Source organism: Candidatus Methanoperedens sp. BLZ2 (assembly GCF_002487355.1).
Classification (GTDB): Archaea; Halobacteriota; Methanosarcinia; order Methanosarcinales; family Methanoperedenaceae; genus Methanoperedens.
Genome location: NZ_NTMG01000060.1, coordinates 1 through 57,671, shown reverse-complemented (window position 1 = coordinate 57,671; position 57,671 = coordinate 1). Strand labels below are relative to the sequence as shown.

At 41.0% G+C, this 57,671-nt stretch carries 60 protein-coding genes and 1 pseudogene (1 of these 61 running past the window's edge); 23 read left to right on the top strand and 38 right to left on the bottom strand.

Features of this window, described 5'->3' with window-relative positions; translation table 11 throughout:
* The 6 genes from CL181_RS11005 to CL181_RS10980 all read right to left on the bottom strand — a co-directional run.
* On the bottom strand, positions 1-1,440 hold the 5' portion of the coding sequence (locus CL181_RS11005; protein WP_141398880.1) for a CARDB domain-containing protein. The gene continues 468 nt to the left of window position 1, outside the view; the window shows 1,440 of its 1,908 coding nt (coding positions 1-1,440); it begins with the start codon at positions 1,438-1,440; its stop codon lies off the left edge, out of view.
* A gap of 94 nt (positions 1,441-1,534) precedes the next feature.
* Entirely contained in the window at positions 1,535-2,257 is a 723-nt protein-coding gene (locus tag CL181_RS11000) for a hypothetical protein (RefSeq protein ID WP_097299354.1), read from the bottom strand.
* A gap of 4 nt (positions 2,258-2,261) precedes the next feature.
* Positions 2,262-7,406 carry an Ig-like domain-containing protein gene (locus CL181_RS10995; protein WP_097299353.1) on the bottom strand — a complete coding sequence of 1,715 codons (5,145 nt, stop codon included), beginning with the start codon at positions 7,404-7,406 and terminating at the stop codon, positions 2,262-2,264.
* Positions 7,407-7,408: 2 nt separating this feature from the next.
* Positions 7,409-8,833, bottom strand: coding sequence for a carboxypeptidase regulatory-like domain-containing protein (locus CL181_RS20920; RefSeq protein ID WP_097299352.1), 1,425 nt, complete (start codon positions 8,831-8,833; stop codon positions 7,409-7,411).
* A 112-nt stretch (positions 8,834-8,945) separates the two neighbouring features.
* Complete coding sequence (truD, locus tag CL181_RS10985) at positions 8,946-10,235, bottom strand: tRNA pseudouridine(13) synthase TruD (protein ID WP_097299351.1); 1,290 nt, start codon at positions 10,233-10,235, stop codon at positions 8,946-8,948.
* 19 nt (positions 10,236-10,254) lie between these two features.
* Complete coding sequence (locus CL181_RS10980) at positions 10,255-12,000, bottom strand: NosD domain-containing protein (RefSeq protein WP_097299350.1); 1,746 nt, start codon at positions 11,998-12,000, stop codon at positions 10,255-10,257.
* A 171-nt stretch (positions 12,001-12,171) separates the two neighbouring features.
* Here CL181_RS10980 and CL181_RS10975 point away from each other — a divergent pair, with 171 nt between their 5' ends.
* Positions 12,172-12,885 carry a hypothetical protein gene (locus CL181_RS10975; protein ID WP_097299349.1) on the top strand — a complete coding sequence of 238 codons (714 nt, stop codon included), beginning with the start codon at positions 12,172-12,174 and terminating at the stop codon, positions 12,883-12,885.
* A 77-nt stretch (positions 12,886-12,962) separates the two neighbouring features.
* Positions 12,963-14,639: a hypothetical protein gene (locus tag CL181_RS10970; RefSeq protein WP_141398879.1), complete on the top strand. Its 1,677-nt coding sequence runs from the start codon at positions 12,963-12,965 to the stop codon at positions 14,637-14,639.
* Between the two features lie 16 nt (positions 14,640-14,655).
* On the opposite strand, the gene CL181_RS10965 is transcribed toward CL181_RS10970, so the two are convergent.
* The 12 genes from CL181_RS10965 to CL181_RS10915 form a co-directional block, all read right to left on the bottom strand.
* Positions 14,656-15,429: a sulfite exporter TauE/SafE family protein gene (locus CL181_RS10965; RefSeq protein WP_141398878.1), complete on the bottom strand. Its 774-nt coding sequence runs from the start codon at positions 15,427-15,429 to the stop codon at positions 14,656-14,658.
* 13 nt (positions 15,430-15,442) lie between these two features.
* On the bottom strand, positions 15,443-16,081 hold the full coding sequence (locus tag CL181_RS10960) for a flavodoxin family protein (protein ID WP_097299346.1): 639 nt from the start codon (positions 16,079-16,081) through the stop codon (positions 15,443-15,445).
* Entirely contained in the window at positions 16,069-16,809 is a 741-nt protein-coding gene (locus CL181_RS10955; RefSeq protein WP_097299345.1) for a flavodoxin family protein, read from the bottom strand. The genes CL181_RS10960 and CL181_RS10955 overlap by 13 nt, the downstream gene beginning before the upstream one ends.
* A 41-nt stretch (positions 16,810-16,850) precedes the next feature.
* A complete protein-coding gene (locus CL181_RS10950; RefSeq protein ID WP_097299344.1) occupies positions 16,851-17,090 on the bottom strand; it encodes an MTH865 family protein in 240 nt (79 codons plus the stop codon).
* Positions 17,087-17,251 (bottom strand): hypothetical protein, encoded by a 165-nt coding sequence (locus tag CL181_RS20420; RefSeq protein WP_176505177.1) that lies wholly within the window; start codon positions 17,249-17,251, stop codon positions 17,087-17,089. Before CL181_RS20420 ends, CL181_RS10950 begins: the two co-directional genes overlap by 4 nt.
* A gap of 397 nt (positions 17,252-17,648) precedes the next feature.
* Complete coding sequence (locus CL181_RS10945; RefSeq protein WP_176505181.1) at positions 17,649-18,629, bottom strand: ABC transporter ATP-binding protein; 981 nt, start codon at positions 18,627-18,629, stop codon at positions 17,649-17,651.
* Positions 18,630-18,660: 31 nt separating this feature from the next.
* Positions 18,661-20,232 (bottom strand): hypothetical protein, encoded by a 1,572-nt coding sequence (locus CL181_RS10940; protein WP_097299342.1) that lies wholly within the window; start codon positions 20,230-20,232, stop codon positions 18,661-18,663.
* Positions 20,229-21,134, bottom strand: a complete 906-nt coding sequence (locus CL181_RS10935; protein ID WP_255251542.1) for an ABC transporter permease — start codon at positions 21,132-21,134, stop codon at positions 20,229-20,231. The genes CL181_RS10940 and CL181_RS10935 overlap by 4 nt, the downstream gene beginning before the upstream one ends.
* A gap of 6 nt (positions 21,135-21,140) precedes the next feature.
* Complete coding sequence (locus CL181_RS10930; protein ID WP_097299341.1) at positions 21,141-22,034, bottom strand: ABC transporter permease; 894 nt, start codon at positions 22,032-22,034, stop codon at positions 21,141-21,143.
* A 10-nt stretch (positions 22,035-22,044) separates the two neighbouring features.
* Complete coding sequence (locus tag CL181_RS10925; RefSeq protein ID WP_097299340.1) at positions 22,045-24,000, bottom strand: PD40 domain-containing protein; 1,956 nt, start codon at positions 23,998-24,000, stop codon at positions 22,045-22,047.
* A gap of 60 nt (positions 24,001-24,060) precedes the next feature.
* Positions 24,061-24,696 (bottom strand): DUF4367 domain-containing protein, encoded by a 636-nt coding sequence (locus CL181_RS10920; protein WP_097299339.1) that lies wholly within the window; start codon positions 24,694-24,696, stop codon positions 24,061-24,063.
* 127 nt (positions 24,697-24,823) lie between these two features.
* Positions 24,824-25,207, bottom strand: coding sequence for a hypothetical protein (locus CL181_RS10915; RefSeq protein ID WP_097299338.1), 384 nt, complete (start codon positions 25,205-25,207; stop codon positions 24,824-24,826).
* Between the two features lie 394 nt (positions 25,208-25,601).
* Here CL181_RS10915 and CL181_RS10910 point away from each other — a divergent pair, with 394 nt between their 5' ends.
* The 6 genes from CL181_RS10910 (at position 25,602) to CL181_RS10885 (ending at position 29,289) form a co-directional block, all read left to right on the top strand.
* The gene (locus tag CL181_RS10910) at positions 25,602-26,036 is read left to right on the top strand and encodes a peptidase (RefSeq protein WP_097299391.1); all 435 of its coding nucleotides are present in this window, start codon (positions 25,602-25,604) and stop codon (positions 26,034-26,036) included.
* The gene (locus CL181_RS10905) at positions 25,996-26,772 is read left to right on the top strand and encodes a winged helix-turn-helix transcriptional regulator (protein ID WP_176505176.1); all 777 of its coding nucleotides are present in this window, start codon (positions 25,996-25,998) and stop codon (positions 26,770-26,772) included. Before CL181_RS10910 ends, CL181_RS10905 begins: the two co-directional genes overlap by 41 nt.
* A 320-nt stretch (positions 26,773-27,092) precedes the next feature.
* Positions 27,093-27,770 (top strand): winged helix-turn-helix domain-containing protein, encoded by a 678-nt coding sequence (locus tag CL181_RS10900; protein WP_097299336.1) that lies wholly within the window; start codon positions 27,093-27,095, stop codon positions 27,768-27,770.
* A 30-nt stretch (positions 27,771-27,800) separates the two neighbouring features.
* On the top strand, positions 27,801-28,196 hold the full coding sequence (locus CL181_RS10895) for a helix-turn-helix domain-containing protein (RefSeq protein WP_097299335.1): 396 nt from the start codon (positions 27,801-27,803) through the stop codon (positions 28,194-28,196).
* Between the two features lie 182 nt (positions 28,197-28,378).
* The gene (locus CL181_RS10890) at positions 28,379-28,813 is read left to right on the top strand and encodes a hypothetical protein (RefSeq protein WP_097299334.1); all 435 of its coding nucleotides are present in this window, start codon (positions 28,379-28,381) and stop codon (positions 28,811-28,813) included.
* 119 nt (positions 28,814-28,932) lie between these two features.
* Entirely contained in the window at positions 28,933-29,289 is a 357-nt protein-coding gene (locus tag CL181_RS10885; protein ID WP_097299333.1) for a DsrE family protein, read from the top strand.
* A 64-nt stretch (positions 29,290-29,353) separates the two neighbouring features.
* Here CL181_RS10885 and CL181_RS10880 read toward each other — a convergent pair whose 3' ends face one another.
* Positions 29,354-29,710 carry a PadR family transcriptional regulator gene (locus tag CL181_RS10880; RefSeq protein ID WP_217993156.1) on the bottom strand — a complete coding sequence of 119 codons (357 nt, stop codon included), beginning with the start codon at positions 29,708-29,710 and terminating at the stop codon, positions 29,354-29,356.
* Between the two features lie 92 nt (positions 29,711-29,802).
* Between CL181_RS10880 and CL181_RS10875 the strand changes: the two genes are divergently transcribed.
* The 8 genes from CL181_RS10875 to CL181_RS10845 all read left to right on the top strand — a co-directional run bounded on the left by CL181_RS10875 (position 29,803) and on the right by CL181_RS10845 (position 36,352).
* Positions 29,803-30,498: a flavodoxin family protein gene (locus CL181_RS10875; RefSeq protein ID WP_097299331.1), complete on the top strand. Its 696-nt coding sequence runs from the start codon at positions 29,803-29,805 to the stop codon at positions 30,496-30,498.
* Positions 30,499-30,736: 238 nt separating this feature from the next.
* Complete coding sequence (locus CL181_RS10870; protein WP_141398876.1) at positions 30,737-31,378, top strand: hypothetical protein; 642 nt, start codon at positions 30,737-30,739, stop codon at positions 31,376-31,378.
* A gap of 69 nt (positions 31,379-31,447) precedes the next feature.
* Positions 31,448-32,653 (top strand): threonine synthase, encoded by a 1,206-nt coding sequence (gene thrC / locus CL181_RS10865; RefSeq protein ID WP_097299329.1) that lies wholly within the window; start codon positions 31,448-31,450, stop codon positions 32,651-32,653.
* 180 nt (positions 32,654-32,833) lie between these two features.
* Positions 32,834-33,994 carry a sorbosone dehydrogenase family protein gene (locus CL181_RS10860; RefSeq protein WP_176505175.1) on the top strand — a complete coding sequence of 387 codons (1,161 nt, stop codon included), beginning with the start codon at positions 32,834-32,836 and terminating at the stop codon, positions 33,992-33,994.
* On the top strand, positions 33,984-34,154 hold the full coding sequence (locus CL181_RS20415) for a hypothetical protein (protein WP_217993155.1): 171 nt from the start codon (positions 33,984-33,986) through the stop codon (positions 34,152-34,154). Before CL181_RS10860 ends, CL181_RS20415 begins: the two co-directional genes overlap by 11 nt.
* A gap of 161 nt (positions 34,155-34,315) precedes the next feature.
* Entirely contained in the window at positions 34,316-35,422 is a 1,107-nt protein-coding gene (locus CL181_RS10855; protein ID WP_097299327.1) for an ORC1-type DNA replication protein, read from the top strand.
* 218 nt (positions 35,423-35,640) lie between these two features.
* Positions 35,641-35,883 (top strand): histone family protein, encoded by a 243-nt coding sequence (locus tag CL181_RS10850; RefSeq protein ID WP_097299326.1) that lies wholly within the window; start codon positions 35,641-35,643, stop codon positions 35,881-35,883.
* A 34-nt stretch (positions 35,884-35,917) separates the two neighbouring features.
* Complete coding sequence (locus CL181_RS10845; RefSeq protein WP_097299325.1) at positions 35,918-36,352, top strand: ribonuclease III domain-containing protein; 435 nt, start codon at positions 35,918-35,920, stop codon at positions 36,350-36,352.
* Positions 36,353-36,433: 81 nt separating this feature from the next.
* On the opposite strand, the gene udg is transcribed toward CL181_RS10845, so the two are convergent.
* A complete protein-coding gene (gene udg, locus CL181_RS10840) occupies positions 36,434-37,021 on the bottom strand; it encodes a type-4 uracil-DNA glycosylase (RefSeq protein WP_255251545.1) in 588 nt (195 codons plus the stop codon).
* Between the two features lie 181 nt (positions 37,022-37,202).
* Between udg and polX the strand changes: the two genes are divergently transcribed.
* The gene (gene polX, locus CL181_RS10835) at positions 37,203-38,960 is read left to right on the top strand and encodes a DNA polymerase/3'-5' exonuclease PolX (RefSeq protein WP_097299324.1); all 1,758 of its coding nucleotides are present in this window, start codon (positions 37,203-37,205) and stop codon (positions 38,958-38,960) included.
* A gap of 39 nt (positions 38,961-38,999) precedes the next feature.
* Here the strand turns inward: polX and CL181_RS10830 are convergent, their stop codons facing one another.
* From CL181_RS10830 to CL181_RS19785, 3 genes are all read right to left on the bottom strand, one after another.
* Entirely contained in the window at positions 39,000-39,980 is a 981-nt protein-coding gene (locus CL181_RS10830) for an alcohol dehydrogenase catalytic domain-containing protein (protein WP_097299323.1), read from the bottom strand.
* Positions 39,981-40,256: 276 nt separating this feature from the next.
* Positions 40,257-41,039 carry a 3-hydroxy-5-phosphonooxypentane-2,4-dione thiolase gene (lsrF, locus tag CL181_RS10825; RefSeq protein ID WP_097299322.1) on the bottom strand — a complete coding sequence of 261 codons (783 nt, stop codon included), beginning with the start codon at positions 41,037-41,039 and terminating at the stop codon, positions 40,257-40,259.
* 23 nt (positions 41,040-41,062) lie between these two features.
* Positions 41,063-41,272, bottom strand: a complete 210-nt coding sequence (locus CL181_RS19785; protein WP_141398875.1) for a hypothetical protein — start codon at positions 41,270-41,272, stop codon at positions 41,063-41,065.
* Between the two features lie 304 nt (positions 41,273-41,576).
* Here CL181_RS19785 and CL181_RS10820 point away from each other — a divergent pair, with 304 nt between their 5' ends.
* Entirely contained in the window at positions 41,577-41,804 is a 228-nt protein-coding gene (locus CL181_RS10820) for a hypothetical protein (RefSeq protein WP_097299321.1), read from the top strand.
* Positions 41,805-41,979: 175 nt separating this feature from the next.
* Here CL181_RS10820 and lsrF (CL181_RS10815) read toward each other — a convergent pair whose 3' ends face one another.
* From lsrF (CL181_RS10815) to atwA, 8 genes are all read right to left on the bottom strand, one after another.
* The gene (gene lsrF, locus CL181_RS10815; protein ID WP_097299320.1) at positions 41,980-42,756 is read right to left on the bottom strand and encodes a 3-hydroxy-5-phosphonooxypentane-2,4-dione thiolase; all 777 of its coding nucleotides are present in this window, start codon (positions 42,754-42,756) and stop codon (positions 41,980-41,982) included.
* A 1,034-nt stretch (positions 42,757-43,790) separates the two neighbouring features.
* Entirely contained in the window at positions 43,791-44,717 is a 927-nt protein-coding gene (locus CL181_RS10805) for a methanogenesis marker 7 protein (protein ID WP_097299318.1), read from the bottom strand.
* Entirely contained in the window at positions 44,710-45,315 is a 606-nt protein-coding gene (locus CL181_RS10800) for a methanogenesis marker 17 protein (RefSeq protein WP_097299317.1), read from the bottom strand. The genes CL181_RS10805 and CL181_RS10800 overlap by 8 nt, the downstream gene beginning before the upstream one ends.
* Before the next feature lie 6 nt (positions 45,316-45,321).
* Positions 45,322-46,662, bottom strand: coding sequence for a methanogenesis marker 15 protein (locus CL181_RS10795; protein WP_097299316.1), 1,341 nt, complete (start codon positions 46,660-46,662; stop codon positions 45,322-45,324).
* A complete protein-coding gene (locus tag CL181_RS10790) occupies positions 46,659-47,111 on the bottom strand; it encodes a methanogenesis marker 5 protein (protein WP_097299315.1) in 453 nt (150 codons plus the stop codon). The genes CL181_RS10795 and CL181_RS10790 overlap by 4 nt, the downstream gene beginning before the upstream one ends.
* On the bottom strand, positions 47,108-47,536 hold the full coding sequence (locus CL181_RS10785) for a methanogenesis marker 6 protein (protein WP_097299314.1): 429 nt from the start codon (positions 47,534-47,536) through the stop codon (positions 47,108-47,110). The genes CL181_RS10790 and CL181_RS10785 overlap by 4 nt, the downstream gene beginning before the upstream one ends.
* Positions 47,536-49,053, bottom strand: coding sequence for a methanogenesis marker 3 protein (locus CL181_RS10780; protein WP_097299313.1), 1,518 nt, complete (start codon positions 49,051-49,053; stop codon positions 47,536-47,538). Before CL181_RS10780 ends, CL181_RS10785 begins: the two co-directional genes overlap by 1 nt.
* A 31-nt stretch (positions 49,054-49,084) precedes the next feature.
* Positions 49,085-50,713, bottom strand: coding sequence for a methyl coenzyme M reductase system, component A2 (gene atwA / locus CL181_RS10775; RefSeq protein ID WP_097299312.1), 1,629 nt, complete (start codon positions 50,711-50,713; stop codon positions 49,085-49,087).
* A gap of 224 nt (positions 50,714-50,937) precedes the next feature.
* On the opposite strand from atwA, the gene CL181_RS10770 reads away from it, so the two are divergent.
* Entirely contained in the window at positions 50,938-51,822 is an 885-nt protein-coding gene (locus CL181_RS10770; RefSeq protein WP_097299311.1) for a ribose-phosphate diphosphokinase, read from the top strand.
* Between the two features lie 316 nt (positions 51,823-52,138).
* Complete coding sequence (gene ccsA / locus CL181_RS10765) at positions 52,139-52,837, top strand: cytochrome c biogenesis protein CcsA (protein WP_097299310.1); 699 nt, start codon at positions 52,139-52,141, stop codon at positions 52,835-52,837.
* 27 nt (positions 52,838-52,864) lie between these two features.
* Here the strand turns inward: ccsA and CL181_RS10760 are convergent, their stop codons facing one another.
* Both CL181_RS10760 and CL181_RS10755 read right to left on the bottom strand, forming a co-directional pair.
* Complete coding sequence (locus tag CL181_RS10760; RefSeq protein ID WP_097299309.1) at positions 52,865-53,452, bottom strand: 30S ribosomal protein S3ae; 588 nt, start codon at positions 53,450-53,452, stop codon at positions 52,865-52,867.
* Positions 53,453-53,603: 151 nt separating this feature from the next.
* On the bottom strand, positions 53,604-53,906 hold the full coding sequence (locus CL181_RS10755) for a YunC family protein (protein WP_255251541.1): 303 nt from the start codon (positions 53,904-53,906) through the stop codon (positions 53,604-53,606).
* A gap of 190 nt (positions 53,907-54,096) precedes the next feature.
* Between CL181_RS10755 and CL181_RS10750 the strand changes: the two genes are divergently transcribed.
* On the top strand, positions 54,097-54,306 hold the full coding sequence (locus CL181_RS10750) for a DUF1858 domain-containing protein (RefSeq protein ID WP_097299308.1): 210 nt from the start codon (positions 54,097-54,099) through the stop codon (positions 54,304-54,306).
* On the opposite strand, the gene CL181_RS20410 is transcribed toward CL181_RS10750, so the two are convergent.
* Positions 54,281-54,448 (bottom strand): hypothetical protein, encoded by a 168-nt coding sequence (locus CL181_RS20410; RefSeq protein WP_217993157.1) that lies wholly within the window; start codon positions 54,446-54,448, stop codon positions 54,281-54,283. The genes CL181_RS10750 and CL181_RS20410 overlap by 26 nt on opposite strands.
* 226 nt (positions 54,449-54,674) lie before the next feature.
* Here CL181_RS20410 and CL181_RS10745 point away from each other — a divergent pair, with 226 nt between their 5' ends.
* On the top strand, positions 54,675-54,899 hold the full coding sequence (locus CL181_RS10745) for a ferredoxin (RefSeq protein ID WP_097299307.1): 225 nt from the start codon (positions 54,675-54,677) through the stop codon (positions 54,897-54,899).
* 55 nt (positions 54,900-54,954) lie between these two features.
* Here CL181_RS10745 and CL181_RS10740 read toward each other — a convergent pair whose 3' ends face one another.
* Genes CL181_RS10740 through CL181_RS19780 form a run of 3 tightly spaced genes read right to left on the bottom strand, consistent with a single transcriptional unit; the run spans position 54,955 to position 57,200 of the window.
* On the bottom strand, positions 54,955-55,677 hold the full coding sequence (locus CL181_RS10740; protein WP_097299306.1) for a hypothetical protein: 723 nt from the start codon (positions 55,675-55,677) through the stop codon (positions 54,955-54,957).
* A gap of 50 nt (positions 55,678-55,727) precedes the next feature.
* Positions 55,728-56,915 carry a C39 family peptidase gene (locus CL181_RS10735; protein WP_097299305.1) on the bottom strand — a complete coding sequence of 396 codons (1,188 nt, stop codon included), beginning with the start codon at positions 56,913-56,915 and terminating at the stop codon, positions 55,728-55,730.
* 57 nt (positions 56,916-56,972) lie between these two features.
* Entirely contained in the window at positions 56,973-57,200 is a 228-nt protein-coding gene (locus tag CL181_RS19780) for a hypothetical protein (protein ID WP_141398874.1), read from the bottom strand.
* Positions 57,201-57,206: 6 nt separating this feature from the next.
* Here CL181_RS19780 and CL181_RS21175 point away from each other — a divergent pair.
* Positions 57,207-57,362, top strand: a pseudogene (locus tag CL181_RS21175) (IS1634 family transposase); the annotation flags it as partial.
* A 126-nt stretch (positions 57,363-57,488) separates the two neighbouring features.
* On the opposite strand, the gene CL181_RS20915 reads toward CL181_RS21175, so the two are convergent.
* Positions 57,489-57,671, bottom strand: a 183-nt coding sequence (locus CL181_RS20915; RefSeq protein ID WP_217993153.1) for a hypothetical protein, incomplete at its 5' end; no start/stop codon positions are given.

Below are 57,671 nucleotides of genomic sequence, written 5' to 3'. Positions count from 1 at the left end.
AGCAGCCATCTCCCCGTAGATTGAGGGGCGGTGATAGACAAGTGCTGTCTCGTAGTTGCCGTTCCAGTCGTTGGCGTTGATATCGACCCTGGCAGTCCTCAAAGCATCAAGAATGGTCTCCAGAGTTGTTTCAAAGTACGTATTCTCACTTACCGTGGTTATTCGTGTGGTATACGAATGACTATCTCTCTGGATATCGTTCTTCAATAAAGTGACATCTTTTACACCGCCGTAGTCGGAAACAGTGTACCAGAAATTATACTTTGTTGTAAAGCTAAAGGTATCTTTGCTTACTAATAAGTAATCAACTTTGACCGTGGGCGGGGTTATGTCAAAGATTGTGGGATCTTCTCCATATCCCTTCTCTTTGTTATCAGTTATACCGTCATTATCAGAGTCCCGGTTATTTGGATTGGTTCCCATTATGATTTCTTCACCATCGGGTATCGTGTCTCCATCGGTGTCGGCTCTCAGGGGGTTGGTGGTCGTCACGACAGCGGTTAAATACGGGGAAGAATCAGTGCCTTCATAGACAGCCTTCAGGAAGTTCCGGGCTTTTGCGAGTGTATCCGCTACATATATAGTCTGTGTCTGTCTTAGTTCCTCGAAATCGTCCAGCCCATCGTTATCAGAGTCTGCCATATCGGCATAGCTCATGATGCTGTAGTAGGGCATGCCGTTAGAATAGTAAGCTATTGTGCCCATTTCCTCGCGGTCGGTCAAGCCGTCGCCGTCCGTATCCGGATTATACGGGTCTGTGTAAACGGCACGGTACGGATACAGAACCTGCATTCCGCCTGTTTCCTCGGCGTCTGTCAGTCCGTCGCTGTCAGAGTCAAAGTTCTGAGGACCGATGCTCAGCGTACTGTATGCCTTGTTGTTGGATTCGCTTTTTTCAGTAATACTGTTCTGCGGGTCAATCTTAACGTAAATATCAACTGCTGAAGACTTGACGGCATATCCGTAGAGGATAGCAGTCTTACCGCCACCCTTGCTGATTCCATCTGTTATTGTGGCACTGCCGATGTAATTTCCTCCGGCATCAGGATCGCCTTCGTAGAAATAAACGTCGAAATTGCTGCTGAATGCAGCATCGCCAGTGTTGTAAACAACGGCTTTGATGTTTATCTTATCGCCATAGGTGTACTCAGGGACAGTTGGATTTGAGCCTGAGTTCCATGTGCCCATGTATGATGAATAGGATACGATGCCATAGGTTGAGAAGTGGTTGGTCCTGCCCCAGACAATATTATTGGCGGTATCTACGCCCTGCACATCGAGGAATTTGATGGAATGATCGCTTTCGTTGATGTAGTACATCTTCAGGTCGTTCTCGGATGCTCCGCGCAGGTCGGATTCGTTGTAAGGTATGGATATGGTAGCGGAAGTGAAGGCTGCTGTAGTATTGATATCCACTACTTTCCCGATGCTGCCTGGCATGTCAGCCAGCGCAACATATCCGGAGGCGTTTACTATGCTGGTATTTTTTTGATTATCAGTGACCCGTTTATTAAATAGCACAGAAACTTGATAGTTACATCCAGTTAAACCCCTTGAAATTAGGAAGTATACTAAACTTATCCCGAATTACATCGAATTTATCGTAGTATCCACGCCCTTCAATCATACAATAGGAATAATCGTATACATTTTTGAATTTATCTATCAATTCTTTAGTTTTATTAATTATAATTTCAAAATTTTTCTCTGAAGCAATTTTATTGTTAATGCCCCACCTATCGTCTAGTAATATACTGCTTCCTATAAATTCGAAACTAATTTGATGTTCATACGTTTTATCAGTAACGTATTCACTTATATTCATATAATGTCCATTAACATTGAGAATCGGAATATATGCATTTTCTTGTTTTTCTCGAAAAAAGAAATCTGCCATTAAATTAGAATCTTGTTGATAATATGTTTTTAGGCTCCCAAATGCTGAGAAACCATAATCCAATATAGTCTTTTTTGATAGTATTTCCAGAAATTCCTTCTCACAACCTAAATTGTCTAATTTAGTAAATCTAATTGGTTCTAACTCTTTTTCTTGATGGAGTAATACCTCTCTTTTTAATAAACTCTTGTCTATCCCGAAATAATGTTTAGAGGAAAAACCATTCTCTTTATATTGAAAATAAACTGATTGAGGTATAAAATAATTCTTGAATATTTTCTTTACTAGGAAAGCTAAAGCCTCAGTGGGATTGCTGCTCTCCTTAAAATATACCTCCACTGAAAATATTGGTCCGCCCATATTATCACCCTATTGCTAGCATATTTCCTGTTCCATCATATAACACTACTTTATTAATTACATATGGGCGGTTATTAGCTTTTAAAGTACCTTTTGCTCTCTCTATAGACTCCAATAAAGTTTCTTTATTAGCAAATTCAGTAGCTTTATTAACTTGTATATGGAGTTCTTTAATATCTTCAGTTGTACTTTCTAGTTGTTTTGATTTCTTGGCTATTGTATCTTTCAATACTCCTGTAAAATCATTTGCAGATTGTATGGGAATACTAGGCTGTATTGTCGTCACTTCTCTTCCGATTTTTCGTCCATCATTCATCGTAGCTACAATATCAGCTCCTTCACCACCTGTTCCAGCAAACCTGATATCTTTTATTGGCTCGTCAAACTTGCTTATGGTACCAGCAGTCTTCTGAGATAGCTCACCGCTATGTTCGATTATTAAACCTTCCAGTCCATTTTTGACCTTGCCGATATCAATTCCCTCACCAGCATACTTCCTTACTAAATCATTCGAAAATCCATAGGAGCCTTTGAGGATCGTCACAGCTCCCTGATAAATCTCATCCAGCAGGCGAATTGAATGATCAGGTATGACCTTTACAATATATTTGCCGACTTCCGTTATCTTGTGCGGGAAAGCTTTTACAAATTTCAATAACTTTGCTGACATTTCCGGCACTTCATCAGCAACCACTGTCGCCGGAAATGCAGATAATAATCCTGTACCCAGAGTAACGCCAGCAGTGAACCAATCACCATGCCAGGCATTTGCGACTACGTCTCTGGCTGTTGCTGCCCACTCAACATAAGGTGTAAGACCTGCGGCAATTGTGCCTCCAAGATATGCCATATTATCATGTCTGGGATCTCCTAATCCAATATCTCCCAAAACATATCCCAGAGAGGCTTCCAGAAGGAATGAATACTCTGATTTAAATGGATTCGTTCCAGCATCCAGCTCCTGTTTGTCATTTAACCTATCGCCGTCTGTGTCCGTTTTCATCGGATCGGCTTTATACTCGTAGTGATAGCCATCGTACAGCGATTTATCCCAGCCGTATAGAGTTGCAAGGGAATCATAAAGAAGCTTGTTCCCGGGGTCGTAAACAATGCGTCCCATTTCATAGCCATCCGTCAGTCCATCGTTGTCGCTATGTGCATTGCCTGCGTACGATTTAACAAAAGCATTGGGGAAAGCCACACGCATACCATTGGTTTCCTCATAATCCGTCAAACCGTCGCCATCACTGTCAAGATTACTGGAGAAATCACCGCATGCGTTGTTATTTCCTTCGCTGACCTCTGCGATCAAATTAGCGGGGTCAACTTTCACGCATATCTGGGTTGTGCCGGATTTAACAGTCCATTCTATTGAGGTCAAAGCTGAACTTCCAGTGGCTATACTCGGAATTGTTGTGGTGCCTATAAGCGTACCGCTCTGGGTGTTCTCCCTGAACTCCACTTTAACATTAGAAGCTGGACCCTGCCCGGTGTTATGTACATTAGCCTTTATCCTCATCCTGTCGCCTATCTTGAAAATTTGTCCTGGAATCTTCCAGTTCACATACCACTGGTTAAACCAGTCGCGAGGTGTAGCTATTCCATAAATAGAGAGATGGTTGGTGTTGCCCCAGACATAGTTGCCAGTTGTGTTGATACCCTGGTCTGCAACTAACTCAAGGGCATTGCTTGTCTCGTTATAATAGAATAGCTTGAGTTCTGATTCTAGAATACTACCGAGAATTGATTCATTGTAATAGATTTTGACAGAAACTGAGTTTACCTGCGAACTTGTTGAGATATCTACAGTATTAACAACTCCAGGCAGGCTGGACATGAGGGCTGACGAGTTATCTTTTGCAAGCACGATGCTCTTGCCTACATCTCCAACGCCGTTTATGATCGCTTCAACACCTGCTGTGGAGTTCTTAAAGGTCTGGGTATAGCTTTCTTTTCCATCGAATATTCCGTTTCTGTTAGAATCCGGATTGAGCGGATTAGTGCTGAGCCTGAGTTCGCTATCATCCTCCAGGCCATCATTGTCCGTATCTTTGTTGAGTGAATTTATCTTGAGAATATTTATCTCGTAACCATCTTTGAGAGTGTCATCATCTGTATCAGGATTGAGCGGGTCTGTACCCAGTGATTGTTCCTGCATGTTGGTTAAGCTGTCAGTATCAAAATCTTCATTTGCATCTGTTATAGCATTTCCGTCAGTATCTGTAGAGGTCGGGTAGGTTCCTGTTTTAAATACCTCAAACCAGTCGGTCAGCCCATCACTATCGCTATCGCCTGCAAATGGATTAGTTCCGAGCCTGAACTCCTGTAAGTTAGTAAGTCCGTCTTTATTGAAATCCTCCTGGTCATCAGGAATCATATTTGCGGCTTCGTTTGATGTTGTTTTTGTTGAGTCGGAATCTGCATTAAGTGGGTCTGTTCCGGTAACGTTGATTTCGTACCAATCTGGCAGTTTGTCCTCATCTATAAGGATTGTCTTATTCCATGATGCAGAGTTGCCTGCACGGTCTATTGCTGTTACGATAAAGTCATTTATGCCAAGTATTACGTTTGTTTTGTATGTCGCAGAGCCGTTATCAAGAGCTACAGGTGCATTGTTGACAGTAGCATTTGTATCTGCTTCTGTGGTAATTAAAAGCTGATATTCTAAATTATTTATGGTTGGATAGACGTTCAATTCAGAGACTGAGAGCGCTGGCGGCGTGTTGTCCACCTGCACCCACACCTCCTTCTGTGCCGTATTTCCTGCCATATCCACAGCCATTGCAGTTATCGTGTGCCAACCGTCGGTATAGCCCGTGGTATTCCAGGCATATGTGGAATTATTTGTGACAAATATTCCGTTAATGGCCAGGGTGGTATTTTCAGGATTAATGTCATAAATATCCGCAGCTATGTTGATCACACCGCGGACCAGGCTTGCGTTCACAGGAGAAGTGATATTAACCTCTGGCCGGGTGTTATCTATGGTAATATCCACGATCCCTGAAGCTTCATTTCCTGCCCTGTCCCGTAGATAAACCCCGATTGCATGCTGTCCATCCGGGTAGGAGAGGGTGTTCAGCAGGTAAGGTAATGTTCCTGAGACATTAACGCTGTCAATCCTGACATCTGTTATATCCGGGTTCGTCTCTGTTATATTTGCGTTCACCTCAATTTGCTGTTTCACGAAAGAGCCGTTTGACGGTGACGTGATATTTACAGCAGGCGGGGTGTTATCCACAATTACTGAAATGTTCCCGTAGCCTGTATTATTGGCAAGATCAATGCCCTGTGCCGATATTGTATAATTGCCGTCTGAATAATTCAAGGTGTCAAATGTATGGTTAACGGTATCTGAGACCGGCCTGTTATTGATAAACAGCGTAACGCTCTTCAGGTACAGGTCATAGGCGCTTGCGATTATTTCCCTGAAACCTCTTATTGCTTCATTGTTCCCTGGTTCAAGGATAGATACTTCGGGCTTCGTATTGTCCACGATGAATGATACGGTTTCCGTTGCGGCATTTCCAGCCGCATCCACTGCGTCCACCATAATGAAATGAACGCCGTCCGGATAGGCGGTTGAATCAAATATCCCGGTGAGCGGAACAGAGCCGTCAGCCGTCACTTCAGTATTCACAGGGGATATGTCTGTAACTGTGAAGTTGACCGCAGCGGTCCCGGATATGAACGAACCAACCGGCTTGATTATTCGAATAGCCGGCGGCGTCATGTCGATATGGAATGTAAATGAGCTGTCCGCTGTGTTGCCTGCAAGGTCGCGGGCTGTTATATTGATTCGGTATGTACCCTCGATTATAATTGGCGCGTTCTGGGTGTATGGATTGCCATTTACAAGGATAATAAGGGTATCCGGGTTCTCGTCCGTCATGTTTGCCGTTACGGAAACTGACGTATTGTAATACCTGCCGTCATCCGCACCGCTGTATGAGATTACGGGAAGGATCGTATCCACAATAAGTGTGATGTTGTTTGTACCGGTATTCCCGAAATTATCGATTACGGTCGCATTGATATGGTTTTTGCCTTCATTAAGGTTGAGTGCAGTTTCGAAAATCCCATCTGTCAGGTTGAGCGTGGATGGGATGCCGTTCACTTCCAGGGTAATGCTGGATAGCGTATATACTGCCGCATCCTCCACATGTCCTGTGAGATTGATGGTTGTGCGGTTGATGTACATGCCGCGTATCGAATCGAATACAATTACAGGTTTAATTGCAGCATCCAGCCTGGTGACCTCGGAAGTCGCATGTTCCCAGGCATCTTCGAAATGCTCGATGGCATCAATGGGCTCGCCTTTCTGTATCTTTTCAATTGCCTTATCGAAGTCTTTTTGGGCTTTCTCAATATTTTTATGTTCTTTATGTTTTGGATTATCGCCGTTACGCGAAGTAGCCTGTAACGCATCCGTGATAGCCGTCTGTGCAATGTTCCTGTCAGCCTGTACGAGGTTTATGAGGGTTTCTATGAGAATATCATCATCAGGTAACTGGTCTTTGCTCTTTGAGATAATTTCCAGGATGTTCTGGGCTGAAGTTTTTTCAGACTTGAATACAGGCGTCTTAATATCAATTCCAGGCCCCTTATCGTTTTCATCTTTATCTGCGCTGTCATCGTCGTTATTATCGTCATCGTCGTTATCGTCGGATTCCTGGACAGGTTTCAGATGGTTTTTATCATACCATAATCCGCTTGCAACACTTTTTGTTATGTAAAGTTTAGCCTTATCCAGTTTTTTGGTTATGTCCTTGTTGTTCTTATTTTCAACAGGGTTTAATGATGAGAGATTCCCGTATGCCTGCTGTTTCAGGGTCAAAGGAGAAGTAAAATCAGGCTGTAATGATTCCAGGCGGTTTTTGAGCTTATTATGGGGCTTTTCGTCAGTATCTTTAGAATCATCTTCGGGTGCATTATTATTCCTTGTATCGCTATTATTTGTTTTTGAGCTATCTTTTGATTCACTGCCCGGCGTTACTTTGGTATTTCCAATGCTTTCGTTATGATCATTAGCAGATGTCTCATTATTCCTTGTATATCCTGCAGACAGGGCACTGCTGATAGGGGCAGTAATGAGGATTATAGCCAGCAGGATAGATAGCAATTTGCCGAAAATACGTATATTGCCCATGGTCAGATCACCTTTTCGAAAATGATATCAATCGGAGTGATGGAAAGGTCAGGAAGAAGTATAGGTGTAGGCGTGGGCGTGGGAGTCGCTACAGGTTGAAGCGTGAAATCAAGATGTGTAAAACCGCTTCTTTTATCCATTATATAAACATAATTTGTTTCTGGAAGGTAGCCTGCAAGGGATGCTGTTACATCATGCCAGCCAGTTGAAGCAGACAGTACATACTGGTTGTCGCCATAGGATGTTGTAGATTCTCCCGTATCCACTGTTATGATTATGTAGCTGAGTGATTCTCCTGTGGTGCTTGTGACATAGCCGGTAAGCACACCTTTAGTAGGGGATGGGGTCTGTGTTGGAGTTATGGTTGTTACCGGGGTTGGAGATGGCGTTGGGGTCGGTGCTGGAGTTTGTGTAGGCGTGGGAGTTGCCGCAGTCTTTACAGTTGTATATGCAGTATCCTGTACTGTCCAGTCTCCCCACAGGAACGATTTTGTCTGTAGTTCAGCCTTCCAGCTACCTTTAGCATCGCCAGTGTAAGTGTATTTTGAAGTCCAGCCGTCAACGTAATTCGGCCAGTCAAATATCGCAACTACCTGGTTTGACGGGTTGTATAGCAGCGTCCTCTCATCCGTCGTGGTAAATCCCCTGTCCCAGATGTCCATAGTTTCACCTATCAGGTATTCTGATTTTCCAAAAGCAACCTTACCTTCAGCCAGACTTATATCAAGGTATATCGGCAGGGTCATATTCGCAAGGGAAGCATAAGAAAATCTTGCCGAAATGTAGAGGATTCCATCCATTTCATTGATCAAATAATGCCCCGAAATCATATTGTTTAATGCATCTTTAGCAAGAGGCTGCGGGAGTTCGAACTGGAACCTGTCTGAAGCATCATAGAATTTTATTTCATTCGTTTTTGTTTTTAATCCGTTCCAGTTTATTTCAGCGCCATATTCATCAATATATTTTAATTTTAAATCGCTATTATATACTGCTACAGATGAAAGTGTCATCCAATCATTATTACTTACAGATGAAGGCAGTTCATTCAAAACATATACTTCTTTTATCAACAGAGGGTTTGAAAGATACTGCAATTGGCCCCCCAGCCCATATGCATTATCAAAATAAATCATATCGCTTGTATTCTGTATCTGCGAATCCCGGGCAGAACCAAGTTTTCGGGTAGTCTCACCCGAATCATCCGTATAGGCTATGCTTCCGGGAAGGAATATGAAACTATGGTCATTGATAACGAATTTGAAACCGTTTGTGTTCATGTTGCTAAAATAAGCCGTGTAATTTATTCCAGTTGCCATGAGGGTGTACGAATAATCATCGCTTGGTAAAATTGCAGCGCTGGACGGCAAGGTTAAAAGTAGTATTGTATATAAGCTGAGTAACAACATTCTTGTTTTTGCAGTCATGTTTCCTCGTGTATGACTGGAGAAAGAATTTTAAACTATATAATACTTTTCGCAATTATTGTTATTATGATTATAATGAAATAATGTCCGGATAAAATAACAAAGCGGGAGATTATTTCTTCATATACTCCCTCAAAACAGTCGTCGCATAACTTCCTTTCTGTAAAGAGAACTCAAGTACGACTTTCGCCTTCCCTTCATTTTTCTCATCCTCACCAACATTGAATTCTGGTTTAAAAGGCACTATTATCTCCCTTCGCAGCCCCTTTGATGCCAATTCAGGCATGGCCGGGACTTTGAAACCCTCAACGTCAATATTTAATTCCGCAACGATAGCCCTCTCAATTTCCCCTGCCTGTCCTTCTGCGAACTGTGTTTCATACCCCACAAGAGGCGCCGTGACAAAAGCCCTGCCCCTGTTGATAAGATTATTTATCCCGTCAAGATTATCCGCAGTTACCTTCTGGAGCCTTGAAGTATCGGGTAATCCCATTTCGTTCTTGAAGCATACGATATCCCCCTCATAAGCCTCGTTGATCGACATGCCGGATCCGATGCGGCGGCTCAATATAATGTTGAAAATATATGACTGGTAGGCATGCAGGAACATTGACATTAATTTTGGCGATAAAGCCCGAAAAGCCCCGGCATAATCATCAGGATGTGCTATCAGGTGGCTCATCATAGCCCTTTCGAACTGCAAATGAAGAGGATATATTTTCACTCCTTCCTTGAAATCTCCTGTTTCATACACGAACTGGCGCGCCTTTCTAATTGCCTCATTCTCTTCAGGATATGCTTTTGAGATATAGGTCAGGGACGCTTCTTTGATATCCCCCCTGAGGATCGCTTCACCCACGACATGTGTCACAGGCCTGTTCTCCCCGAATCTTTGCACCCCGAAAAAGTTGGGAACTCCCTTTTCAAGTTCATGGGTTATAGACGTTACGCGCTCCAGGGTCTCTTGCTCTGGAAGATCGATATTTCGTATAGTGATATTGAAACGATTGCCCCAGAGGTCTCCAAGGCTCACTTTTTTATTTGAGCGCCCGATCGGTTTGAATTCTATATCCTTCAAATGCACACGTGCAAGGTCATCTTCTGAGATATCCCATACACTTATTTTCTGCTTCGTGATCGCGCGCTTGTCCTTTGTGCCTGCCCATCCGAATCGTGTCTGGCTTATTCTCAATATGCGCGCAAGATCGCGCACAAGATGATGGATATCCCAGTTCGTCTTTGTGAGTTCAGCTATAAGGTATTGTCCATTCGTTGTCTCAATCCTGTTCGTCAGTTCCTCGACGCAGAAATCTTCTATTTCCTGCCTTATGACGCCGCCGATGCCCGGAGTTTTGGAATAATGAAGGCCGATGCCTATAGTAATATCTGTAGTAATGGTAATTGCCTCGTTAAATTGATTACTACTTTAACTCCACAAAGAAATAAACATTGCCTTCATTCCTGATCGTTGAAGGTATGCCAGTTTCATAATTATGGGATGAATTTCCAATGCCTGTACCAGCATTGATCCCTGTTATAAACACAAGTTCTTCACCGTCGTCCCCATAATCGCTATCCCCATTATCTTTAGTCGTGTCCCATAGTATTCCTGTAATGAACGTGGAATTCTCTACTGACGTATAATTGGTGGTATTGGTACTGTTGACGATCGCCACATTATCTATTGTCCTCCCATAAACCGTGAAACTCGTGACGTTCCTGGGGGCAGTACCATTCAGGCTGAAAAGTTGCGTGATATTATTGTTAATAAAACCTGTTGCATTGTTGCTTCCGGGTGTCATGTTGAGAAGCTCATCTGCTCTCTGGAAATTGTTCTGTGCAATTCCTCCGTTCTTTTTCCTTCCCAGAGCATGAAGATTGTTATAATCAAAGGACGGGATGCTGGAGACAAAAACATTTCCCTGATTGGTATCCCAACTCCAGTTGATGAGAGAATTCCCGGTTTGACCGGCCAGGGTAATGTTCCCGGAAATGTTGCCGTAGTATTTTTGCCACGCAGAGACATTAATAATTTTTGAAGCATTGTTGTTGCTATCATCAGTCTCAATAAGGGTATTTTCAGGATCCGCTTTTATTGAAATATTATGGGTACCTATGATGGAATTCCAATAAATTGTGGCATTCCCGCTACTGCCTGCGCTTATATCTGTGATCGTGGCATTTGCAATATTATTGCCCGGTTCCGGAGAACCATCATAGAAACTTACATTAATATTACTTGCATCTCCCAATCCTCTATTATAAACAGCAGCATTTATGGTTACATTCACGTTTTCTTTGACCTCTCCATTTTCAACTTCAGATAATACATACGAGAAAGATATATTATCCTGAGTCAAAACAAGGTCTGGAATTTTTGCCAGGGGAAGGTAATCAATGTTTGAAGCATCAAGTGCATAAGAAGAATCGCAAATATCATCGCCATTCACATCAGTACATGTCTGCGAGAATCCCGTTCTGTTCGGATATGCCCAGTAATTTCCTCCCAGATTAATGCCTGTAATTATATTTGTGCCCTCTATCTTCGTTGTGTTCCATGTGTTAGGTGCATCAACATTATAATTATTGGTATTGTTAAAATGGTTATTATAGATGGTATTGTTGCCGGAAGAAGATAAGTAGATACCATAATTGCTGTTCGACGTCATGATATTTCTGGCCAGTGTATTGTTATTTGATGAAGTAAGGTTGATTCCGATATTATTCAATTCCTGTGTATTGTCGGTAATAGTATTATTGTTTGAATTATCAAGATAAATACCATTTACATTCGAGACCGCCGTTATCCCGGTGATCCTTCCGGATGACGTATTCTGGTAAGATATTCCATAAAACCAATCGCTTACTGTTAGATTCCTCACTGTTATGTTTGTATAATTTGTACCTGCCTGCACACCATAGGAATCTGCTTCATCAATTCCATCGATAGTATATCCGCTGCCATCAAAATCAACATTATCTGCCAGTATCCTGATACACGGGCTGGTGTTATCCAGGATATCCGTTGTTAAGGTGTATGAGCCGCTATCATTTATATACATACAGGAATTGACACCTGTGGCAGCGTACACGGGTAGGATAATGATTGTGATCGATACGAATATCAGTCCTATAATGACATTTCTCATATCCTCTTTTTTATTCATTATTCAAGACCATTACATCATTATGAGCATGATATTATATATTATTTTCCCCAAATCATTATATAATATAGTAGTCATATATTAATGATAAGCATAATGATGAAAAAATCCCCCCGAAGTTGGATCATAAAGGATTTAATCTATATGCAAAAAATACGGAGGAATTAAAATATGAAGAATGTTAACTTCAATACAGCGCTATCCGCAGCAATTTTAGTTCTGGCGCTATTTTTCATAGCCGGGACTGCATCCGCTGCCATAGGTGATAATGATCTGGATAGAAGCTTGATAATAAACGGAACAAACGAAACTCAACCACTCAGGACTGGTCAAAATTCCAGTCAATCCGCAGGGGGATATATTACCCAGATTGACCTGTATCAGCAAACCAACCAGACCCAGAACTGGCAGGGCTACTTTGGTAACGTATCAGGTATTATAACATTGAGTGGCTCTAACGGTACCGAGATGTATAATTGGACAGTTAATGTCACGAACAGATCCATTTATGCAATAGACAATAGTACTTTTACGGCCTGGGATACACTCTTTGAGGCCAATATCACTAACCTCGACCAAATTTGGTTTGGTGGTGAAGTAATGCCAGATACAATCAAGAATACCTATAAAACAGGTGATGGAAATAGGACTTTCGTAGATACATCAATAAATGCTTCACATGTACATACTACAAATGGTTTTCTGGACCATGTGATTCAATCTGTTGATACTAACGCTACAGTAACTAAAGGTGAAGTATTATGGGCAGCTGTCGTTGTAGCACCTCAGCTAAACTACAAAAGCGAGTATTCAAACTATGAATTGCTTGTTCCTGTAAATGGAACCTCACCTAACGTATATTACTTCTACATGGAACTTCCATAGCCGTAGTTGGATCCTTGATCCAACTTCTTTTTTTTTTAATGCGAAGGTTTAATATATAAGTTTATATTATCATAGTAATGATGAGTTTAGCCTACAAGTTATTGTTATTATTATTTTTGTTTGCAGGAATATCGATACCAAGCGCCTCTGCAACACCTGACCAGGTGGTTATTAATTCCGCAGATTGGCAGGATGTTTACCTTGGCGCACATTATGCAGGCTTTAATAATATAAAATCCAGTTTTCTCATAAGCAGTGAACATGCTTCAATACTCTTTAATACCCTGGATACAACAAAAAAAAACATACTCCTTGTGGAATCTGATAAAGCACCTTTTGCTTTCAGCTATAAGACCAGCCTTGAAGGCGCTGGTTTTACAGTCGAGGAAATAATTGCTTCAGGAACAACACTTAATACAGAGCTTGCTAAAAGGGCAAATACAACTGATTTTATAGTTGTAGACGATTCATCCGGATATAATGCCATTTCTATTGCGCCTTATGCTGCCCAGGAAAAATTTTTTGTCTTATTTGCCAATAAAAAGAATATTGATGAATTATACTCCTTCCTGAAAGCCAATGGTGTAAACAGGATAATAATTTACGGCTTTTTGGATATAGAGGTCAAAAGCAAACTGGCTGAATTCAAACCCGAGCTGATCAATAACGGATCAAGGTTCGATAATAATATTGACCTGTTGAAAAGATACAAAAGCATCACGCAGCTAACCCTTACAAACGGGGAATTTATCGAAGAAGGAATCATGTCAGGAAAACAACCCGTACTTTTAATAGGAAGAGAGAGAGTTCCTGACAGGGTTGTTGAATATATAAAAGAAAGCGGCATAAAAAAAGGCCTTGTCATCGGAACTGAGCTTTCAGGTCTTGCATACCAGTTAAAACAAATAACAAATATGACTATTTTTTTAAAGTTCGGCCAGGGTTTAACAAACGCTGGTGGCTCCTCCGAAGTCAAAGCGCTTGATATGTTCCCTCTTCCGAAATATGAGCTTTCAATTGATATTAATTCAGTTAGATATAATCGTGCTACAAAGGACCTTGAAGTGACCTACGAAAATAAGGGATATATGGGAGTATATTTGAGATCATCTATCGAGATTTTATCAAAAGGTGTGAGAATAACCACTCTTGGTGATAGGGAACCTGTCTATGTGAACCGCGACAGTATGGTGACTATGGCCTATAAAACAGAATTGAACGGCCAGAACCTGACTGCAAAATTCACAACAATGTTCGGTGAAGTTCCAGGATCGTTTGAACGTGTCCTTTATAAGGAAATGATGGTTGAGATGATAGACATATCAGATAGTTCATCGCTTAATATTTCAAAGGTTTCCTATGATAAAAAAGCTCATAAGTTAAAGGTAGGGATCACAAATACAGGCGCAGTCGACGCATATACGAAGGCTCAGGTAAAGTTCCTGATATATGGTGAAGAAACAATAATGGTCCAGGATAAAGCAATGCTCCTTGAAGCTGGCGCTTCAAATGATGCGGTTTTTATTACAACCTTGAGCGACACTAATATTGAAGAGAATCCCCGGATCAATGTTCGCGTAAATTACGGCCAGAGAGAATCTGCACTGGTAAAAGTCATTGAAGGGAATTATCCCCTCCTGATATCAAGTGATTATGTTACCCCGATACTTGTATTAGTCCTGATAATAGTAGTAGTAATGTTCCAGATGTACAAGACGAAAAAACTCGGGAATTTTCTAAAAAAATCGAAGTGATCAAAATTAAATTCTATCATGCTAACCTTGAAAATATCAGCAGGCTAACAAAAATCAACATAACTGAAATATATATTTTCAGGCGATTAGCATTTGTATTCCTGATAATTCGTGGTCCTACCTGCCCTCCAATAACAACTGATGGCACTACGAAAATTAGCGCATTAATTAGTACCGTTCTATTCTCAAAAAGTTTATTTACAAAATCAGGGTTCATTCGGGTAATGGCAGCCACAAAATCAACAATAAACAGGATAACGATCGTTGAACCGATGACCTGTGACGGGCTTTTTATTCGTTCATGATCCCACATCCCGGGCATTATCAACTTGCCAAGACCCGTAGCAATTAATCCTTTCAGGAAACCACCTGCAAAACCCAATTCCCGGTAAATTCTCTGGTGTTTGGGCTGTTCTTTCCTCGAAGTGATACTGACAATGAGCTGATACATCCCGAATATGAATATGAAAGAACTGAAAATGAATATAAGATGATTTCCATTAACATAAGATGACATAAGAGAACCGATGACAGCAGCCGGTACTGAGGGGATTAAATATTGTCTGACAATGTACCAGTTGATCGTTCCCTGGTAAATATTTCTTGTCACGCCACTTCCAAATCCAAAAAGCATCGTAATAAGCGCCAGCCAGAAAGATACTAAAGGGTCGATCTTGATAAAAAATATATACACCGGTATCCAGAAATTAGCCCCTGAGATACCAGCAGACATCGAGAGGATGGAAATGATTATTCCAACAGGGAAAAGATACCAGAAGGTGAAATCCATTATGGAACCTCGCTTATTTCCCTGCAAGCATCTCCCTGATTTTTTGTCCTATTTCTTTTGCTTTCTCAATGATATCCTTTTGACCCTCTATTGATATATATTTATCCTTTGATGGCATGGCTCCTTTGCCAAACAACAGCGGAACTCCGCTTATCCCGCAGGTGCCTCCATATCCGCATGAAAGACAGGCAATGTTTCCTGTTCCGCTTACTTTCCCGATTACATTGATCCCTTCCATTTGCATAAAAGCAGCGATCTGGTCAGCAGCATGGTCTACGCCTGGTATTCCCCGCCCGACCCCGACTGCTACTGCCACCCCAATTTTACCTTTATTGAGCATTCTTTGATGATGCATGGAATACATGCGTTCAGTCAGCATTTTTGTTCTTGAGTCAAGAGTACCATAGGTAGGATAGCCGCCAATAACAAGAGCCGCACATTCTTTGATCTTATTTTCAACAATATGCCAGTCGTCCTTCTGCCTGCAAATGTTGTCCCTGGCGCAGCCAAGGCATGCCCTGCACGGATGGATATTGTACTCTGAAAGTTTAATGAATTCGTAATCAAGACCCGTAGCTTCAAGAACTGTTTTGACCAGCCTGTCAGTGTTGCTGTTGTTAACAGGGCTGCCGCTTATTCCTAACACTTGCATTCTGAATCGCCTGCTGTTTTACTTTTGTTCTTTATCCTCTCTTTAATAAGCCTCCCGATTCTTTCTGCTTCTGCCATAACTTCGGGTTCATCCTTCACAGACCTGTAACTTTTCAGGAATTTAGCTGATCCGTGTGCATACGGTTTGTTATCAGGGAGGAGTTCAAGATACTCCTTATATGCTTCCTCAACGCCCAGGTCCATACCTGTCAGTTCTTTCGAGTATGCATTCCAGACCGTAAAGGCACAGGTTTCACCGGGTCCGCACACAAAACAGCATGGTGTACCTTTTGCTGTCATGCTTCCCACGATCTCCATACCCCCTGCGCGAAGGGCGTTTCCAAGCCATTCACCAACCATTTTTTCAGCAGCTACCCCGACAGCGACTGTTGCAGCAAACTTACCTGCTGTCAGGAGTTTTAAGTGCCTTTTTGAATATAGCCTCTCTATGAACGCCTTTGTAAAAGCGCTTGCTGCGCCGTAGAATGTTGATGAACCGACAACAATAGCATCTGCTTCCATTACCTTTTTGGAAAGCCATTTAAAATCGTCATTGATTATGCATTCATTGGTCTGGACGCATTTCATACACGCGATACAGGGACCTACTTTTATAGATGAGAGCTTGAAAAATTCTGTCTGTGCTCCCGTAGCCTCAAGTATCGCTTTTACCAGTGTGTCTGTGTTGCTGTCTTTTGTCGGACTGCCGCTTATTCCTATAACTTTCATATTTATTCTCTTAAAAAAAATATCATATGAAAAAACAGGGCCTAGAGCCCTGCTCTTTCAACGATTACATCCGCAACCTTTTTTGCGTTCTTAAAAGGAAAATCGCTTGCTTTTAGCAGTTTTCCTGCCTGGCCTGCCGTCACTTCAATGTCGCCTGCCTTGCATGTGGTATTGGCGCCGTCCGGGAATGCGGACAGGAGTTGTTCCGGCGTCTTTATCGGGAACTTTGCGCCTGCAAGTCCTCCGACGATCTGTGCATGTATCTCTTCTTTTACGCTCATGATTTTTCCTCCGTCATTGCTTTTATCTCACCTGCTGTTCTTGAGATAGGGCAGCCGCTGGCATGTTTTTCACATTTGAAACATGCGCTTTTTACGGCATCTAACGACTTCTGTGCTTCTTCTTTTGTCACTTTTTTGTTTGTATATTTCCATTCAGGCATTTAATTCACCTCGAGAACATATTGGCAGGTTATTAGCATATACTTAGCCGTCATAAAACTATACCAACTACATTTTAATATACGAACATGACCTTTAAGGTTGTAATAGAAACTTTAGAATAGAATTTTTATAACCTGATTCACATTTTGTTGGCCATTAATTTTGTATTCTTTGCTGCCCTCATCAGGCGCAGCGCTGGCTTTAAATAAGTTCAAAGCTAATATTATCATGCCTTCGGGCGATGTCTGGGGTTTAACCATTCTTGGTAAGTTCAGTTGAACCCCGCACGATTTCTGTAAACTCTTATAATTATTTATAATTTCTGTGACAACTGCTTACATATCGATACATTATACATATTTCTAATTTTAATTTAATGGCACATATGTACGGGCATCATGCCGCCTCTTCTATCAACTTCAGGAACACCCGCTGCAAATCCATTCTCTCCTCCTCGAATCGGGATATGGTTCCGCCCATGGACTTCACAGCTACAGCTATCTCCATGCGCGTTCCCACATCTGTCAGCAGCGATATATGACCGTTAACCGGCTCAACAGAACGCACACCATTAACTCCTTTCAATCCCTCTAAGACCCTCTGCACAGGCAAATCCTGGACTTCAAGTGTAAACCTTACACCTACTTTTTCCCTCACCCTATCCCTGAGTTCCTCCACCGTACCTACGGCAAGCAGCTTACCGCGCGCAATCACCCCGATCCTGTCACATATTTCCTCAACCTCTGCCATGCTGTGGCTGCTCAGGAACACGGTCACACCCTTCTCTTTGCTGAGCTTCTTGATCAAATCGCGCATCATCTGGGCACCGAGAGGGTCTATTCCGCTGGTAGGCTCATCCAGGAACAGGACACCTGGCTCATTTATCAACGCCTGGGCAAGACCGAAACGTTTACGCATGCCGGTTGAGAACCCGCCTGTCCTTTGGTCTATGGCACGGTTAAGACCCACAAGCTCAAGCAGGTCAACGATCCGCTTCTCCCGTGTCTTTTCATCGATATCATAGAGCTTTGCATAGAACCTGAGATTCTGCCTTGCAGTAAGATTATCATAAAACCCGGCAGGTTCAGGCAAAACACCTGTTGCTTCCCTTATCTTAATGACTTCTCTCACAATATCAAAGCCTGCAACTTTTCCAGAGCCGCCTGTAGGCTCAAGCAAACCTATCAGCATCTTCATCGTAGTGGTCTTTCCTGCGCCATTGGGACCGACAAAGCCAAAGACCTCGCCCTTTTTAACGCCAAGGTTTAGCGAATCCACTGCAACAAGCTCGTTTTTCTTACCAAAACGCTTGGTAAGATTTATGGTTTCTATAATGTTCTCATTTTGATTGGTTTCTTGATTGGTTTCTTTGTCCATTTTTATTATATCCATTTTTACGTTGTCCATTTTATCTCCTCCCGAACTTTCGTATTATAAATACAAGCGCAACAATAGCAATCACAACCATCCCGATCCCTGCTATCCCGCTTGAACCTGATTTTTCAACATTCACTTTGATGGTCTTTTCCTCGCCCTGGATATCGCCGCTCTTTGCACGCATGAATATTTCTTTTATCCCCGATCCGGCATCTGCCCGTGCTGTAATCTCAACAGGGATATTCCTTGATTCGCCAGCCTCCAGTTTTTCTATTGTCCCGAAGCTCCTTATCTGGGTACTGATGCCGCTTACTTCCTGTATCTCAAGCTGCACATCGCTCAATGCCTCATCCCCGCCGTTTCTCAGGCTTACACTGATTTCTGTCGAGCTGCCAGGATTAAGAGTTACTTCGCTGTAGCTCGGATAAAGGCTGAGTATCTGGCTATTCTCAAGACCTTTATTGACGGTAACTTCAAGTCTATGGGACACGCTCCTGTCATCCCCGCTGACAGCACCCACGAGTACAGGATATATGCCATCGCTTGCGTTCAGGGAAGGTTTGATTTTCACTATGAAATTTTGCTCGCCTTTTGCCGGCAGTTCAAGCGTGGTAAGCCTCACATTATCATCCGTATCCGAAAGAAACTCCACATTCCAGCCTTGCGGCTTATCCAGTGCTTTCAGGTTCAGCTTGAGCTGCTGGTCATATCTGTTTTTCAGGGATACGGCAAACTCTGCTGTATTTTCAGGCCGGACTTCAAGCCCTGCTATAGCTGAGCGCATTTCAAGATATGCACTCAATGCCTGGGTTGGATCAAGCTCAGGATTAATGGTGATACTCAGCGGCAGTGATATTATCTGGCTGCCGCTGTCCATAGAAGCGCCTACCAGCACCTCATAATCCCCGTCGGTTGAATTAACAGGAGGCTGGGCGACAACATCAAAATCCTGCTTACCTTTTGCAGGAATACTCATTTTTGTGATCCTTGCGCCGTCTGAAGAGAGCAGGTCCACGCCCCATTCACCTGGCTTTGAAAGTATCGAGAGCTTAACCGTTGCCCTGCTGTCATATTTGTTCTCAACTGTAACAAGGAATCTGGCTGGAATGCCAGGATGGGTCTTTCTTCCGGGTATGCCTGAGTATATATCAAGATTGGGCATAGCATTCCTGTCCACAGTTGCCGCAAAATCGCGGTATATCAATTCATAATTGGTAACATCCTCGCCATAAGGCTGCAACCCTATCCTTATCAGGTAGGAGCCGTTGCTTGTGTTTGGTGGAACCCGCACTCTTACAACGACCTGCTTTGAGGTTATTGAGTCTGCAGGGAAGGTTATCTGGCTGACCTGGTTGTTATCTGCATAGAAGCCCGCAAGCCAGTCGTCTGGTTTTTTGTCTATGAATAGTTTGACAGAGACGCTTTTTGTGGTGTTGTAGAGTTTTTTCAGTGTTGTGGTGAATTCGACTGTGTCACCCGGGCGGACGACTTTGCCTGTTATATCAGTGGTGGCTGTGACCTGGGAGAATTCTGCTGCGGCTAATGGTATCAGGAGTAATGTAAGTATTGTTATAATTCCAAAAATTCTTAAAATTTTATTCATGTACTTATGTCCTTCCTGAGAAATGCGATGAAAGCAATGATTAGAAGGATGATCGGGGTTACGATCAGCACTGTTAAATTCATCCAGAACTCGCTGAACCACTGGGAGAGTGTAAAGCGGGTGTCTAATATTCCTTTTATAGTGGCCGGTTCAGTTCCAAAACCTCCCCACCCAAGGTAGCCCTGGCCTGCTGCTGCTTCTGCATAATGATGAAGCGGAGATATATTCGCCAGGTTCAGTGCCAGTTCAAAAGACGTGCTGCCAATCCTGATTGGCTGACCAGTCAAAATGATTGCAGATGCGACTGAAATTGCTGCAAATACAGCACAGAAACCCAGCCAGAATACAACATTGTAAACCAATGAGTCTGATGCTTCTTTTACAACGATAGAAAGAATAACACTAATTCCCAGAAAGATAAGGCTGTAGAAGAAGGTTATTACGATGAACAAAAATAGCCTGCTCATCTCCATTCCGTTTATTGTGCCGCCTAAGATAAGAAGCAAGCTGCTGATTGATATAATAGTTGAAATTATCATGACCAGGGATAATGTTATCATTGCTCCTAAAATCTTACCAATAATAATATTATCCCTGAATACAGGATGCGTTAAAAGAACGTTTAAAGTTCCGGATTTTCGTTCTTTAACTATTGCATCAAATCCCAATACAACTCCTATTAGAGGGGAAAACCAGCCAATTATCTTGGTCACGCCTGAAAATCCAGCCATTAATAAAGAGCCTTCTTTTGTAAAGTCCTCAGCTTCCAACCCACTCTCATAGCTAAAACTGAAAATAATTAATGTAAAAGTAATAAGAAGAACTAAAAATACAGGACTAAAGATATTGTCTGCGAATTCTTTCTGGGCAATAACAATTGAATTTTTGAAGCTTATTTTCATAATTCCTCACAATGTTATATCCTTACGCAGGAATGCTACAAATGATGCGATGAATAAAATAATCGGTAAGGTGATTAGCACTATGAGGTTTGACCAATATTCCTGTATCCATTTATCCAGTGAATTACCTGTATCGAAGATTCCACTGCTTAGCTTACTTGATTGGATGCTTATTCCTCCCCAACTGAAACTTGGCACACCACTAACAGTTTCGGCATAGTGATGGAGCGGTGTAAATTTTTGCATTTTTGCGTTGAGTTCAAGTGTTGGATTATCAAAATCAAGAAAAGGTTGTCCGGTTATCATAGATGCTATTACTGCAATAATCGCACCAAACGCTACAACCACATTGAGCCAGATAGCTATCCCATAAATCAATGAGTTTGAAGCACTTTTCGAAACTATCGAGAGGAATATGCCAATACCTACGAAGATAGAGATATAAAGAAATGTCAGGATAGCAAAAATTAGTATACGCTCAAGCTGGAAAAGACTAACCTGCACTCCAGTTCCAAAGAGCATTGTTCCCACTGAAGCAATTACAGCTATACCCACAACCAGTGCCAATGTTGCCAAAGACCCAATAATTTTGCCTGTAATTATATTATCCCTGAATATGGGATGAGTTAAAAGAACATTTAGCGAACCCGATTTGCGTTCTTTCACTATTGTATCAAACCCAAGCGCAATTCCAAGCAACGGCAGGAAAAGCCCAATAATCTGAGCAACACCCAAAAAACCTATCTCAAACATATTACGTCCTTCGGTGACATTCCTATAGCTCATTGAGAATATTATTAGTGTAACGATTGAGAGTAATGCCAGGAACCTCATACTATAGAGATTATCTGCAAACTCCTTCTGTGCAATTACAAACACGTTTCCTAAATTCCGTTTCATTTAATCCTCCTCATTTTTTAAATCTGTTAGATATTAATATTAATGCGAACAATGCAAATATCAAGCTAAAACCTGGTGTTTCTGTTTCAGGAGTTTTATCTGCAGATGCTACTGTTATTGTACTGATTGTTTGCTCCGTTGGCCGCTCTTGAACCGTGATAAACTTAGTTGCAATTTTAATACCCTCTTTTAAAGCATTTAATCTGTAATTTCCCGCTTCTTTGAAGTTATAATGTAAAAATCCTGAATCATTAGTTACGCCTATCTCCTTATTATTTAGAAAGACTGTTGCATTTTTAATAGGCATCGATAGGGATTTAACTTCAATAAAGATTTCATCTCCTTCTCTAATTAGACCGGGGGTATAAATTGATACAGTTTCATCATATCCCTTCATTTTTAAAATATAGGCATGTTCTCGGTCAGTTATATTTTTAACTGTAAAAAGTATTCTGCTGCCGCTGGGGTTTAAGTATATATTGTTGTATGTATAGGTATCAGTCGATAGATTCGTAACAAGCGGGAATCGCTCAGTTCCATCCTGGTTTACTTTAATAATAGAGTCGTTCGTGAATGAATATATTTTGTTATCCAATCCCAAACCATATATTCCCTCCATGAATGTATAGTTGCTTTCTACCAGAGTAATTTCATCAGTTCCATCCGGATTTATTGTATAAACGCTTCTACTGTCCTCAGAACTAAAAACAATTCTGTCACCATTGGGACTCCATGCAATATAATTTACATTTTTCACGTCTGATGCTATTAGTTTCGTGATTATGCCCTCAGTGTCAAAAACATGAAGTCTGTATAAATTTTCCTTCTCATCAGTTCCTCTAAACACTATTTTTCTTCCATCCGGACTCCACGAAACGAATTCTAAATATTTTCCTGAATCCGGTATAGCAGCTGTTAGTTTTGTTGTCCGATCAAAGGACAACACATAATACTTATCAAAATTTCCTTGTTCATTATTTCTTGTTAAGATTATTTTTTTCCCATCAGGGCTCCATGAACCAAGCTCAAAATTTCCTTTTTCAATCAAGGTAGGGTTACCGTCGTCAATATCTATTACATAAATCCCATCGTTGGCCGCAAATACTAATTTTTCCTCATCCGGTTTCCAGCTCAATTTCCCACCTTGCATATCAGCGGTTAGCTGTTGAACAGAGGAGTTATCGGAATTAATTGTATATATTTCTCCATTTTTAGAACCCACAAAAGCGATTTTATTATGGTCTGGACTCCATATTATACTATACATGTCTGCACTAATACCGAGTTGAAGCTGCCGGACAGTAGAATTTTCCACATCGATTATGCATATTTGACTGTGATCTTTACCATCTACAAGTGCAATTTTGCTTTTATCAGGGCTCCACTGCATAGAAGGAGACCATAAACTATTTATCTTTGCCAGAATAGAGCCTTTTATGTCTGAAACGTAAAGATTAAAATCCTTCTCATCGCAGGGATTTATTACTTTGAATACAATTTTATCGCCATCCGGGCTCCACCAGGCAGATTCTATCCAACTAGCAGCATTGTTCCTTACCGCTCTAATACTTTCCTCAGTTCTTGCAATGTTGGTACTTTCAGTGCCGTTTGCATCTATCCAGAAAAGAGTTGAAGCTCTTTCATAAACGCCGAATTCACCGCATCTGACAGACTTTACATCATCGGATGATGCGTTTTTTGTCGAGATAAACATTTTGACTAAAATCAATAACTTAGACCCATCAGGAGACCACAAAAATATTGAATTATTAGAAAGAGAATCAAATTGATCAAAATCGATTGATTTTAACGTTTCTTTTTCGATGATATCCGTGATCTCAACCAGATTTTCAACGTTATCAGTATCTATAGTCAGGTTTGTTGCGCTGGCTATATTGATATGAGTTATGAATAAGACTATACAAAATGCGATCAGTATAAATCCGGTGCTTTTTTTCTTGGTCATCAGGCATTCCACTTTTTTATTATAAATTAAATATATTAACATAAGAATCCAATGGCATGGTTATTTGACAGATTTTGCCATCATTATCATCTCTTCTTTACTGAGTGAGGTATCGGTAAAACCATTCCCATTATAGGCGGAACCGAGAATGGTCAAGTTAAGCTTACCTATTTCCCAGCTTAACTGCTTTCCATCACTTTTTTCCAGTAAGCGGCCCTGAACGCCATTTATATCTACGAATTTCCATGGGGTTTTAGATGCAATTTTAGAGTCAATGGGGTCATCACCAACCACGAGGACTTCAAGTAAGGTCAGCGTTTCATTTTCCTTTGTATAGGTAAGCCTTGCCTGTTCGAGCTGTGCAGTAGTACCTCTGAACTTAGTTCCACTGGTTTGTGAAATATCCAGCGTGTATCCATCAGGTATATAAGCTGGTTTGAGAATTGTAAAGGAAACTTTTGTTTGCACTTCTGTAATCGCCATTTCTGTGTTTTTCTCCTGGGTAGATTCAGGTGTCGGAGTAGATATTGAATCCATGGTCTCTCCACTGTCAGATTGATTATCTTTGATAGTCCCAGCTTCCTTAATTGCGGATGAGTTGACTTTGATATTAGTACCAGTAAAGCCCAATGCAACAGCGAAGAGTATCGCCAACACTGATACAATGGATACTACAATTATTATTGATTTTCTCATTTTCTCACTCTATTCTTACACAGTACCTGTTTTTGTATTCATTTAGCTTTCATCTTATTATATATATATAATAAAAAAATAAAATTTTAAACATTGTATTAGTTTTGTACATTGATCTAATCTAGGTCTAGTTGATTTTCAGCCTAAATTGATACCAGTCATCAACTGAATGTCCTCCACTAAGTATGGTTTTTTGCTTCGTATTACCAGAAACATAAACACTACCTACATTATCGTTTCCGATAGTTGTGGTTGATGATGTATATATATCCAGCAGGACATAAGGCCAGTCGGCCGTATCCAATTCGTAGGATAGTAGCTGACCTGCATTGGTATTGAGATTGTACCAGTCAACGTCGCTGGTTTGGAGATATGCATTTCCATAGATATACCAGCTGCCGGATGGTATTGCTCGCTCAAGAGTGCTTGCACTGCTATAGTAATTACTGGCATCTCCTCCTCCTTGGATTGGATCTGCAAGCGCTACACCGCTGAATATGCTAAGTACCATTAGAGTCATAACACCTATTTTTATACTTGCTTTGATTCTTTTTCACCTTCTTTTTATATTACTCCGGAGGCAAAACCAAGCAAGTCTTTAATACATTTGAAGTACTAACCTTATTTTGCCTTCGGGCGATGTCCGGGGTTTAACCTTTCTTTGGTAAGTTCAGTTGAACCCCGCACGATTTCTTAAAAGTCTTAGATGCTTATATAATTTCTATGAAAAGTACCTAACTGATTCGGTTTGCAAATTGATTCAGTGAAATAAAGCAGCAGAAACGTTTGGTTGATTGATAACTCATGCATCGAACTTCAACCATTCAGGGTAGTCCAAAATCAGTTAGGTGGTTTTCATAGAAAACTCATATACTCCTTTGCTGTTATACCCTTTCGGTGATAACATGAAATGGTTAATTGCTTTATTTATGGTTGCAGCGTTGTTGTCTGTGCCAGTGGTATCGGCAAAAAATACAACAGAATACACAGTGCGTCCTTCAAGCGGTGAAATACCGCCAGTATCTATCCAGACATATGATTCTTTAACACAGGGTCAGACTAAAACATACTATACAAATGTGGGAAGCAGTGTAAACTGGCTTGAAGTCGACCTGAACTGTGGAGACAAAACCGATTCCCTCTCGCTGACCATATACACGCCCGGCAGCAGCCGCATTGGAACTTATTATGATTCAAGCGATGGAATAATTGACGGCAGGATACATATTGATATTGTTCCAGGTCAGGGTTATGTAGAAGCAGGACAATGGAAGTATGAGGCATATGGAGTATCAGTCGTTGGAACGGAAGACTACAACTTTAACGTGGCTCAGCATTAGACCGAGAATTTTCCTTCTTTATTTTTTCATTTTATTATCGGTCTCTACAGCCTATGCTACTGAATACACGGTACGTCCCTCCCAAAGTAACCAATTCGGCGCATCAGTAGCAGGGGAAGATGTTCATGAAATCGAAGTCAAACCTATTCCTTACTGGCTTTTTCTTCTTCTGCTGGGTTTTACTAAGGTAACCTCTTCTCCGGAAACTTTTTTTCCAATCAGGCTTTTTCCCATCCTTTGTGGCTATAAGAGATTAAACAGCTCAAATATTCTGGAAAATATGAACAGGGAAAAACTATATGGTTTTATTAAATCTTTCCCTGGAAGTTATTTCAGCGAGATAATAAAAGAAACAGGATTGAACAAAGGATCGGTCGAATACCACCTGAAAACGATGGAAACAAAAGAAATAATAGAATCATACAAAACAAACGGAAAACTTCGCTATTTTCTGAACCACTCTACTTATAATAAAGAAGAACGGACAGTAATTTCTGCGCTGAAGAATGATACTCATAGAAGGATTATTTTAGGGATACTTGGTAATCAAAATATAAATCATAAAACCCTTGCAGAAGGAATCGGAGTTTCTTCACCGACACTTACACAGCATATTAAACATCTGAAAGAACAGGGGATTGTTAAAGCTGATACAAATGGCAGGTACACAATTTACAGCATCAATTCCAATTACTTCGATTCATTGCAGGAATATTTGAACAAAACATCCTCATAAACTCAGAAAGAAAAAAATATATCTGTTCATGGCACAGGGCTTCAATGTGTAAAGGTGCGCTGCAAGCCTTGCCCGCATGGCTTACCATTTCCTGCGAGGTCACCTGAATAGGGTGATATTCGGAGTGTGCATTCCATACCGAATAATTGCTATAAACCTATACCAACTACATTTTAATATACAAACATGACCTTTAAGGTTGTAATAGAAACCTTTTTATCTTGATAAGACAAAACAACTTCTCATATGGTAAATAAAAAGGATGACTCTTACAAAGAGGTCCTCGAAATAAAAAAAAGCTGTATGAGATACATAATGACATGAAGCGGTTTGTTGAGCAGTCAAGCCAGCAGCATCTTGAACATGTACTTTCGGGTTCCCGCGCTAATTTTACGAATGCGATCATAGGGCATGTTCTTGATGATATCGAGGGCGGTCTTGAAAATAATATGGTCAAAAAATGCCAGATGCGGGATACCTGCAAATCCAACTTCACAGGATTCCTGCAAAAGAATGCAAGCCTGATAAAGCAGGATGAGGTTCATGAAGATATTATTTTGAAAAACCAGTCGGATCTAAACGGTATGAGGAGCAGTGCCCCATCGAAGCAGTGCGAGAAATGTTTTTCAAATGTCCAGACGCTTTTAGGGAAGCAGGTCGATCTGATGCGGTCGCTGCAAATATATAACACAGATACAGAAAAGAAGCAGGATATATCATTATTACCTGATGAACTGGTTGTTAATGACATACTTGAACCGATATCCAATAAACAGCGCCTTCAAATAATGAAAGCAATAGCAATAGAGACAAAAACCTTTTCCACGCTCACTGAACTCACAGGACTTCGCGGAGGGAATTTACTATTCCATTTGCAAAAACTGCTTGACAGCGGAATGATCTTACAGCGCCATGAGCGGGGAGACTATATGATCACGGATAAGGGATTCAAGGTCTTAAGAAGTATTGGTGATATGTATTCGGTATTGAGCTCCTGAATTTAATGTATTCAGATATAAGGTGAAGTTATGGATACTTTGGATAATGAAAATAAGACGGAATTCCAGACAGTGGAAGAGCTTATGATGACCCCGGCGCCTAAATTCAATGATGTTATGCGCTGCGTTTTTAAGATAAAGGATTATGAAATAGAGGTATATTTTTATCTTCTTGACCATTCCGGATCAACTATCGCTGAAGTTTCAGAGTCTCTTAAAAAGGATAGAAGTTCAATCCAGCGCTCACTTCAGACATTAATGGACAAAGGTATGATAGAACGAAAATTCAGGGTACTGGGCGCTGGCGGGTTTACTTATATTTACACATCTGTCCCGATTGAGGAAACAAAAATGATAATGAACAGGGAACTTAATGTCTGGTACAGGATGATGGGACAGCTCGTAACCAATTTTGAAAAACGATAATCGCTAGTGCTTATTTTACTCACTACTCCGCTGGATATTACTGGAATAACCCCAGATAATAGGTTGAGGTAAAAAATATGAGTAGTAAGATAATAGCCATTGATACAAACTTCATGCCCACCCCGCCGCCTGAGTAATGTAAAAGCTGCCTGCTTTCAAGGCAGCTATTTTTAGAGGTATTTATGTTAGACAATATAATTAAAGTTTTAAAAAACAAGTCATATTTTGCTATTGCTTTGTTTTCTATAGCAGTTATGACCTACATTTATGCAGTATTCACAAACCTGACAATGGGGGCGCAAATAAATCCCCTCAATGGTTTTTTGACTATTGTTATGTCAGTCCTTTCAGGAATTTATCTAACCATGTTCATATATAATCAAAGGGAGATGGGAATTAAAAAGCATGAAAAAACCGGCCTTGCAGGTATGTTTGTAGGTTTTTTCACATCAGCATGTCCCCTTTGCACGCCCCTTCTGGTGTCGCTGCTGGGAATATCAGCACCGCTGGCTTTCATTTTAGGCAAGAACCAATGGTTGGAAATAGCTTCCATCATGTTGCTTTTATTTGCCTTATTTAAACTCTCAGACAGCATGAATAATTGCACATTGAAATGAAGTTTTAATATATTCTATAATCGGGTGTGCTTATAATATTCACAACCTGAAGAGGGTTATTATCTATAAGGTAAATATAGAATTTGTCTGAAAAAGGCATATAAAACGGAGGACAGAATATGATAAAAGTAGCAATTGTAGTGTTAGCAGATACGGAAACGTATGGGGATATGGCCAGAGTTCACAATGCACTTCTAGCAGTAAAAGAATTTAAAGATGCAAACGATGAATTTAAGCTCATCTTTGACGGAGCAGGAACCAAATGGGTCAAAGAACTTTCCAAACAGGACCATATGTTTCATGAGTTGTTTGATTCAGTAAAAGACAAATCAACAGGAGTTTGCAGTTTTTGTGCCGGTGGTTTTGGTGTCAAAGAGTGTGCAGTGGAATCTCACATTTCTCTCAGTGAAGAATATGAGGGACATCCGAGCTTCAGGGAATTGATAGCAGAGGGTTACCAGATAATTACATTCTGAGTCCGGAATGCTCATTGAAAAATCGATTGAGCGGATTTATTTTTAAGTCCGTGTTTTTAATAATTCACATTTTTTTAAGATTTTTTGCTTTTATACAATCTTTGAAAACGGGTTCAAACATACTGCAAAAATATTCAAATGCCTTTTTTGATGTTGTTGTGCCTTTTTCTGTGAGGGAATAGATGATATTCCTCCCATCTTTCTTCGATGTTACAAGACCATTATTCTGCAGGTGTTTTAATGCAGGATATATCGTGCCCGGGGTGGGTTTGTTCCCTTTCATTTTTTCAAGTTCCAGCGCTATCTCCTCACCATACATGGGTCTTTTTGAGAGAAACCACATTATCAAAAACGAAAGCATCCCCCTCATATCACAGGATTCCGGTGCGCATATTTCCTCATTGCAATTGTTATCTGTCACTGGCCAATATTGGACGTCCGATATATTTAAATATTATTATTGGGTATGCAATACATCTGATCTTAACATGGTCAGGTCAAAGAGGAATAAATATGAAGATATTAGGAATTGTAGGCAGTCCAAGGAAAGGCAGCAGCACTGACCTTCTGGTGGACATGGTATTACAGGGAGCAGTTTCCAGGGGAGCAGCAGTTGAAAAAATAAACATTAGTGATCTGAATCTTGCATTTTGTACCGGGTGTATGGAATGCAGGCAAACTGGTGTTTGCAGAATAACAAAAGAGGATTCTGATGATGATCTTGCTATGATAATTGAAAAAATAGCAAGGGCTGAAGGGCTTGTGCTGGCATCCCCGGTATATATGCGGTATGTCCCTGGACAGTTTAAAAATTTATTTGACAGGCTGGTATCCCAGATAATCATTACACCTGGAAAAAATCCTCCTGAAATTAAATGCCGTATCCAGGGGAAGAGGAATAGTATTGTCATTGCAGCCTGCGGGAACCCGGATATTAAAATGGCAACTGAGACGCTGGAATTCCTGAAGAATGCAGCATTCGTGTACGGTAACGGCGGGACTGTTGTTTCGGAACTGGCATTAGGAGGTTTAATGCTTCCGGGGCAGATAAATTTAGATAAGAGAAAATTATTGAATTTGGCTTCAAATCTCAATATCCCTGAACCAGCAGTGGATAATATGATCAAACAATATAAATCAATTAAGGAACAGGCTTACCAGGGCGGGCAGAAGCTTGCATCAATGAAAGTAGATACCTTCTCAAAATAAACAAGATGTAAAAGTCAGGGTTGGCATAAAAGAAACGGAAAATCCTGTTCCAGTGAGTTATTGTTTTTTTATTTTTTATTGAAAATCATTATAACCATAATACTTATATAATTGGCTATGAATAATATTATATATCTTGTATGCATTTTATTAATATAACTCTGCTAAGCATACAGGTTTGGAAAATAAGTGTGTGAAAAGGTGTGTAAATATATAAGATGGAGTGACATTGACAGGTTTGCCAATAAAAACATTTAAAAATTTAAGAATAAATATAATACTGACAGTAATTATTTGTATATCAATTTCAGCAGGTGAATCAGCTGTACAGGCCAATGGTGGATATATAACATGGAACGATTTTACCGTGAATTCATATACGGAACACTGGCTGGGATTTTATGGTATGATAACAAATAATTCGATGACGATCGAGAATTTTGATATGAAAAATAATAAGGCTCTTCAACATATTTTTCCGGGTATAACCGTACATAAGGGCGATTATCTGATCATAACTACTTCACCTTCACCTCCTGACCTTTCAGGATTGAAAGCAGGTAATATTGCATCCATTGATGAAATAACAGGTATGGGCGACGATTCAGGTTCAAATACATTCACAAATTCTTCTAATTACCGGATACCTTATTCAGGAGCTTTGCTTGCTGATGTACCATCAATTTACATGTTGGATGGTATGGGGCATTATTCCAGGGAAGCATTACTTACAGATATTAATGGAGATCCGGTATTTGTTGTTCAGGTAGCCAATTCCGGTAAAAATAATGAAACTTATTCTTTTCAGTTTATGTTGCCTGACAATAGCAGAGACAATAGAAGACTATATTATTTATTTTATCTACAATCAGACATATAACAACATTTTTTAATTAATTCAAGACATAAGAGAGTAATCTATAAGCCTATAAATTCTATTGAGTACCTTATGTACCACCTTGAGTGCATTCAATGTCACAAGAAATATTCCGCAAAGGAAGTCATCTATACCTGTACCTGCGGTGGTCTGCTCGACGTTATTTACGATTATTCGCAAATCAATATTACTAAAAACGATTTGAAAGGCCCGCTTTCTGTCTGGAAGTATCGCGCCTTGCTGCCGATAAGCATAGACCCGGTATCCCTTAAAGAAGGCGGAACGCCGCTATATCGCGTTGACAGGATAGCAAAAAGTATCGGACTTAAGGATGTTTATGTCAAACATGAAGGCATGAACCCTACAGGCTCATTCAAGGACAGGGGGATGACAGTTGGTGTTACCAAAGCCATTGAACTTGGTATGAAAACGGTTGCCTGTGCATCTACCGGGAATACGTCCGCATCTTTAGCTGTGTACGGGGCAAGGGCAGGCGTTCCCGCCGTGGTTCTTCTTCCCTCAGGTAAAGTCGCCCTGGGAAAACTTGCCCAGGCACTCATGCATGGCGCAAAAGTGTTGAGCATCCGTGGAAATTTTGATGATGCGCTAAAACTTGTGCGAGACCTTTGCGACAGGGAAGGATTCTATCTTTTAAATTCTGTTAATCCGTATCGTCTTGAGGGACAAAAGACAATAGCTTTTGAGATCGCAGACCAGCTTGGATGGAAAGCGCCTGACAGGCTTGTGCTTCCGGTCGGGAATGCAGGCAATATCACTGCAATTTATAAAGGATTCAAGGAATTAAAGAATCTTGGTCTCATTGACAGTGTTCCGAAAATGACCGGAATACAGGCGCAAGGTGCAAGCCCTGTTGTTACGGCAATAAGGAATAACTCTGCTGCAATAACGCCTGAAGGTCACCCTGAAACAATTGCAACAGCTATCAGGATCGGAAATCCGGTAAATTCAATAAAAGCCTTAAAGGCGATCCGGGAATCCGGAGGAACTGCCGAAACCGTGACTGATGAGGAAATAATAAGCGCCCAGCAGGAACTTGCGTATCTTGAGGGGATAGGAGTAGAACCCGCAAGTGCTTCATCCATCGCAGGCCTTCGGAAACTTGTGAACCTTGGCGTTATTGATAAAGATGAAATAGTGGCATGTGTCACGACAGGGCATTTGCTCAAGGACTCAGAACACGTGCTTTCCGTATGCCCCAGACCCATGGAAATCGATGCGACGATTGAAGCGGTAAGGAAAGCGGTTTTCTCGAAATAAATTTTAAGGGAACAAATAATTTAATATTTTGAAGCGTCATTGTTGTAATTATAGCGAAGTTCGAAAATGACCGTAAACGCAAACAGTAATCAGGACAACGATTTAGAACGCGGCTAATTGTTCATAAAATTACAGACATTTATGAACTATGCTATAGCACTTCAGCGGGGGAATGAAAATATGAATAGAAAGTTATTATTGATTTTATTTGCATTGATCGTGATTTTAATAGCTGCAATTTCTTATTATGGCATAAAACCATCAGTTAAATCCGAAACTCTTCCCGAAATCGAACTTCCTCAAGGGTTCAGGATCGATTCTTTTGCAGAAAATATGGGTGGAAGTCCAGTATCATATCCCGGCCAGAATCCGGGTACAAGGATGATGCTATTGAAAGATGGAGTATTATTTGTCACAGTTCCAAAGATGGGAAGAGTTGTCGCTCTTCCCGATAGGAACAATGACAAGAAATCCGATGAAACAATAATATTCATCGACAATCTCAACAATCCGCATGGTATTGATTACTATGAAGGCTGGTTCTATATAGCCGAAGAGAACAGGGTTATCAGGGTAAAAGATAATGACAATAATTTGATCGCAGACAGGGATATAATAGAGGTTCTAATAGACGATTTATCCGCAGGCGGTCATTCCACAAGAACCCTGAAAATACATAATAACAGTTTATTCGTGAGTATCGGTTCATCATGCAACGTCTGCATAGAGGAGAATGAAAGAAGAGCCGCAATCCTCAAATGTACTCTTGAAGGGAAAGACTGCAAAGTTTTCGCAAAAGGCTTGAGAAATGCCGTGGGTATGGTTATTCATCCGGTAACCGGACAGATGTATGCTACTGAAAATGGCCGGGACTATCTTGGAGATGACCTGCCCCCTGATGAGGTCAATCTTATCAGGGAAGGCAAAAATTATGGCTGGCCAATATGTTATGGCAAGAATATCCATGACACTGATTTTGATAAGAATGTGTATATCAGGAATCCCTGTATGGAGCCGTATGAAACTCAAAGCCTGATTGACCTTCAGGCACATTCTGCGCCCCTGGGGCTTGCTTTCTACTATGGCGATAATTTCCCGCAGGAATACAGGGGTGATCTTTTCGTAGCTTTTCACGGCTCATGGAACCGCAAAGTTCCGACAGGCTATAAAATCATCAGCATAGACATGAATGATTATTCGGTGAAAGATTTCGCTACTGGTTGGCTCAATGACTCCAATGTGCTGGGAAGACCTGTGGATATTATCGTTGCAGATGACGGTTCGCTTTTTGTAAGCGATGATAACGCAGGAAAGATTTACAGGATATTTTATGGGGAGTGAGCTTTTGCTTTCAAATCAAGAAAATAAGAAAATAATACTCGAAACAGAACCAGACGTGAAGCCTTCGGAATTATTTGTAAGTGCCTCACCCCATGCTGTTGATAAAGCCATGAAAACATCACGCAAAATTGATGAAACCAAAATTTCCGCAATCGTCTAATGAAATCTCGTCTCTTACAGGGCGCCCACTGGCTCATAAGCTGGCTCCTTATTCAGATTGATACTGGCTATCACTGGCAAAGGATGATTTAATTTCAGACAATAGTTAAATCCTTATTTTCTCGAAAAGCTTATCGTAAGCTGTGTGAAAGTAATGTCACAATGAAAGAGCTTCTCTCCTGGGACCAGACACTTTTCAAAGACAGCGAATTATTTGAACTTGACCATATCCCTGAGCATTTCCTTCACAGGGATACACAACTTTCATCCCTGATGCATTGCATCCGGCCTGCCCTGGGCGGAGGTCGTCCCCTTAATAGTCTCTGTATAGGCGCTCCAGGGACAGGAAAAACAACAGCAGTTCAAAAGGTATTCGAGGAGATCGAAAAACATTCTGAAAAGCTGGTGCCGGTGCTCGTTAATTGCCAGGTCAATTCAACACGGTACGCTGTATTTTCACAGATATTCAAGAAACTCATCGGTTACGCGCCGCCAGCATCGGGCGCCTCTTTTAAGAAAATATTCGGCGATGTTGCAAAATATATAGTTGAGCATGAAAAAGTTCTCGTCGTAGCGCTTGATGATATGAATTACCTGTTCTATGACACCGAGGTCAATGATGTCCTGTACTCACTTCTGAGGGCTCATGAAACACACCCGGGCGCGCGAATGGGGGTTATTGCAATACTCAGCGACACGGGTGTTCCCCATATACTTGACCCCAAAGTTGAATCTGTGTTCCTGCCCGAAGAAGTGAAATTCCCGCCATATTCGATCGATGAGATACGCGATATCCTGTCAAACCGCGTAAAGTTAGGGTTTTATCCTGATGTGCTTGACGCAAATGTTCTTGAAAACATAACAAAGCACACTTTCGCACTTGGTGATCTGCGCGTGGGTATTGACTTATTAAAGCGCTCAGGGCTCAATTCGGAAAAGCGAGCAAGTAAAACAATTGCCCTGGAAGATGTGGAGTCAGCATATGAGAAATCCCGGCTTGTGCATCTTTCCTATATGATGCGTACTTTGAAAAAGGATGAAAAAATACTCCTTGGATTAATAGCGGATTCTCCTCAATCCAATTCAGGCGACCTTTATGAAAAATTCCACCAGAAGACTTCGCTTGGATACACGAGGTTTTATGAATTGCTGAACAAGCTTGGCTCTTTTAAGCTTATAGATACTGATTTTACAGGTAAGGGGGCGCGCGGGAGAAGCCGCATTGTCACACTTCGATTCAAACCCGAAGAAGTAAGAGTGAGATTGTAATAAGACTGTAGATAAGACTGTAGATAAGATTGTGGATAAGATTGTGGATAAGATTTTACATAACAGATTTTATAACTGTATCTGCATTTATCTGCATTTATCTGCGGTTTATTATTTCATTGATTATTTTGGATTCCCCATATTGATTTAAAAAACTATATATATCTTTATTGTCTATAATAGCTACCCAAAATTTTAATTCAATAAGGAGAAAATAAATGTCTAATCAAGTACAACCAATACTTCCACTTGCACCGGTAGAGCGAATAATTAGAAAAGCAGGAGCAGACAGGGTAGCAGAAGACGCAGGCGTTGAGCTTGCAAAAGTCCTTGAGGAATATGGCATAGAAATTTCGCGTGAAGCCATAACCCTTGCAAAACATGCAAAGAGAACAACTGTCAAAGAAGAAGATATCAGGCTTGCTGTTGCAAGATTGAAGAAACCGAGCTTCACCACATAAATTTACTTTTTTTCATTTTTTATTATGTTTTTGTATGACTATCGAAGATAATCTTGGTTATAAATTCAAAGATAAATATTTCATTAACCGCGCCCTTACGCGTAAAGCCTATGCTCTTGAACAAAAACAGCAAAATATCGAGTGTGAGGACCAGGAAATTTACCGGACACTGGGTGACGCTGTCCTGAAAACTGTTTTGATCGATCTTTTGATCAAAAGCGGCGTTAATTCAAGAGGGGAGATAACAAGCAGGAAGAGGAGCCTTGAACGGGAAGAAGGGCTTGCAGAGATCAGTAAAAAGCTTGGGGTCGGCGCATGCCTTAAATTAGGGAAAGGCGAGGGCAAACAAAAAGCAGATGAGGAACCTTATGTGCTGGCAGAGACTTTTGAAGCTGTGATAGGGGCGATATATCTTGATGGCGGATTTCTGGCCTGCAAAGGAATAATAGAGAAATTGTTTAATATTTAGACACCGCAAAGGGCGCAAAGTCGGCTATGAACTCTTGTTCATTATTGAATCGAGAAGCATGATTTTTTACTGTCAATGATATTACGTCTTCTTCTCAAGTTCTTTCCTTATCTTCTGAAAATCTTCTTCCAGGCCTGACCTGTACGCAAGATTGTAGAGCACTGCGGCAGGATGGAAGGTAGGTATTACAGTGACAGGCAGGCCAAGAAGTTTCTCTTTATAAGCCAGTCCTCTAACTGCGGTCAATCCCCTGACCTCTATGTTCACCTTTGAAAGAATATATTTTGTTGAATGCTTTCCCAGCGTTGCGATAACCCTGGGCCTTATTACCTGTATCTGTCTATCAAGATATGCAGTGCATGCCTCAACTTCGTCCGTTTTTGGCTCCCTGTTCTTTGGAGGCCTGTGCTTGACGATGTTACTGATATAGACCTCTTCCCTCCTGAGATTGATGCCTGAGATAAGCCTGTCTAGGAGCTTTCCCGCGTTCCCAACAAAAGGTCTTCCTGCCAGGTCTTCCCTGTATCCCGGCGCCTCGCCTATTAGCATAAGGGAGGCTTCAAGGTTTCCCTCTCCGGGAACCGGGTTTCTTGCGTACTGCCAGAGGCGGCATTTCCTGCAGACCCGCACCTCACTAACTATCTCGTCCATAAGTTCCTGATTTGACATGATCTTCAAATTCCTGCTGTTATCCTCCCTGTTATGATTAGCATGGTTTTATTTATACAGAGCTAAGATATATACCTGGTGAGAGTATGAAGTACATTGAGCTTGTTTGCCTCTACGAAGCAATAGGAGCAACAACGGCGCCTTGAGATTACACGCTATATCGTAGATTTTTTAAAAAAATATGAAGAACCAGGAAATAGCCAGAATATTGTACGAAATTGCCGAATATTTAGAAATGGAAGGTGTGGCTTTCAAGCCCCGGGCTTATAATAAAGCAGGCCTGGGACTTGAGACATTCAATCGCGATGTAGAGGATTTGTATAAGGAGGAGGGGTTTAAAGGGCTAAAAAAAATCCCGGGTGTTGGCGAAAGCATCGCTCAAAAAATTGAAGAATACCTCAAGACTGGTAAAATAAAATATTATGAGGATTTTAAAAAGAAAATACCATCTAGCGTCGAAGCCCTGACTGCCGTGGAAGGCGTGGGGCCGAGAAAGGTTAAGATAATCTATGAAGAGCTGGGTATCAAAAACCTGGACGAACTGGAGAAAGCGGCAGAAGAAGGTAAAATAAGGAAATTACCCGGTTTCGGGGAAAAAACAGAAAAAAACATCCTGGAAGGTATCGCGTTCCTGAAAAGAGAGAAGGGCAGATTTCTCCTGGGAGAAATATTGCCCACAGCCAGAGAAGTATTCGCGAAACTGGAAAAGTTGAAAGAAGTTGAAAAGTTGTCTATGGGCGGTTCGGTGAGAAGAATGAAAGACACTATCGGCGATCTGGATTTTTTGGCCATTTCTGAAAATCCGGAGAAAGTAATGGATCTTTTTGTTTCAATGCCCGGCGTGGTCAGGGTGTGGGGGAAAGGCGCTACCAGGGCATCTGTGCATATGAGCCAGGGATTCGATATGGATATCAGGGTTATTCCCAGAAAGAGCTACGGTTCTGCTTTGCAGTATTTTACCGGTTCCAGAGAACATAACATACATTTGCGCAAGATCGCCATTGAAAAGGGATTAAAGTTAAATGAATATGGCGTTTTTAAAGGGCAAGAGATGGTGGCGGGAGAAGATGAGGAAGAAGTGTACAAGGTTTTGGGCATGAACTGGATGGCGCCGGAATTGCGGGAAAACACGGGAGAAATCGAAGCAGCAATTCGCGAGGCTCAAGGCAAACCCGATGGTTTACCGAAGCTTATTGATTATAAGGATATCAAAGGAGATTTGCATTATCATTCGCGGTGGCAGGAAAGCGATGGCACCCCGATTGAAGAGGCAGCACTGGCTGCCATGGATTTTGGCTACGAGTATATCGGTATTTCCGAGCATACCAAAGCTTTGAAGATAGAACATGGTTTAGACGAGAAACAATTGCTTCACCATATTTCTGAAATAGAGAAAATTAATTCTCGCCTGAGCCAGGGCTCTGGTAAACAATCAAAATTCAGGATATTGAGCGGCTGTGAAGCCAACATTATGCAGGACGGGTCCATCGATATCGACGATAAAGTTTTAGCAGGACTCGATTACGTGATTGCTGGCGTCCATTCCAAATTCAAGATGCCTGTGGAAAAGATGACAGGGCGGATTATTAAGGCAATGGAAAATCCCCATGTGGACATCATTTCTCATCCCACCGGAAGGCTGATCATGAAGCGCGAAGAATACCAGATTGACGTGGAAAAAATCCTGGAGGCGGCAAGAGGAACGAAAACTGCCCTGGAAATAAATTCCTATCCAGAGCGGCTGGACATGAAGGATGTCTACATTAAAAGAGCCAGGGAAGAAGGGGTGAAGATGATTATCAATACGGATTCCCACATCCCTTCCCAATTACATTATATAGAATACGGCATTTCTCAGGCGCGCCGCGGCTGGGCTGAAAAAGAAGACATTATAAACTGCTGGCCAGTAGAGAAATTGCTAAAGTTTTTTAATGAATAAGGTACCTAAATTATGCATATTTAATTCTACAAATAACTCTCATTCTGGCACAACAATAACCTTCAAAGATTCCCTTGCCTCTCCTGCTATTTTAAATCCCTTCTGGATATCCTCCAATCTTACCCTGTCAGTTATCATGTCCCTGACATTGATCTTTTTATCTTTGATCAATGCAAGCGCTTCTTCAAGATCAACAGGCGCTGCGCCATAGCTGGATACAATGCTCAATTCATTTCTCCAGAAATCTTCTACCGGTATCGAGAGGTTTTTATTCGGGATGGCAAAGAGCATAATTACCCCTTTCTTATCAATGTACCGGAATGCTGCTTCAAAAGCAGACATTGCTCCTGTACACATGATTATCCTGTCAGCTTTCAGATCCAGTTCTTCACTGGCATTAAAAACCTCATCTGCCCCGAATTCACCTGCTTTTCTCAGCCTGTAATTATTGATATCCGTCGCAATGACCCTTGCATTTTTTAATTTTGCCATAGCAATATTCAACAGGCCGGAAATCCCGGAACCCATGACAAGAACGGTCTGGCCAGCTCTGACATCGATAATTCTCTGTGCCCTTACAACACATGCAAGAGGCTCGATCATCGTCCCTTCCTCATAAGAGATATTGTCAGGAAGAAGGTAAGTTCCGCTATTCACATTGATTTCCGGTATCCTGACAAATTCACTGAATCCGCCCGGGTCGTAATTACCTTTATGCAGCGTTTCGCAGGCAGTATGATTTCCCGAAATACAATACTTACATTCGTTGCATGGGACATGATGGCTTACGAAAACTCGCTGTCCGACTTTGAATTTATCAGACTTTGATCCGACTATTTCGCCTGTCATCTCATGGCCAAGCACCCGCGGGGCTTTCTTGATCCTGTACCATTCCATCAGGTCAGTCCCGCAAATTCCTGAGGCTTTGACCTTTACAAGTATTTCCCCGCTTTTAATTTCAGGTTTTGGTCTTTCCTCTATCCTGATATCGTTATTGTTGTAATATACTGCGGTTTTCATAATTATTATATTTCTCTGTATACTATAAATCTTCAATTAGAACCTATCCGAAAAGTCAAAACCACAGAGGTCACAGAGAGCACAGAGACGTGTTTAAAAAATCTCTGTGTTCTCTGTGACCTCCGTGGTTCATTCGGAAATATACAATTTATTGATTTTTCGGATAGGCACTTAGTCTAAATCGAACGCGGATGACGCTGATTACGCGGATTTGCACGGATAATCCGCGCGTATCCGTACCATCCGTCCAATCCGTGTTCTATGTCCAGGCATAATTTACTTTTTTGATTGTTCATAAATCTCATAAGCCTCATCCACCGACTTACCACCGTGGACGATCGTCCTTACAGCCTGTATCATACCCACAGGGCTGTCACTCTGGAAAATATTCCTTCCCATATCAACACCAACTGCGCCATCTGATATTGCCCCATATGCCATTTTCAGGGCATCAATTTCAGGCAGCTTCTTTCCACCTGCTATTACAACAGGCACTTTTCCGCATGCTTCAACTACTTTCTCGAAACCCTCAGTATAATAGGTTTTTATGATATGCGCTCCGATCTCAACGCAAATCCTTGAAGCAAGGCCAAGGTAGCGCGCATCACGAACCATTTCTTTCCCGACAGCAGTTACTGCAAGCACAGGGATCCCGTATTTTTCACCGTCATCAACAAGTTTTGAAAGATTTTCTATTGTTTCTTTTTCATGTTCCCCGCCTACATATACGGAGCATGTGATCGCTGATGCATTTATCCTTATCGCATCTTCTATGCATGTCGTTATCGTTTCATTGGATAATTCCTTCAGGATGCTTTGCCCGCCGGAAACGCGTAAAATTATCGGGATATCCACAATTGGCTCTATCCAGTTCCTGATTGCACCCCTTGTTATCATCAGAGCATCAGCATATGGCAGTAACGGTTCAACTGTCCTTCCCAGAGTGGAAAGCCCGGTAGTCGGGCCCTGGAAATAACCGTGATCAACAGCAAGCATTACGCAGCGCCCTGTTTTGGGCTTGATTATCCGTGAAATCCTGTTCTTCATTCCCCAGTCCATTTTAAATTACCTCCTATTTCCTGTTATTCAGGCCTGACGAGCAAATAACCTTTTTCGATCAGCCAGTGATGGAATTCATAGGTCGTGTGCAGGCAGTTTTCCTTGCACATTTCCCTCAGGTCATTATAATCTTCAGAATCCTGCTCTTTCTTATTCATTATCATCTGTATGGGACATCCAATGTCATTACAGTATTCTCTTCGTTTATACTCTATAAATCCTTTGATTGGCACAATCACAAAGCGGTCTCTGGATACTTAATAGTTTCGGAAAAGAGAGGGTATTTCAATTCATGATTACATATTAATGCCTCTATTAATCTTTTTGGGTAGCGTGATGATGCCTGGATATTCATTTTCATAAGATTGCAGAAAAGGAGCAAAACCGATAAAATAGATTAAGTAGTTTGAAATTAAATTGTGATATCATGACTAATATAGAAAAAGCCTATAAATTTGATTACGCTGATGTTCTAATATGGTTGGGGATCGCTATTGTTGTTTTATGGATGATAGCTAAGATTATTGGATTAATACCTTGACCGTTACGTGGTATGATTTGGTTCCTGTTTTTGGTGTTGTAGTAACAATTGTAGGTATTAGTTTTAAGGCTGGTCAAATACTCCAAAAGCTGAATCATGTTATCGGTGAGGTGGGCGAACTAAAAACAGAAATGCGCGAGATCAAAACAGATGTACGAAGGATTGATGATCTGGACAAACGCGTTTCTATTCTTGAAAATACAACAAAATCGAAAAAGCAATAAAGTGACAAATCATAAAACGATAAACCACAAAGCGACACAACTATTATCGATTCGCAAGGATGTTGTATATACGAACGCGGATGACGCTGATTACGCGGATTTGCACGGATGATCCGCGCGTATCCGTGTTCTATGTCCTGATTTTTCTCTTAACCGATGATGTTTGAAATATAATTTACCTTTTCATTTGTTCATAAATCTCGTAAGCCTCATCCACCGACTTACCATCATGAACTATCGTCCTTACCGCCTGTATCATACCCACAGGACTGTCACTCTGAAAAATATTCCTTCCCATATCAACACCAACTGCGCCATCTGATATTGCCCCATGTGCCATTTTCAGGGCATCAATTTCAGGCAGCTTCTTCCCGCCTGCTATTACAACAGGCACTTTTCCGCATGCTTCAACTACTTTATCGAAACCCTCGGTATAATAGGTTTTTATGATATGTGCCCCGATCTCAACGCAGATCCTTGAAGCAAGGCCAAGGTAGCGCGCATCACGAACCATTTCTTTCCCGACAGCAGTTACTGCAAGCACAGGGATCCCGTATTTTTCACCGTCATCAACAAGTTTTGAAAGATTTTCTATTGTTTCTTTTTCATGTTCCCCGCCTACATATACGGAGCATGTGATCGCTGATGCATTTATCCTTATCGCATCTTCTATGCATGTCGTTATGGTCTCATTGGATAATTCCTTCAGGATGCTTTGCCCGCCGGAAACGCGTAAAATTATCGGGATATCCACAATTGGCTCTATCCAGTTCCTGATTGCACCCCTTGTTATCATCAGAGCATCAGCATATGGCAGTAACGGTTCAACTGTCCTTCCCAGAGTGGAAAGCCCGGTAGTAGGGCCCTGGAAATAACCGTGATCAACAGCAAGCATTACGCAACGCCCTGTTCTGGGCTTGATTATTCGTGAAACAAGCCTGCTCTTTCTTATTCATTATTGTCTGTATGGAACATCCAATGTCATTACAGTATTTTCTTCGTTTATACTCAGTATATCCTTTGATTTGCACAATCACAAAGCGGTATCTGGGTACTTAATAGTCTCGGAAAAGAGAGATAGTGCAATTTATGTTGATGAATTGAAACAGTCTTAAAAAAAATGAATACAACCCTAATTTGACAGAAACACAAACTTTCTATTGATAAATAGACCCACCATAGCGGGTTATCAAATAAACTATAGATTATATAAATCTACAAATAAATGTGGTGTTATACACTCTGCTAACAATAATCGGTCGATACAATGTGATTTTGGTAAATATAAACCGTTTGAATTTTCTGCATCTGTCAAACTATGGATATAACAAAAAATTGTACGTATCTTTAGATTAAATAATGATATTATTAAATATTGATAATTTATTACTAATAACATATTATAGAAAGTTATATTAATAATATCCACATCGATTGATAAGAAGGATAATTATATGGTTTTGACTTCAGGAGCAATCTCAGATAGGGATTTAAACTTTAGATTAAATCGTATTAATATACTAGATCAAGAAATTACCAGATATCGAGATTATGAATGGAAGGCTACTAGCTTTCATACAGGATTTTTCGTGGCTATTCTATATCTTCTTATCAATACAGATACGCAACAGAATCTAATAAATGCGATTGGTTCAAAAAATATCATAGTATATTTTATATTATTATTATATCTTGGTATCGCATGTGGACAATTAATTGATATACATAAAAAACTAGATAGAAGTCGTGTTGATAGGGACAATCATCTTTTTTATATTGGAGAACCTGAATCTAAAGGTAATGATAAAGACAATTGGTTTCATAATTGGATTTATATTATTCTCTTTATTATATGGTTAATAGTTTTATTCGTATCCGATTCAGTTTTATGGTATTACAGTGAACCGTGTTTGTTTTGTTTGTGTTGCACATAAACATAATTACCAAAACGAATTGTAACCGTCCCGGAAAACAGCGTCCTCCTTTTCATATACTAAACCCAGTCTCACTCTTGGGCAGTGCTTTTATCAGAATAAAATTCCTCATCTTTGAGGGTAAAACCCGCGCCACTTCCTTCATGGTCACACCTTCTACGAATTTGATATTCTCTATTTGCTCATGATATTCCTCGTAAGGCAGTTTGACCCTAACACCATTCATCTGCAAGGTTATAGGTAACGGATGCAGGTTATCAATGATCTCTGCAATATTCTCTTCTATCTCTTTCTTGATACGGGGCGGCGCAACAGACGGCGGATCTTTTGCGATCTCCACCCTGACATCATCAAGCACCTTTCCGATGACTTGAGCCAGTTTGTCAAGGGTCCTGAGTTCTTCTGCATGCCGCAGGTGGTGAAGTATCCTGCCAAAGCTCCCTACATATGCTGTTGCATTGGGCACATCTTCTGTTTTAAGTTCAGGCGCGCCTGTTACAACAATGGGGATTTCAATACCTTCGTACAGCTTCTTTGATTTTTCGATTATACAATGCTCATAATTCCCAAGTATGAAAACTGCCACGTCATGTTCGTTGATCAGGTCGCGCTCAAAAGCCGTAAGCTGGCAGATCCTTTTTCCCACGCCCCTGGCAAGACCTACCATATTTGTCTTTGCGCCCTGTTTCCTGAGGAACTCTGCCACATCACAGTCAAGGTGGGGAAGATGATGATAAGCAAGGGTCGGGGCAACTGTTGCTATTTCGCTGCCGGTAAGAGGCGCTCTTGTAAGCTTTCCCAGAAGTTCTTTTGACTTGGTTTCTACCATTGGAATATCATTTATCGGGACAAGCATCAACAGTACAACTTCGGATTGCATGATGTTCTTTTGCAGGATGTATCCGCCAAGGTCTTCCACAAGTTCGATGAGCTGGCTGTGCTTATACGCACCTCCGACATACATCATGGGTTCAAGCATTTTCTTCCCTCCTCAGGGATTCCAGAATTTCCTGTCCTTTTGCCAGCCATTCGGGTTTAAGCGTATCCTCTGAAGCTACAAAAAGAACATGGGTAGTTGAAAGCTCATGTTTTCGCACCCTGAATCCTTCGGGTATAATGCGAAGCGCTATTGCGTCAATAAGCCTGTCAAGAACTTCCTGCTGCGGTTCTTCAACAACTAATTCACGAAGCATATCCAGATCCTTTATCGGGTCGGTCTTTACAATTATGACTTTCCTGTCTGGCTGCTCTATATTTTCCTTCCCGTATTTTGCCCAGAGTTTATTTAATAATTTTATGGTGAACATTTCCTTTTCAACTTCTATTTTCACCTCATCTTTGCCAAGAGCGCCCATATCGACTTTTGCAAAATCCTTGATTTTTATTGACGGCGAACCGAGCCGCAGAAGTGCTGCAAAAATAAAAACAGGTTCAACAGGATCCATATATACTTTTAATCTTTCAATAACCCTTGAAAGCGACAGGTCGGAAAGTGTATCCAGTATGAGACTGCGTGTGGTCTTTGCTCCTGTTACATCCGGGCATTCCACGATAAATGTCTCAAGTTGTTCCATCATTTCCTCTCATTTATTTATGAATCCGGAAGCAAGCAGCGCCGCGCCAACCGCTCCTATATACTGGGCATTGGGGGGGACTATTACTTTTACTTTTAGCAGTTCTTCAACGGCTTTTGGCAATCCTTCGATCAGGGCCGTGCCCCCTACCATTATTACTGGTTCTTTCACATCTACTTCCTGTAACTGCTGCTCGAATAATTGCTCAGCAACGCTGTGGCATGCTGCTGCTGCAACATCCTCGGGTGTGGATCCCCCCGCAAGTGAATTAACAAGGGACTGGATACCGAAAACAATGCAATAACTGTTCATTTTTACATTCGATGCTTTTCCTTTTAATGCAAGAGAGCCAAGCTCGGTTATGCTTACACCGAGTCTTTTAGCAGTCATCTCAAGGAATCTTCCTGATGCACCTGCACAAATACCGCCCATAGTGAACATGCCGGGGATACCATCAGTAACCGATATGGCTTTATTATCCATGCCGCCGATATCAAGAACAGTAGCTACCCCTTTTTGCTTATCAGCAAGATAGACCGCACCTTTGGAGTTTACGGTAATCTCTTCCTGCATCAGGTCTGCTTTCAGATGCTCACCAATAAGGAATCGTCCATATCCGGTCGTTCCAAGCGCCTGTATATCGCTCCTGGTGATACCTGCTTCTTTCATCGCATTATTGAAGGCTTCCTCGGCGCTCTCAATTACTTTTATTGTGGGCACCCATCCCTTTCCTATGATCACATTATCTTTCATTATGATCGCTTTTGTGGTCGTTGATCCTGAGTCAATGCCAGCAGTCAATCCGGTCTGCTTTTCTCTTGCAAGCAGGCTCTTTCTCCGTGCTGTGGTCGTGAGTGCTTCCATTCTTGTAAGAAGAGTTGCTGCGGTTGTTCTTTCAGTGAATGAGTAGCTTATGACAGGGATCCCTGTTTTCTCATGTATATAACGGCGCACTTCGCTCCTTACAATGGCCGCTTCCGCGCACCTGAAACACGTTGCAACAAAAACAGCATCAACATGCACTTTCCCTGTTACGATTGACTTTGCACGCGCCATCATAAGCCGAAGATCAGGACTTGCCACTTTCAGTCCGAATTCCTCTTCTATCGATTCGACATCGGCAATATCAATCTCAGGATAAACCATTATAGCATTGACCTGCTTTGCAGCCGAATCGATTTCATCCTGTATCCCGCTGTATTCTGCGCCGCATGAAAGCTGGGCTACCCTCACAAGATTTTCAGTTGCCGTTATTTTTTTTAAAGCATGTCCGATACCTGGAGCGATCTCTTTCTCTTCCCCGCATCCGGCACATGACTTCTGGCTTATATTATCATCTTGCACACTCATTTATTTTCCTCCGCAGGTTTGAGTGATTTCAGGAATTCGGAAATTTTATAAACGAATAACTTTGCATCCTCTTCAGTGCTGGGATAATCCAGTTTCAATATCGGAATTTTTTTACCCCTTAACAGGAAATTGACAAGTTCATTTGTCCTTGCGCATCCCATGCAGCCAAATGAAATAACCGGATCGTTAACAATTATTGCTGCTTCCGCTTTTGTGAGAAGAGGATCCAACAGCGACATACGTCCCCTTACTCCTGCCGGCACTTCGACAGCCGCATATTTTAATCCGAATTTAGGGTCTTCAGGAGTAATGTTCATGGGTGGAGAATCCAGTCCCTGGCTTCTGACTTTTTTCCCTATTTCCTGCATTATCGCAAGCGGTTCATGGCCGAATCGTTCAACCATGTCATAAAGAATAAGACTGTTTGTCGGGTAAATAAAAACCTTCATTTTGATACCTCTGTTTCTTTTATTATTGCTTTTAGTTTATCGATGTCAAGTTTTTTCGTTTGCTTTTTTGGGCCCGGGATATCGCCCCTGTCAAGGGCTTTTAAAGCAGCTGCGATATGGGGCAATATCTTATCCTCAGTTTCAAGGTTGTGAAATCCCGGTCTTGCCCCGCCGCGCCTGGTAGCCCTGCAGCGAAAAGGTTCACCCGGCGCAAAGCCTCTTTCTTTTATGAAAATACCGTATGGGTCTAATTTGCGAATGTTCGCAAGAAGCGGATCCAGTATCGCGCGTTCCCCGGAAACCATAATACCAAAACAAGTTTCCTTTACTATGATGTCATCTTTTGTTTCATAAAGTTTCATAGCAACATCGCTCGGGAGTAATTTTGATGAGTTTATCACGATCATTTTAGTTATTTTTTCCATTATGAAACCTCCCTTATGTAAATTATATCGTCTGTCTTCATACCTTTAAGGCGCTCAGGTTCCAGGACTTTTCCGATAATGTTCGTGCATTCGAATTTCTCACCGGTCGGGCCATATTTATCATCATCGATAAGTTTTACACCTACCATACCATATCGTTTTGCAGCCTGGTTGGTGACACCGATCTCTCCTGCTTTTATCTTTCCTTTTGGCGTATTCTCGGGATTTATTTCTTTATACGTCTGTGCCTCCTTTTCCGGTCTGAAAAGGAAAGTATTTTCATATGTATATATTATGGGCAGGGGGCCCAATGGCCTGTCCTTAAGACGCAGGGAATGCCTGAAGAAATCAAGAGTTATAGGCGCAAGATCATCGTAAAACTTTACATTGATTATTTTATCGGCTTTTACCCCGAGAGCTGTGACCCCGCCCTCTGCGATAATCCCTATTGTTGTATCCGGTACCTGTTCTACAACAATGGCATCATCATCTGTATAGCCTCTCCTTTCAAGTTTCAAACCCCTCAAATTTAATACTTTTTCAGCATCCTTAAAAGTCATTCCCTGTACCATGACCCTCTCAGGATTTGCAACCACAGCAAGAGTACTATTTAAAGGGGCTATTTTAATTAGTTCGATACCATGGGAAACATGCCCGACAACGCTATGCACCGGACTTGAAGTCCGGTCTTCTTTGTAAATGTATACCCGTCCATTCCCCTGCCCATCAGTCCTGACTACCACAGATCCCTCTGAACGGGCATCCCAGTGTTCGTATGGACATCCTTCTCCCTGGAGTACATTATCAGAAATGAATGAATTTGAGAATGTACCCACATGAAAAGTTTTTCTTCTTATCAATGCAAGGAAATGCTCAGCTCCTTCGGGAGATTCATTAATGAGATCGACATTAAAATGGGTAAAGATCTTCATTCCGTCTTCAAGTGGTGTATTTAGATCCTGCGTAGTTATTTTGTTAAGAAGTGTTTCCCATTTTATTACAGGTTCTATTTTTAATAAAGTATCGCCCTGCTTGAGGTTTGCTATGATATTTTTACCGCTTATCACCTTTCCAAGAACAGCACCTTTCGGACCACCATAATCCGAAACATGTTTATCTTTTGCGATCATAAGATAAGCATTTTTTTGATCATAGCCGCCTGTTCCCAGAAATATATCATAGCGGTTATATTTTTGCTCGGATCTTTCCACTGTAATGTCTGTTTCAAATGGGCCAAAAGCAATTGCATATCGTGATTCCCAGTGCGCCTTCAAATCTTTGAAAAAATGGGAAAATTTTGTCCATAACGTGTGGTCTCCAAAAAGCTCGATCTTTAATTCGCCTTTTGTTGTGAGAATCTTATATTCCGAGGTTGCTTCTTCCTTTTTGCCGCTTGTTTTCAGGATACCTGTTGTTGTTCCCGGGATATAGAACGCTTTTGCGATTTCCAGGGCATTTTTCAGTAGCAGGTCATCCTTTATCTCTAATTTTTGCCCGTTAATCTCTACTGAGATCACTTATCCTCCAGCTGTTGGTATAATTAATCATTTATTTTAATTCTTTAGCTATCCCTTGAAGAGCTTCTTCCCGCTCTTTACTGGAAAGTTTTGATAGAACATCGCCTGTTTCACCGATGTCAACTATTTTGCCAAGACGCATTAATGCTGCCCTATCACATATTTCAGCGACAAAATCCATGTCATGGGATACTATGACAAAAGTTTCTCCTACTTCTTTCCTGGCATTCAGGATAGATTTTGAAACTTCAATTTTGGTAACCGGGTCCATTGTTCCTGTTGGCTCATCAAAAACAAGTATCCTGGGCTCTTTGATGAGTACCTGTGCCATTGCAACCCTATGCCTTTCCCCTTCACTCAATTCATCCGGCATCTTGGCTAGAATTTCTTTTGCCTTTTTTTCCGTGAAACCTGATGTTACCAATGTATTGATCGCTTTTCTCTCTGCCAGTTCAAATGGCAGGTCAAGACCAATAGACTCGGTCAGGTTATCGATAATATTCCTGTGTGGATAAAGACTGTATTCCTGGTGCAGTACGCCAATATATTTTGTAGCGCGTCCTTTCTTGTCAGGCCCGAGCTGTGTCAGGTCGATCCACTCATCCCCTATTCTCACGTCAATTGAACCTGAAGTTGGTCTTAATAATCCGGAAATTATCTTTGAGGTCGTGGTTTTTCCTGCCCCGCTGACCCCGATTATTCCGAATATCTCACCTTCATTAATATCAAAACTGACATCATTGACAGCCCTTACTATACCCCTGTCCAGGGAAAAATAGGTCATCTGGAGATTGCGCCCCCTGATTATAGGCTCTCCGATATTTACCTCTTCCTGTTCGCCAATTGTTCCAACTTCTTTCATAAATTCAGCCGCAACTTCAGAAGGTTTCCCCATCATTATGATTTTTCCTTCATCAAGCCATATAGCCTTGTGTGAAAGCTCTTCGATTACTTTTGGCCAGTGGGATGTGATGATAAGTGTCATATTGAAATTCTTTGTTGCATTTACAATACTATCATGCACAAGTTCGGCAGTCTTGGGATCAAGAGTACCGGTCGGTTCATCTGCGAGCAATATTATAGGGCTTTTGACAAGCTGCCTTGCAAGCACCACACGTTGTTTTTCACCGCCTGAAAGCTCCCTTGCAATATGCATCATCCTGTTGGAAAGATTTACCTGTTCAAGCAGGTCTGCTGCCTTATGAATGGCATTTGGGCCCATCTGGTCAATTTCCTGGAGGGCATTCATGACATTTACGATAACTCTTTCATCTCCATATAATGCAAATGTTCTCTGGAGCATGATAGCGATCCTTCTGGTTATGTCTCTTCGCACCGGATCGTGAATTGACATTGTTACGAAATCCGCATCAAGTTTCTCATAATTGCCATTGCATTTGGGACAGGGGGTTCCCACCTTACTTGGTTTTTCTATGGATCCGCATTTAGCGCATTTAGCCAGATGATATATCACGCTTCCTGAAATGTCATTAAATTTTTCCACACCTCGCAGGACATGCATAAGTATTGATTTTCCTGCGCTGCTTTTTCCTAAGATTCCAAGGATTTCTCCTTCGTTGATGTTAATATTTATATCACTGAGAACATCGACTCCGTCAAAGCCAACACGAAGATTTTTAATTTCGATAAATAGCGTCATATGTCATTCTTCCCGGGATTAGTTATTTAGATAATTAATCCTCTTCACTATAAGTTTTTGCTTTTTGAATTATGCATTCTAACTAACGTGGGATTCTGAATAGCTCATGCTGTACATAAATATAACGATAATACATTACAGTATTAATCATATAAAAATGTTATATTGATCACCATACAAATTCTTTATATTCATTCTATCCATAAAGGGCTTGAGGAATTCAATTGGATATCATCGCAGGTCCGGCGTCACAATTGCTTGCAGGAAGAGTCAAAGAAGCCATAGAAGTCACAGAGGTCACAGAAGTATTAGAATCAAATCTTCTTATCAGTGAATTCAAGAAATTTCCTGACGGGGAGTTATATACACGGGTTGTTGATGATATCGGGCCAGAAGTCACAATAATCCAGAGCACAGTTACCGATACTGATTTAATTGCCCTGCTCCAGTTGATCGATGCATGTAGTGATGCATCCAGGGTAAATGTTGTAATTCCATATATGGGGTATGCGCGCCAGGATAAAAAATTCAAGCCTGGAGAACCCATAAGCGCCCGCGCCATTGCAAGAACAATAAAGGCTGACAATGTTTATACGATCAACATCCACGATACCAGCATTCTTGATTATTTTGATGCAAAAACAGTTGATCTTGACGCCACCCCGATGATAGGGAAATACATAAAAAATATGAAATTCATCAATCCTCTTATCATTGCACCTGATGACGGAGCTATCCATATTGCAAAAAGCGCTTCGTCTGAACTTGGTATTGATTATGATTATCTTGAAAAGACAAGGCTAAGCGGTGAGACTGTATCGATCCAGCCAAAGAATGTTAATGTAAAAGGAAGGGATGTTATTATTATTGATGACATTATTTCAACAGGCGGGACCGTGGCAGAAACGATATCATTACTAAGGAAACAGGGAGCTCATGAAGTCTATGCAGCCTGTGTACATCCTGTTCTTTCAAATAACGCCATTCTTAAATTATTTAAGGCAGGAGTAAAAGGGATCATAGCTACCGACACAATCGATAAGGGTGTAAGTGTTGTGAGCGTGGCGCCCGTTATAGCTTCTGCAATGGCTTTAACGAAACGCTTTTAGAACACTTTTAGTCAATATTAGCCTGAAGCGCCGGGGTTGAGACCCCGGACCCCAACAGTTGCGCCGCCGCTGGCGGTGTCAACATGAAATTAACGGTTGCTTATTATTATAACACTTCATATTTGCCTAAAAAAAATGAGGATGTTCTGGTAAGCGCTGTCCTGCATGCTTATTTTCAATCAGGTTCCCTCAAAACTTGACTTCGACATTTCGACCAAAATGGCGTAAATCCTTCTTTTCTTTTTTGATAATAAATTGATGAATTGATAATAAATGGATAATATTATGAGACATGCGAACTAATTCTGGGAATAATATGCTTAAAAAAATCATTTATGCAATAACTGCCGTGTTGGTACTGATCTCTGTATATTTAGTGTTTTTTATTGCGCCCATACCCATAGATCCCGGATCAGCGGCGGGTGATCCTAATAATTTCAAAATATTCTATTTCCATCTTCCCATAGCAATATCTGCATACCTGTCATTTGCAATCGTTTTTGTTTCAAGTATCCTGTACCTTCGAAGCAAGAAACAAAAATGGGATATGTTATCGTTATCAGCAGCTGAAGTTGGAGTAGTATTTGCCTTCCTGACGCTTGTGACCGGGTCAATATGGGGAAAGTCTGCCTGGAATGCGTACTGGGTATCATGGGATGTCAGGTTGAATACATCACTTATCCTGTTTTTAATATACCTGTCTTACCTGATGATACGCCAGGCTGTAGAAGAACCTGAAAAGAGAGCAAGGCTTTCAGCGGTTTTCGGTATAATCGGTTTTATAAGCGTTCCGATCAGTTTTCTTTCTGTCCGTTTCTATTCAAAGATGCATCCGTGCGTAGTTCCCCCATGCCCCAGCGGCGGGGGTGGAGGTATAGGCGGAGTAGTCCTGTACTATCTCCTTTTCAATTTTGTTGTATATTTCCTGCTGGCAGCGACACTCATAATGCTGCGGATGGATAATGAGGAATTGAGAGAAAAAGCAAATGAATTGAAGAGAAAAAACAATCTCTAATAATTTAAAAAAAATAAAAAAAAAGATTTATGAGGCTACTGCGCCTGGCTCAGCCTCAATTTCAGTTTTCCTGACCTCTACCCTGCGAAGAGGATAGATGGGTTTGACATCATGGTATATACTGGCAGACAGTTTTCCTGTTACAACATCCTGAACAAACTGCTCCATATCCATTTCACCGGCTTTTCCTTCAATAACCTGGTTCATTATCTGGCGGATAGCTTTTACCTGAGCCTCTCGTGCCCTTTTTATGGTAAAACAAGATGGTTTTACTCTTATGGTGTAACCGTCCTTTGTTTTGACTGAAACATTAGTTTCAACAGATGATGTTTCTCTCTTAACGAGTGAGCGCAGGTAATCCTGGGTCAGTTGATGCCCCATGTATTTTGTATAAGCGACATCGCCGCCCACGCGGTCTATTTTCAGGATCAGCTTGGTGTTCTGCTTGGAAAGATCATTTGTCAGCTCCCCAAGTGTAACTTCGATGTTTCTTCCAACCAGCTTTTCCGGCTCATCAGCAATGGTTTCTCCAATGTTTGATTTCCCGAACATGTCAGGTGCAACAAGGTTGTACCATTTCTTTGCTTTCCAGCCTTCTGTCTTTGTAACTGCCAATTAATTTCCTCCAGGTATATATAATATGATTAAAATGTGAAAGGTATTCACAAAATCATGCGTTTAATAGAGCAATGGATACTTAATACTTTTGGAGATTTCTTTAAGTAAAAGGAATTTCCTCATCTTTAGGAATGTTAAAAAGAAACAATCAGAACATCCGGTTCAGCGCTTCCCTGGCAGCCATTCCAACCATAATTCCCCGTTTCTTCGCAGCTTCTGAAACATCCGCAGCCTTTGCGTTCAAGACATCCTCAAAGCTCCTGACTCCGGTAATCCTCACAGCCACATCCCCGAGTTTATTAGCAATATCCATATTGAGATACCCGCACATGACAAAGCCGCACCCTGCGCGGATAACCAGCAGCGGGGCATGTTCCATATCCATTTTAAGCCCGATAGCACTCCCTTTTTCAAGATTGATCTGTTCAATTAGCATAAGTACAGGTTGCATCTACAGATAGAAATATTTTATTATTATATCATATTTTATTTTATATCAAGAACCTGGAAATTGAAGATGAAGACTTTCAAAGACAGGTTTAAGCATGAAAAACTCCAATTATACTATGTGGGTTAGAAAGCTTTATTATAGTTCGTAACCATACGAATAAAATAGGAGTATAATAAAATAGGAGTATATTATGACCATAACAAAAGATGTCAAAATTGAAGAAGTTGTAACACAGTATCCGGAAACCATGATGGTATTTATGAAGCATGGTCTGCATTGTGTGGGGTGCCATGTTTCCAGTTTTGAAAGCATCGAAGATGGCGCAATAGCGCATGGTATCAATGTAGATGCGCTTGTCGCTGACCTGAATAAAGTCATCTCATCAAGAAAGCAAAATTAAGCAGGGTCTGGTAGATACCTTCGGGGAAACCTGCCTCAAGAAAAACTTTCTCAAGTACCCGATCTTCGGAATAAAGCTCAAATTCTTCGTTAACCTCTCCAGTTGCAGGATTAATAGAAACTATCTTTTTCATTGTTTTCACATTCCCCCCTAATAAGCCCTTTCTTCATGTACCTTTAAATGGTAAACTCTACCAGTTAATAACTTAGTCACCAAAAGGTTTATTGTCAAAATATTTCCCAGTTTTATTCGGGCAAAATTAGTATGATTGACTATATCTAATTGTTCAAATTTTTTAAATGTGAAGGTTGAAGATAGAGTAAAATAGATACATAGAATATAGATAAGACATTCGGGAGGTATGCTGTATGGTTAAGGTAAGTATAGATCGTAATGATTGTATCAGTTGTGGGAATTGCTGGACTATCTGTCCTGAGTTCTTTGAACAGAACCCTGATGACACTTTCAGCCAGGTTGTCGGGATTTACAGGGCTGGAGGTAATATTGCTGAAGGAGAGGCACCCCAGAAGATTGAGGGTGTGGTGAAAGAAGCAGCGGATTCATGTCCGGTCCAGATAATCCATGTGAATTAAAAAAACAACTGATTACGGCACTTGAGAAGGGTATAACTATGGTTCCAATTTACGGTTATTTTCGAACTTCACTATAACACTTACATTTTAAATGAATATCGGTTGTGGTACCAATTATTTTATCATCGCCGTCCAAAAGTTCCATTATGTTCTTGCTTTCTGTTTGAGGCGTTTCAGGACCATAGACTAATTCCATAACCATCGTCTCTCTAAACTGTATGCCGCTTGATATAAGTCCAGGAGGAATCTCATTGTATACTCCCCAGACAGCTGCTGTAAAGTTCTCACCTTTTATTTTCGGTTTTTTTGCGAGTTGAGGGTTACTATATTCCTCTTCTTCAAGACGGTTCTTGATACTTTCAAGATCGCTCATGGAAGCGATTAAATAATATCTTGGATCTGATAAACTTCTTTTTATTTCGCGAGGTTCTGGTATCAAAACATAATATTTAGATATTATTTCTTCCGCCATTTTTTCCGTGGTGTTGTTATCGAATATTACATTGACATACCAGTTAGCGTCTGAATTTGTCATTATTGGCTCTTCTCCCGTGTGAATTTTGCCAAGGAGTTTAATTTTAGTTTGATTTAATCTAGTTTTTTTCTCAATGGGAATTTGATTGCTTCTATCCGTATAATTCATTGCCACCTTCTCATAACTGATATTTAGATCTGTCTCAATTTTTTCATTTGCCTTATTACTCATCTGAAGAATGTAAACAATCGAGAGCACAACTATGAGAAATATTCCGATTATGTAATATTTTGATTTATCCATATTCTTCTCACAAAGTATGAATTAAAAAAATAAATATCTATGTGTATTTTTCAATACACATAGATATTACCGTGGTCATCAGAACCCCAAAATTCAGCGGCTTCCCAGTATTCATCTCCCTGGTTGGTAGGATAGGGGTCTAAAATGAGTACGTAATGATATGTCCATATCCAATAACCTGCGCCTGTCCGCACATGCATTACTGGAGAAGATATTATGGATGCAAACGGTCTGCTAGCATCTATCATATTTACCATATCTTGCCAGACGACAGGAGTATAAAAATTTGAATTGGTTGCTCCGACTACATCTTTATAATATTTCGTCTGATTAGATATATAGGTACCAGTGGAAGTCGTCTTCATCAAATAAGCAATCAAGTCTTGTATGTAATAATCACCGTGATAAACAGTGATCATCTGTCCAACGGCGGGTGCACAATAATTTGCTTGTTCCTGTGCAAATAAAGGAACGTCAAGGACGTTTAATGATTGCATAGTAACCAGGGTTTTTGAGCCTTCAATTCCATTAGAGCGCTTTTTTTCTACTATTTCGCGGAACTTTTTATCATTTTCTTCCCAGGCAGATATACGTTTTACCTTTTCATCATTAGAAATATTGTCGTATAGAGACCACACGCCTGACTCATTATTCTCAGGTATCCTGTCTGGAATAATTGAGTAATCATAAGCATCTACGAATATCCGCTGTTCTTTATTTGTATTTAAGTCGCGTAACTTCACCATTATCCCGATTTTCGGATAACTATAAGATACCAGCGTGGTCGAAGTGATTTCACTATTTTTATAATTTTCTTTCGCATTCTTTTTTGCCATCTGTAACGCAACATCAGAATCCAATATCAGAGGCTTGAGTCCTATAGTCCGGATTGATTCTCCAAGTACCTTACTTGCACTGGTTTTGATTGATCCAACACTTTTACCTTCTTTTTCAACTGAGAATTGATAAAAGAGCTTTTTGCCATTTATATCATGAATAATCAATGGGTCGGGATTTATTGTTGCACCATTCCAGTCAGTATTCTTAAGTCCTGGAGATCCTGCTGCCATAAATTCTGATAAAGTAATTGTAGCATGTTCTCTGGCTTTTTCTATTGCAACATAGTTGTTTTCAACTATATCCAAATCCTTTTTTGCACTTGCCGCAGGCACAAACGCCATGCTCAACAGCAACATCGCTGCAAGCACCGCGCCTAATTGCATTCCTTTATTTTTCATATTTTTATTTCTCCTTTATATTTTCTTTTCTTGATGCCCTCAGGCGCAGCGCTGGCTTTAAATAATTTCAAAGCTAATCTTACCATGCCTTCGGGCGATCCGGGGTTCAGTTGCTCTTGCGGAATGGCTGAACCCCATGTAACATCTTTTTTTATGTATTCGACTTTCTTCTAAAGGTTGAGGCGTGCTCTTATTTGGATTCCCTGTACTGGCTGGATGGATGATTTCTCCCATAACGAACCTGACAGGAACTTCATAGACCACCCTCTTTTTTTGCTTCTTCATCAACTGAATGAACTGGAAAATGATAAAACATATCTGGACGATGATGATGCAGTCCGCGGATACTTATTTATTTCATTCATATCCCTGTATCTTTATTACAAAATCCTCAACTTATTACGAAAAGCCAAACTCGTAGACAAAGTTTCTATAAATATGGTCTTAGAGCCTATCCGAAAAATCAATCAATATTATATTTCCGAATGAACCACAGAGATCACAGGCGCGCCGAGCAAAGTTCGTAGTCGCCAGCTAGTGCAAATCCAGCATGAGGAAAGGCTAGCCGCCACCTCAGAACTGAACCCCACACCCTGTCTGGTAACAGACCGAATGTGAAGCTGGGGGGAAGGGATACCAGGCCGCAATATAATGGATGTGAAGGTTATAAGCCCCGAAATTCTGTTGATCTTGGAAGCCGACGTTCTCTGTGTAACGGAAGGCAGCAATCACATCACCGATATTAAGCAACTCCGG

Bases quoted from the DNA above. Each gene is read 5' to 3' on its own strand.
- CL181_RS11000 (WP_097299354.1), bottom strand. From the start codon at position 2,257: ATGGGCGGACCAATATTTTCAGTGGAGGTATATTTTAAGGAGAGCAGC.
- CL181_RS10995 (WP_097299353.1), bottom strand. From the start codon at position 7,406: ATGGGCAATATACGTATTTTCGGCAAATTGCTATCTATCCTGCTGGCT.
- CL181_RS20920 (WP_097299352.1), bottom strand. From the start codon at position 8,833: ATGACTGCAAAAACAAGAATGTTGTTACTCAGCTTATATACAATACTA.
- CL181_RS10980 (WP_097299350.1), bottom strand. From the start codon at position 12,000: ATGAATAAAAAAGAGGATATGAGAAATGTCATTATAGGACTGATATTC.
- CL181_RS10975 (WP_097299349.1), top strand. From the start codon at position 12,172: ATGAAGAATGTTAACTTCAATACAGCGCTATCCGCAGCAATTTTAGTT.
- CL181_RS10970 (WP_141398879.1), top strand. From the start codon at position 12,963: ATGATGAGTTTAGCCTACAAGTTATTGTTATTATTATTTTTGTTTGCA.
- CL181_RS10965 (WP_141398878.1), bottom strand. From the start codon at position 15,429: ATGGATTTCACCTTCTGGTATCTTTTCCCTGTTGGAATAATCATTTCC.
- CL181_RS10960 (WP_097299346.1), bottom strand. From the start codon at position 16,081: ATGCAAGTGTTAGGAATAAGCGGCAGCCCTGTTAACAACAGCAACACT.
- CL181_RS10955 (WP_097299345.1), bottom strand. From the start codon at position 16,809: ATGAAAGTTATAGGAATAAGCGGCAGTCCGACAAAAGACAGCAACACA.
- CL181_RS10950 (WP_097299344.1), bottom strand. From the start codon at position 17,090: ATGAGCGTAAAAGAAGAGATACATGCACAGATCGTCGGAGGACTTGCA.
- CL181_RS20420 (WP_176505177.1), bottom strand. From the start codon at position 17,251: ATGCCTGAATGGAAATATACAAACAAAAAAGTGACAAAAGAAGAAGCA.
- CL181_RS10945 (WP_176505181.1), bottom strand. From the start codon at position 18,629: ATGGACAAAGAAACCAATCAAGAAACCAATCAAAATGAGAACATTATA.
- CL181_RS10940 (WP_097299342.1), bottom strand. From the start codon at position 20,232: ATGAATAAAATTTTAAGAATTTTTGGAATTATAACAATACTTACATTA.
- CL181_RS10935 (WP_255251542.1), bottom strand. From the start codon at position 21,134: ATGAAAATAAGCTTCAAAAATTCAATTGTTATTGCCCAGAAAGAATTC.
- CL181_RS10930 (WP_097299341.1), bottom strand. From the start codon at position 22,034: ATGAAACGGAATTTAGGAAACGTGTTTGTAATTGCACAGAAGGAGTTT.
- CL181_RS10925 (WP_097299340.1), bottom strand. From the start codon at position 24,000: ATGACCAAGAAAAAAAGCACCGGATTTATACTGATCGCATTTTGTATA.
- CL181_RS10920 (WP_097299339.1), bottom strand. From the start codon at position 24,696: ATGAGAAAATCAATAATAATTGTAGTATCCATTGTATCAGTGTTGGCG.
- CL181_RS10915 (WP_097299338.1), bottom strand. From the start codon at position 25,207: ATGGTACTTAGCATATTCAGCGGTGTAGCGCTTGCAGATCCAATCCAA.
- CL181_RS10910 (WP_097299391.1), top strand. From the start codon at position 25,602: ATGAAATGGTTAATTGCTTTATTTATGGTTGCAGCGTTGTTGTCTGTG.
- CL181_RS10900 (WP_097299336.1), top strand. From the start codon at position 27,093: ATGAAGCGGTTTGTTGAGCAGTCAAGCCAGCAGCATCTTGAACATGTA.
- CL181_RS10895 (WP_097299335.1), top strand. From the start codon at position 27,801: ATGGATACTTTGGATAATGAAAATAAGACGGAATTCCAGACAGTGGAA.
- CL181_RS10890 (WP_097299334.1), top strand. From the start codon at position 28,379: ATGTTAGACAATATAATTAAAGTTTTAAAAAACAAGTCATATTTTGCT.
- CL181_RS10885 (WP_097299333.1), top strand. From the start codon at position 28,933: ATGATAAAAGTAGCAATTGTAGTGTTAGCAGATACGGAAACGTATGGG.
- CL181_RS10875 (WP_097299331.1), top strand. From the start codon at position 29,803: ATGAAGATATTAGGAATTGTAGGCAGTCCAAGGAAAGGCAGCAGCACT.
- thrC (WP_097299329.1), top strand. From the start codon at position 31,448: ATGTACCACCTTGAGTGCATTCAATGTCACAAGAAATATTCCGCAAAG.
- CL181_RS10860 (WP_176505175.1), top strand. From the start codon at position 32,834: ATGAATAGAAAGTTATTATTGATTTTATTTGCATTGATCGTGATTTTA.
- CL181_RS20415 (WP_217993155.1), top strand. From the start codon at position 33,984: ATGGGGAGTGAGCTTTTGCTTTCAAATCAAGAAAATAAGAAAATAATA.
- CL181_RS10855 (WP_097299327.1), top strand. From the start codon at position 34,316: ATGAAAGAGCTTCTCTCCTGGGACCAGACACTTTTCAAAGACAGCGAA.
- CL181_RS10850 (WP_097299326.1), top strand. From the start codon at position 35,641: ATGTCTAATCAAGTACAACCAATACTTCCACTTGCACCGGTAGAGCGA.
- CL181_RS10845 (WP_097299325.1), top strand. From the start codon at position 35,918: ATGACTATCGAAGATAATCTTGGTTATAAATTCAAAGATAAATATTTC.
- udg (WP_255251545.1), bottom strand. From the start codon at position 37,021: ATGTCAAATCAGGAACTTATGGACGAGATAGTTAGTGAGGTGCGGGTC.
- polX (WP_097299324.1), top strand. From the start codon at position 37,203: ATGAAGAACCAGGAAATAGCCAGAATATTGTACGAAATTGCCGAATAT.
- CL181_RS10830 (WP_097299323.1), bottom strand. From the start codon at position 39,980: ATGAAAACCGCAGTATATTACAACAATAACGATATCAGGATAGAGGAA.
- lsrF (WP_097299322.1), bottom strand. From the start codon at position 41,039: ATGGACTGGGGAATGAAGAACAGGATTTCACGGATAATCAAGCCCAAA.
- CL181_RS10805 (WP_097299318.1), bottom strand. From the start codon at position 44,717: ATGCTTGAACCCATGATGTATGTCGGAGGTGCGTATAAGCACAGCCAG.
- CL181_RS10800 (WP_097299317.1), bottom strand. From the start codon at position 45,315: ATGATGGAACAACTTGAGACATTTATCGTGGAATGCCCGGATGTAACA.
- CL181_RS10795 (WP_097299316.1), bottom strand. From the start codon at position 46,662: ATGAGTGTGCAAGATGATAATATAAGCCAGAAGTCATGTGCCGGATGC.
- CL181_RS10790 (WP_097299315.1), bottom strand. From the start codon at position 47,111: ATGAAGGTTTTTATTTACCCGACAAACAGTCTTATTCTTTATGACATG.
- CL181_RS10785 (WP_097299314.1), bottom strand. From the start codon at position 47,536: ATGGAAAAAATAACTAAAATGATCGTGATAAACTCATCAAAATTACTC.
- atwA (WP_097299312.1), bottom strand. From the start codon at position 50,713: ATGACGCTATTTATCGAAATTAAAAATCTTCGTGTTGGCTTTGACGGA.
- ccsA (WP_097299310.1), top strand. From the start codon at position 52,139: ATGCTTAAAAAAATCATTTATGCAATAACTGCCGTGTTGGTACTGATC.
- CL181_RS10755 (WP_255251541.1), bottom strand. From the start codon at position 53,906: ATGCAACCTGTACTTATGCTAATTGAACAGATCAATCTTGAAAAAGGG.
- CL181_RS10750 (WP_097299308.1), top strand. From the start codon at position 54,097: ATGACCATAACAAAAGATGTCAAAATTGAAGAAGTTGTAACACAGTAT.
- CL181_RS10745 (WP_097299307.1), top strand. From the start codon at position 54,675: ATGGTTAAGGTAAGTATAGATCGTAATGATTGTATCAGTTGTGGGAAT.
- CL181_RS10740 (WP_097299306.1), bottom strand. From the start codon at position 55,677: ATGGATAAATCAAAATATTACATAATCGGAATATTTCTCATAGTTGTG.
- CL181_RS10735 (WP_097299305.1), bottom strand. From the start codon at position 56,915: ATGAAAAATAAAGGAATGCAATTAGGCGCGGTGCTTGCAGCGATGTTG.
- CL181_RS19780 (WP_141398874.1), bottom strand. From the start codon at position 57,200: ATGAAGAAGCAAAAAAAGAGGGTGGTCTATGAAGTTCCTGTCAGGTTC.